Genomic DNA, 57027 nt, shown 5'->3' with positions numbered 1-57027 from the left:
GCAGTTGATAGCCACAAAGGGCTGGTCTTTGCGCGGGCTGATGCGGTGCAGCATGCTGGCAAACATCTCTTTGCCCACGCCCGATTCGCCGGTGAACAACACGGTGGCGGCGGTGGGCGCCACGCGCTGCAGCATGTGGCAGGCGGCGTTGAAGGCGGATGAGGCGCCCACCATGGTGGCTTGGGCCGTGGGCTCGGCGGCGGTGCCTGCGGGGGGCGCGGAGGTTTTGCCCGGTGGCACGCCCAGGTAGGTGGTGCGCGCCTTGCCCTGCGCCCCTTCTGGCATCGAGGGGGGCAGCGATGCGGGCGGGGTGCCCACAAAGTCCTGGGCGTTCAGGTAGAACAAATCCTGCTCGGGGTCTTCCCACAGGTGGGCCGACTTGCCGACCACGCGGCAGTGCGCGGCGCCGGACGAGCGGCAGTCCACCTCGCGAAAAACGATCATGTGGCCGAACAAGGTGCTCACATAGCCCGTGGCGTAGCCCACCTGCATCCAGCACGCGGGCGATCCGCCCACGCCATAGGCGGCAATGTGCTCGTCGTCCTCGCTGGAGTTGTGCCACAGGAACTCGCCTTCGTACGCGCCCCTGTCCGCGTCATATCGTGCGTGCACCACTTCCACCTGCACCACGCCCTCCAGCGCATGCAGGCGGGTGCCCGCAATGGCCGCGGCCGTGGGCTCGGCGTTCGGCCACTGCTGGCGCACCAGGCGGGCATCGCGCGCGCCGCTCACATAGCCCGCGCGGGTGAGCAGGCCGCGTGCCTTGTCCAGGCCGATGCTGTCGATCAGCTCGCGCCGCAGCGATCCCAGGGCCTCGGAGTGCAGCAGGATCATGCGCTGGTCTTGCAGCCAGATGCGCCCGTCGCCGGGCGAGAAGAACAGGCATTCGCTGATGTCGGCCACCGTGGGGTGGGTGTGCTGGCTCACGCCGACGGTGTCGAACCCGCCCAGGGCACAGGGCTCGGTCGGGGCAAGCAAACCCCCGGCCTGGCTGGTGGCTGTGCTGCGATTCAGATCGGCCAGGGAGACACGGCGTCGGGACATGGGTTCTCCGGCAGTCATCAAAAATGGATCAGAAAGTGATCATTTGAGCAATTGGCAAGCGGCCATTTGTTTATGAATGGTAACTATTTGGTGGCAAAAAGTCCCCCATGCCAGCCGTCTTTCAGCCTAGGGAAAGTCCGTAGCGTCCCCTCTCAAAAAAGCCCCGTCGAGCGTGTTCAACGGCGTTGGGGCGCGTGGGGCTGGTACGCCCGTTGCAATTTGAGGTCACACCGCCGCGGCAATGCGGTGGGTTTTGATTTCAACCAAGGAGCAATGCAATGGGTGTTTCAGAAAAACCAGGCCTGCTGGACAACCGCCTGTGGGCGGGCAAGGCCTTTGACGGTGCGTGGGAAACTTCGCTGAGCACAGCGCGTGACGCGGTCGAGCCTGCTACGGGCCAGGTGCTCAGCCGTGTGGGCATTGCCAGTGCGGCAGAGATGCAGGCCGCCATTGGCCGGGCGCAGCAAGCGCAGGCTGCATGGGCTGCCACGGGGCCGCGCGAGCGTGCGGCGGTGTTCCATCGTGCAGCCAGTATTTTTGAGCTGCACTTTGACGAGCTGGCCATGGCAGTCGCCCGCGAAACCGGCGGCATCGTGCCCAAGGGCCAGCACGAGGTGCGCGAGGCCATCACGCTTTGCCACCTGGCCGCAGCCCTGCCCATGCAGGCACAGGGCCAGGTGCTGCCCAGCACGCCCGGCCGCCTGTCCATCGCCCGGCGCGTGCCGCACGGCGTGGTGGGCGTGATCTCGCCGTTCAACTTCCCGCTCATCCTGGGATTGCGCTCGGTGGCCCCGGCGCTGGCGTTGGGCAACGCGGTGGTGCTCAAGCCCGACACCCGCACGCCGGTGAGCGGCGGTTTCATCATGGCCCGCGTGTTTGAAGAAGCCGGTCTGCCCAAGGGCTTGCTGCAGGTGGTGCCCGGCGACGCCGAGGCGGGCGAGGCGCTGGTGGTGGACGAGCGCGTGCCCATGATCGCCTTCACCGGCTCACCCGCCGTGGGCCGCCGCATCGGCGCGCTGGCGGGGCAGCACCTGAAGAAGGTGTCGCTGGAGCTGGGCGGCGCCAACAACCTCATCATTCTGGAAGACGCCGACCCCGATGCTGCGGCCAGCGCCGCCGCGTTTGGCGCGTGGTTCCACCAGGGGCAGATCTGCATGGCATCGAACCGCATCCTGGTGCACGAGTCGATTGCTGAAGCCATCCTGCAGCGCATGGTGGGCAAGGCCACGCACCTGCCCGTGGGCGACGGCGCCAGCGGCCAAGTGGCCCTGGGCCCGATGATCGACGCCAAGCAGCTGCAGCGCTTCGACAAGGTGATCAAGGACAGCGTGGCCCAGGGCGCAAAGCTCGAAGCGGGGGGCACCTACAAGGGCCTTTGCTACAAGCCCACGGTGCTCTCGGGCGTCAAGCCCGGCGTCCGTTCGTTTGACGAAGAGCCCTTCGGCCCGGTGGCCAACCTCGTCACCTTCCGTACCGACGACGAGGCCGTGCAACTGGCCAACACGAGCCAGGGCGGCCTGGCTGCGGCCGTCATCAGCCCCAGCATGGGCCGCGCGATGGCCATCGGCCAGCGGCTGCGTGCGGGCATGGTCCACATCAATGACCAGACGGTGAACGATGAGTGCACCAATCCCTTTGGCGGCCCCGGTGTGGGTGGCAACGGGGGCAGCGTGGGTGGGCCTGCGGACATCGATGAGTACACGCAGTGGCAGTGGATCACGGTCAAAGACGCGCCGCCCGCATTCCCGTTCTAGCAGCGACAACCCCCTGAGGCGCTGCGCGCCTTCCCCCTTCTCTCGAATCGCTGCGCGATGTGGGAAGGGAGACGCCGCCAGCGCATGCAAGTGAAACGCCGCTGCGCAGCTTGGGCGGCCCTTGCGCGGCGGCCCTCGCCTGGGCTGCGCCAGTTGCCCAGGTTGGCCGCACGTCTTAGGGCCGGAGAGCACGCGAATAGCCCAGGTCTCCACGGACAAGGGCTCCCATCGACACAAATTAAGGAGACAACTTTCATGACCCTTCACAATAAAACCATCGTCGTCACCGGCTGCTGCTCGGGCATCGGCGCAGACTTTGCCAAGCTCGCCCGCCAGCAGGGCGCCCGCGTGATTGGCGTCGACCGCAATGCGCCCACGCTCACGCTCGACGGCTTTGTGCAAGTGGACCTGGGCGACCCGGCCGCCATTGACGCCGCCGTGGCGCAACTGCCCGCCAAGATCGATGCGCTGGCCAACATTGCAGGCGTGCCGGGCACATCTCCCGCCGAGCTGGTGGGCCGCGTCAACTACCTGGGACTGCGCCACTTCACGCACCGTGTGCTGGAGCGCATGGGCGAGGGCGGCTCCATCGTCAATATCTCTTCCATCCTGGGGGCCGAGTGGCCCCAGCGCCTGGAAACCCACCGCGCCCTGGGCGCCACCACCAGCTTTGATGACGGCGCGAAGTGGCTGGCCGCCCACCCTGTGGCGCAAGACACCTGCTACCAGTATTTCAAAGAGGCGCTGATCGTGTGGACCTACACCCAGTCGCAAAAGATCTTCATGGAGCGCGGCGTGCGCATGAACTGCGTGGCCCCGGGCCCCGTGTTCACGCCCATCCTGGGCGACTTTGTGCAGATGCTGGGCCAGGAGCGGGTGGAGAAAGACGCGCACCGCATGAAGCGCCCGGCCTTCAGCGATGAAGTGGCGCCCGTCATCGCCTTTTTGTGCAGCGACGCGGCACGCTGGGTGAGCGGCATCAACCTGCCCGTGGATGGCGGCCTCGCCTCCACCTACATCTGAGCGAAGGGGCGACACATGTCCGCACAACAGCTCCAGGCCATCCTGCAGATGGCCGCGCAAAACCCACCGCCAGCCCAGCCCACCCCCGGGCAGCTGCGCGCGTGGTTTGATGCCAGCAACTCGCAGATGCCTCTGGCCCAGGGGCTTCCCATCCAGACGCTGCGCATCCCCAACGGGGCGGGCGGCACCATGGCTGCGGAGTTGCTGAGCACGCCGCAGGCTGACCCGCGCAGGCTCATCATTTACTACCACGCTGGCGGATTTGTGTTTGGCTCGCTGGCCTCGCACCGGGCGCTGTGCTCGTACCTGGCGCAGTTCAGCGGAGCGCAGGTGCTCAACGTGGACTACCGCCTGGCACCGGAACACCCCGCGCCCGCAGCACACGACGATGCGCTGGCCGCCTACCAGTGGGCGCTGGCCAATGGCTATGCCGCGTCGGCCATTGCGCTGATGGGCGACTCGGCGGGCGGCAACCTGGCCTTGTCCACCGCCGTGCGTGCCCGCAACCAGGGGCTGCCGCTGCCTGCGGCCGTCGTGGCCTTGTCGCCCGCGCTGGACCTGGCGTCCGAAGGCGAGTCCCACCATACCGTGGACGACCCATTCATCACGCGTGAGCTGATGGGATTTTTCAACGCCATGTATGTGCCGGGTGGCGATGTGCGTTCGCCCACGGTCACGCCGTTTTACAGCGCCGACCTGCAGGGCCTGCCGCCCGTGCAATTGCAGGTGGGCGGCTGGGAGCGCTTGCGCGACGACGCCGTGACCATGGCCGCACGCTTGAAGGCGGCGGGCGTCGAGGCGGAATGCACCGTGTGGGACGGCATGGTGCATTGCTGGCAGCTGTTTGCGCCCGTGCTGGATGAGGCGCTGGCTTCGCTGGAGCAGGCGGGGCAGTTCATCGCCGCGCGCCAGCGCACCGCCGCCACATAGCGCAGCGCCCCTCGGTAGAACAAGGACTGAACCCATGATGAAACGACTCACCGGCGCAGGCCGGGGCGCAAGCCTGCGCGGCGCAAGGAGAGCGCTGCTGTGGTGGCGCCCCAGCGCCCTGCTGTTGCCGCTGTGCATGTGCCTGTGTCTGTGGCTGCTGCTTTGGCCCGCCGCCCACGCGCAGCAAGGCGCACAGCGGCCCATCAAGGTGGGTGCGGTCAGTGCCCTGAGCGGCCCCCATGCATTTCCGGAGTCCTCGCAGGCTGCCAAGGCCTACATGGACGCCGTGAATGCCGCCGGCGGCATTGGGGGCCGCCGCATCGAATACATCTCGCTCGATGAAGGGGTCTCGCCCGCCAGTGCCATGGCAGCGGCGATGAGGCTCATCAACGACGCGGAGGTGGTGGCGCTGGCGGGCAGTTCCGGCTTGCTGGACTGCGCGGCCAATGCACCTCGCTACGAAGCAGCGCGGTTGATGTCGCTGCAAGGGGCCTCGGTCTCGCCTGCATGCTTCCGATCGTCGCATGTGGTGCCCCTCAACAACGGACCCTACGTGGGGCTGGCCAGCGCCGTGCTGTTTGCCCACCACACGCTGCGCAGCCGAAAACTGTGTGCCCTGGCGCTCGATCTGCCGGGCATGGCCGAGGGCTACCAGCAGGCGCTGGAGCGCCTGGGCGAAGCGAAAGCCATGGAGGTGCCACAGCTGCAGTTGGTGGGGGTTGACCAAGAACCTGCCCCCGTCCTTCGGGCCGTGAAGGGGCAGGGGTGCGACACCGTGATTTTCACGGGGCACGAGGCCGCGGTGCTCCGCTGGAGCGAGGCCGCCCACGCGCTGGGGGCGGGCGGCATGACCTGGATCTATCTCACCCCGGCCTACACCGACCGTGTGGCCCGCGCACTCGCCCCGCGGGATGGCGCCGTGTATGTGATGGCCGAGTTCGAGCCCTGGAAGAGCCGGTCCCTGCCGGCGCAGGACTGGCGCCGCCTGATGCAGGACGCCCGCTTGCCCCTGAGTTCGCTGTCGCAAGGCGGCTATGTGGCGGCCCAGATGCTGGTGCGCGCACTGCGCCAGGTTGAAGGGCCCATCACCCGCGAGACCGTGACCCGTGCCCTGCAGCAGATGCCGCCCACCAGCCATCCCCTGCTGGGGATGCCGTTTGAGATCGGCCAGCGCCGCGCCCACAACCCCAACCGTGCGGCCCTGCCGCTCAAGCTGCAGCAAGGCCACTGGTACATCGCGACCCCCGCCTGGATCGAGGTGCCCGAGTTGCTGGCGCCCTGAGGCCGTGCGGCGGCGTTTTGTGAACGGATCGATTTCCCGTGAGACCCGAAGTGTGCATTTCAAAAAACCAACCTGAACGAGGAGACAACATGACAACGCAACAGACAAAACCTTTCCGCCTGGCGCTGCTGGCCCTGGCCGCCACGCTGTGCACAGCGGCCTTCGCCACCGAGGGCGGGGGCTCCACCTATCCGCTGGGCACCGAGAACTTCGTGGCGGGCGCCGCGCCGCCGCCCGGCCTGTATGTGCTGGAGTACCTCAACTACTACACCACCAGCCGCGTGAACGACGGCCAGGGCAACGCCGTGCCCATCCCCGGCTTCAAGGTGCGCGCCGCCGCCGCTGCCACGCGCCTGATCTGGATCACCCCCCAGGAGGCGCTGGGCGGCCTGGTAGCCGCGCACGCCATCCTGCCTGTGGTGGACCTGTCGGTGCGTGCCGGTGGTGCAAACGATTCGCGCACCGGACTGGGCGATGTGACGGTCGGGGGCTCGGTGGCCTGGCACCACTCGCCGCAGCTGCACAGCGTGGTGGGGCTTGACGCCGTGCTGCCCACAGGAGCGTATGACCGCACGCGCCAGGCCAATATTGGCCGCAACTATCTGTCGCTGCAGCCCCTGGGCGTGCTGACCTGGATGGACCCGAGCGGCTTCAACGGCGACGTGAAGGCCACCCTGAACTTCAACCGCACCAACAGCGAAACCAACTACCGCTCTGGCCGCGAACTGATCGTGGACTACGCCGCAGGCTGGGGCCTGGGCAATGGCTGGGTGGTGGGGGTGGGCGGCTATGTGTACCGGCAGTTCAGCGATGACAAAGCAGGCGGTGTGGCGCTGGCGGGATCGCGTGGCCGCAGCCAGTCCATTGGCCCGTCGGTGCGCTACGCCAACGGCAAGGGCTGGCTCATCACCGCCAAGGTCGAAAAGGAGTTCGGCGTGCGCAACCGCGCCCAGGGCTCGCAGTTCTGGCTCAAGACCACCATCCCTTTCTGAACCCTGCAACTGAATTGATCACTGGAGACATTCCCCATGACAACCAACACCCCTGAATCCACCGTGGCCGCCTTGGAAACCGAACAGGCTACGTCCCCCACCATCTCGCGCCGTGGGCTGATCACGGCCGCGGGCGCTGGCGGTCTTGCGCTGAGCGCCGGCCCTCTATGGGCCCAGGCGGGCGGTGCCGCACCCGTGCTCAAGGTGGGCTTCATCAGCCCGCGCACCGGCCCGCTCGGTGCCTTGGGCGAGACCGACACCTTCATCCTGGCCCAGGTGCGCAAGACGCTGGCGGCGGGCCTGACCATCGGCGGCGTGAAGTACGCGGTGGAGATCCTGGACCGCGACACCCAGTCCGACCCGGCCCGCGCCAGCCAGTTGGCCAAGGCGCTGATCAACGGCGACAAGATTGACCTCATGCTCACCACCACCACACCAGAAACGGTGAACCCGGTGTCGGATGCGTGCGAGGCGGCGGGCGTACCCTGCCTGTCCACCGTGATGCCGTGGGAGGCCTGGTACTTTGGCCGCGGCGCCAAGCCCGGCGCGCCGTCGCCCTTCAAGTGGACATACCACTTCTCTTTTGGCGGTGGCAGCTTTACCACCTCGTACACCTCGCAGTTTTCTGCGCTGCCCACCAACAAGAAGATCGGTGTGCTGTACCCCAACGATGCCGATGGCAACGCCATCCGCGCCACGCTGGCGCCCGAGCTCGCCAAAGCCGGTTTCACCATCGTGGATGCCGGCCCGTACGAGAACGGCACCACCGACTACTCCGCGCAGATCGCCAAGTTCAAGGCCGAGCGCTGCGAGATCTTCAACACCTTCCCCATTCCGCCAGACTTCGCCACCTTCTGGCGGCAGGCGGCCCAGCAGGGCTACACGCGCATGGTGAAGATTGCGCAGATCGCCAAGACGGGCCTTGTGCCCTCGCAGGTGGAGGCCCTGGGCCCGCTGGCGCTGAACCTGGGCGCGGGGTGCTTCTGGCACAAGACTTTTCCGTATGCCTCAGCCCTGACCGGCCTCGCGGGCGTGCAGCTGGCCGACGCCTACGAGGCCAGCACCGGCAAGCAGTGGACGCAGATGCTGGGCTCCACGATGTCGCTGTTCGATGCAGGCACCGAGGCGCTGAAAGTCAGCACCAACCCGCGCGACAAGGCAGCGCTGGCCAAGGCCATCAGCACCCTTAAGGCCATCACCATGCAAGGTCCGGTGGACTTTGCCAAGGGGCCCGTGCCCAACGTGTCGGTGACACCCGTCGTGGGCGCCCAGTGGGTCAAGCCCGCAGCGGGCAGCAAGTTCAAGCTCGACATCGTGGTCACCGAGAACGCCACCGACCGCAACATCCCTGTGGCGGCGGCGCTCAAGTCCTACAGCTGATCGTCCATGCCACATTCACCTCCATATCCGCAATCCCCGCCAGCGGGCGGGCCGCAGCATCTGCTGCAGGCCCGGGGCATCGACATGCGCTTTGGTGCCTTGAAGGTGCTGGACCAGCTCGATTTTTTGGTAGGCGCCGACGAGGCCGTGGGCATCGTCGGGCCCAACGGTGCGGGCAAGACCACGCTGCTGAACGTGCTGGCCGGGGCGCATGCGCCGAGCCAGGGCACTGTCTGGTTCCAGGGGGTGGATGTGAGCGCCCGCAGCGCGGCAGACCGCTGCCGTGCAGGCATTGCACGCACTCACCAGGTGCCCCGGCCGTTTCTGGGCATGACGGTGTTTGAAAACGTGCTCACCGGCGCCACGCATGGCGCGGGCCTGCACGCCCGCGATGCGGGTGACCGGGCCATGGAGTGTCTGCGCCTGTGTGGCATAGAGGCGCTTGCCAACCGCCGTGCAGAAACGCTGGGCCTGCTCGGCCGCAAGCGGCTGGAGCTGGTGCGTGCGCTGGCCACCGGCCCCCAGGTGCTGCTGCTCGATGAGATCGGCGGCGGGCTGACCGACGCGGAGGCCAGCGAGCTGGTAGCCATGGTGCGCACCATCCAGGCCCGCGGCATTGTCATCGTCTGGATCGAGCACCTGGTGCACGTGCTGCTGCAGGTCGCCACGCGTCTGGTGTGCATGGACGGCGGGCGGGTGATCGCCGATGGCGATCCACAAGCCGTGCTGAACGATGCGACGGTGGTCGAGGCCTATCTGGGCGGGGTGGCGGCATGAGCGCCGCCCGGCCGCCCGAAGGCGCTCGCACCGCAGCCGAAGGCGAAGGACATCGAATGAGTGTGTTGTTGAGCATTGAGACACTGAACGCCCACCATGGGCAGCTGCCTGCCGTGCGCAATGTGTCGCTGCAGGTGCGCCAGGGCGACATCCTGGCCCTGGTAGGGGCCAACGGTGCAGGCAAGACCACGCTGCTGCGCACGCTGGCCGGTGCACACCGCGCCAGCAGCGGCACGGTGCGGTGGGATGGTGTGGACATCACCCGCATGCCTGCCCAAGAGCGTGTGGCTGAAGGCCTGGCCCTGGTGCCCGAGGGGCGGCGCCTGTTTGCAGGCATGACGGTGCGCGAGAACCTGCTCGTGGCGCGTGCTTCGGGGCGGCGCGGGCAGTGGAGTTTTGACACCGTGCTGGACGCCTTCCCGCAGTTGGCCCCCAAGCTGGGCGCCCGCGCGGGCGAGCTGTCGGGCGGGCAGCAGCAGGCCGTGGCCATTGGCCGCGCGCTCATGACCAACCCGCGCGTGCTGCTGCTCGACGAAGTCTCGCTGGGCTTGTCGCCCCTGGCCGTGCAGGGCGTGTACGAAGCCCTGCAGGGCGTGATGGGCCAGGGCACTACGCTGGTATTGGTCGAGCAGGACCTGCAGCGCGTGCAGGCCGTGGCCAGCCGCATTGTCTGCATGCTCGAAGGCAGCGTGGTGGCCGACGCGCCCGCCGACCAGCTCACCCGGGCGCAGATCACCGCGTTTTACTTTGGCGCGCAGCGGCCCGAAGCTGCGCCCGGCAGCCACACCGCGGGCAGTGCCGACGGCGAAGCTGCCAGCCACGCAAGCCACACCCACCCTGCCCATAAGGAGGCCGCATGAACCTTGTCAACCAGATCCTCCAGGGCCTCCTGCTGGGCGGCTATTACGCATTGCTGGCCTGCGGGCTGTCGTTCATGTTCGGGGTGATGCGCATCATCAACCTGGCCCACGGCAGCCTGACCGTGGTGGCGGCCTACCTGCTGTGGGTGCTGGCCGAGCCGATGGGCTGGCACCCATTGCTGGCCCTGCTGGCGGTGGTGCCCGCCATGGCGCTGCTGGGCTGGCTGCTGCACAAGCTGGTGCTGGAGCGCAGCGCGCGCCTGGGCGCGCTGGTGCCCTTGCTGGCCACGTTTGGCCTGGCCAGCGTGATCGACAACGTGCTGTTCCAGCACTTCGGTGCCGACACGCGTTCGCTGGCCACCTCCATTGGCACGCTGGCGTACGACAGCTGGGAGCTGCCCGGCGGCCTGTATGTGGGGCAGCTGCCCACCCTGGTGCTGGTGCTGGCGGTGCTGCTGTTGGGCGGGCTGCATGCCATGCTGGCGCACACGGCGCTGGGGCGGCAGATCCGCGCAGCGTCGGAAGACGCCGACACCGCGCGCCTGGTGGGCGTGCGCACCGGCACGGTGTTTGCGGCGGCCTCGGCCATCACCATGGTCACCGTCACGCTGGCCGGGGCATCGCTGGCCCTGCGGGCCACGTTCGATCCGTTCTCGGGCCCGCAGCAGCTGATCTTTGCGTTCGAGGCCGTGATCATCGGCGGCGCGGGATCGCTGTGGGGCACGTTGCTGGGCGGCGTGGTGCTGGGCGTGGCGCAGAACCTGGGGGCGCAGGTGCACCCGCAGGGTTTTCTGATCGCCGGGCACGCCACTTTTTTGGTCATCCTGCTGGCCCGGCTCTACGCGAGCGGTGCGCTGCGCAGGTTCTTCTCCACCCGCCACAGGGCCTCGTCATGACTGCTCCTCCCATGATTTCTGCACCTCCCGCACCCACGGGTCCATCCCCATGGGTCATCCAGCGCTGGACGCGCGCGTCCATCGCCTTCGCCAGCGCCACCGCGTTGCTGCTGGCCGTGCTCTGCCTGGGGCCGCTGTGGCTGCAGGCGGGCACGGTGGACCGGCTCACTACGTTGTTCATCTACGTGATCCTGGCCGTGATGTGGAACGCTTTGGCGGGCTACGCCGGACTGGTGTCGATTGGCCACCAGGCGTTCTTTGGCCTCGGGGCCTACGCCATGGTGCGGCTGGCCGATGCGGGCCTGGGCCCGTACCCGGCGCTGCTGGTGGGCGCTGTGCTGGTGGCCTTGGTGGCGGTGCCGCTGGCGGCCTTCATGCTGCGACTTCAGGGCGGCGAATTCGCCATTGGCATGTGGGTGGTGGCCGCGCTGGCGCATCTGTGCGTGAACCTGGACAGCCTGGTGCAGGGCGAGACGGGCACCTCGATGATCGCGCTGCAGCAATACGCGGCCGACGACCGGCGCGCGTATACCTACTGGGCCGCGCTGGCTGCCATGGCGGGGCTGTGCTGGGTGGTCTTCCTGCTCTTGCGCAGCAAGGTGGGCACGGCCGCCCAGGCCATTCGCGACAACGAGACGGCGGCCATTTCGCTCGGTGTGCGCGTGGTCGCCATCAAGCGGCTGGTGTTTGTGCTGTCGGCGTTTGGCTGCGCGCTCGCAGGCGGGCTGTGGCTGGCCACGTCGATCAGCTTTCAGCCCAAGACCTATTTCAGCGTGCAGTGGACGGCCTACATGATCTTCATGGTGCTGGTGGGTGGCATCGGCACCATGGAAGGCCCCATCCTCGGCGCGCTGCTTTTCTTTGCAGTCGAAACCCTGTGGGGCGGGAAGGGCGTGCTGTATCTCATCGGCCTGGGCGCCATTGCCATGCTGTTCGCGCTCTTCCTGCCCAAGGGCATCTGGGGCGCGGTGCAGCAGCGGTGGGATGTGCACCTGCTGTCGGCGGGCTACCGGGTGCGGGCACACAAGCCGCGCAACCCTGAGGGAGAAGGTAATTTGCTATAAATTAAATAGCATCCAATGAATACAGATAAGCGCTGGGTGCCAATTTGATTCAGAAAAATGCCCGCGTGCGCCGCCCAACCTGGTGGGGGCAGCGTGCGCGGGCAGGGTGGGGAATCACTGGCCCCAGAACGCATCTTCCTGCGCCGGATCGCTGGAGAACAGGCGGACTTCCACAATCTTTCCATCCACGATGTGCAGCAGATCCATCCCCGCCTGCTGGAGCGTGAGGCCGTCGCGCTGGCCTGCAAACTCGATGCTCACGGCCACCCAGTCGCCGTTGGCCATGTAGTGATGGGCCCGGGTGATTGCAAACGTCCCGTTCGACACGGCCATCATCTGGCCGAGCATCTGGCCCACGGCCGCCATGCCACGGTGGGTGCCCGAGAACTGGTTGTGGCCCGGCTGGTGCCAGACCACGCCGGGTGAGACAACGCGGCCGAGGGTGGCCTGGTCGCCGGTTTGTGCGGCTTGGATGTAGGTCTTGGCGATATCAATGGCGTGCATGTGGATTCCTTGGTGGTTTTGGGGGAACGCCCCATTGGGCGCTGTGAGGTCATTGTTGGACAATCAATACCCGTGAAGATGGTGAAAACTGGGCGATTTACTGTCACTTCAGGACAAACCTCTGCGCCCCGCCGTTGCTGACCCATGACCCCACGCCACCACAAACCCGCCGCAGCCCGCCACCCCGACATCCAGCACCTGAGCTACCAGCCCGAGGGGCTGTACCCGCTCGACCTGGAGATATTCCGGGTATCGGACCTGCGGAAAAGGGTGGGCGGCCAGGCCCTGGCATCAACCTATCGCTACGCCTTTCCGACCCTGATCTTTGTGACGGAGGGAACCTGCATCCATCTGGTGGACTTCGAGTACGTGCGCTGCGGCCCGGGCTCGGTGCTGGTCCTGCGGCCCGGCAAAGCCCACAGCTTTGGAGACACCCAGGACTGGGACGGATGGATGGTGCTGTTCCGCCCCGAGTTTCTGTGGGCAGCGGCCCCCGCCGCGCAGGACCAAACCCCGATCGACGGGCTGGACGGCCTGCCGACCGCGTGGGCGCTGGGCAGCGACAGCGCGCAGGTGATCGCCCACGCCATCGCCCAGATGCACCAGGACACGCAAGCCCACTCCGCATCGCTGCATGCCCATGCCCTGTTGCGCTACCAGCTCTATGCCTTGCTGACACGGCTGCGCATGGCGTACGAGCAGCAGTCCGCGCAGCCGGCACCGCCGGGGCGCGCGCTGCAGAGATTCAAGGCGTTTGAACTGCTGGTGGAGAAGCACTTTGCCAGCTGGCACCAACTGCCCCGGTATGCGCAGCAGCTGGGCTGCTCCGAGAAAAGCCTGGTGCGCGCATCGCTGGAAGCAGCCGGGGTCACGCCCAAGGCCTTCATCTCCGCCCGCATCGTTCTGGAGGCCAAGCGCCTGCTGGCCCACACCACCTGGCCGGTGGCGCGCATTGCCGAGAGCCTGGGCTACAGCGACCTGGCGAACTTCATCAAGTTCTTCAAGCGCGAGGTGGGGTGCACCCCGACCGAATTTCGCAGCAGGCAGACGGCCAACCAGCAGGGGATGGCGGAGCGCCTGCAGGCAACGGGGTGAGGCACAGAAGGCGATTTCATCGTGGCGTGCCGACCAGACCCCGTGCAGAATGAAACGATGAGCACCACCACCTCCTCCTTCCAGTCCAACGCAGACGGCACCCAGGCCACCACCTACACCTGGGCCCAAACCCCGGGCCAACCTGTGGGCGTCGTGCAAATCTCCCACGGCCTTGCCGAGCATGGCGAGCGCTACGACCGCTTTGCGCGGGCCCTCAACGCCGCAGGCTTCATCGTCCACGCCGTGGACCATCGCGGACACGGGCGCACCGCCGGTGGTCGGTTGGGAGACTTTGGCAGCGCTGGTTTCAGCGGCCTCATTGCCGACGTGGCCCAGTTCGGCGCACTGCTGCGCGCGCAGCACGCCGGCCTGCCGCTCTTCCTATTCGGCCACTCCATGGGCTCCTTCGCAGCGCAGGCGGCCATCCTGGACCACTCCTCCACCTGGTCTGGCGTCATCCTGTCAGGCTCCACCGCCCTCGACCTGCTCGCTGCCGCCATGGCCAACGCCCCCGCTGATGCGCCCGCCGGGCTCGCGGCCTTCAACGCAGGCTTTGAGCACCGCACCGGCTACGAATGGCTGTCGCGCGACGCTGCGGAGGTAGACGCCTACGTCGCAGACCCCTGGTGCGGCTGGGACATGCCGGACGACGTGATCCCCTCGCTCTTCGCCCCCGCGCCCCGGCTGGCCGACCCCGCGCTGCTCGCGCGCATTCGCAGCGACCTGCCCATCCTCATCGCATCCGGCGACGCAGACCCGCTGGCGGCAGGCGGGGTCTTGTTGGAGCAACTGGGGCAGCGGTATCGGGATGCGGGAGTGGCCGATGTGACGGTCAAGCTGTACCCGGCGGCGCGGCATGAGATCTTGAACGAGACGAATCGGGATGAGGTGACGGGGGATATCGTGGCGTGGCTGCGGGCGCGTTCCCGCATTGCGTAGTCACGGCTCCCGTAGCAGCAGTCTGTTGAAACAGCTCCCACGCCAGTTCATGCGAACAGCTCTGCCACCCTCTCCAGGAATGCCTGCATGTTCAGCTCGGCGTCCAGCGTTTCGCGGGTGATGACGTCGGCGTTCCCGTGGCGCGCCCCGTACTCGATGCGAAGCTGCATTTGGCCGTCGTCGTCCAGTGCGTTGTCGTAGCCCATCCGGTACATACGCCAGATGTCGCCGCGGTGAGCCAGTGCCAAGAATCGATGCTCGTCGAGGCCCGTGATGGGTGGAAAGCAAAGGCACACCACTTCGATCGCGCCCTCACCAGCCCTGCCGGGCAGAGTGACCACATGGCACCTGAGGCCGTCCGGGGGGATGCGCGCGGAGCCAGGCAAGGTGGAGGCCTTGTCTTGCCACACGCGCGTGAGCTCGGATGCACCATCCGGACCTCCGAACCTGGCCCAAAAGCCGCCTGGGTCTTTGCGCAGGTCCTGGTGCAAGGCTTCGGTCACTTCATAGTGGTGACAGCGCCGCCCGCGCGGGTCGGGGGTGTGTGACTGCAGCGATGCAGGAATAGGGCGCAGTGCGGCCTGCCAGGCAGCTACGTCGTGCCAGCGGGCCAGCGGCGGCGTGTGGGCCAGCGCGGCGCGCACGGCCGCCAGGGCCTCGCGTTCCTGAGGGGCGCGCCAATGGCTGCTGTGCTGCCAATGGTCCTCCAGCTCGCGGGCGATGTTGGCTGCCAATGGGTTGCCATTGAGGTGGGCGATGACGAGGCGCTGCGCATGCGGGAAGACCTCTTCACGCAGGCTGCGCGAGCCGTCGGAGCCGTCAGGGCGGTCCGACCAGGTGTAGGCGTTGCGGTAGGGAGTACGCACCGTGTCGGCGCTGGCGTCGTTGAGCAGTTGGTCCAGCCCCTGCAGGTCAGTGCACAGACCCGCCAGGGGCAGAACCCGACCACATACCAGCGCAAGGACCGCAGGCAATTGCGACAGACGTTCGAGTGTCCAGCGGTGCAGGGAGCCCGGCCCGGGCTCGAAAAACGCCATGCCCAACTCGAAGGCGGTGTCCTGGTGGGGCTCGGGGCCCAGGGCTTGTGCCAGCACAGCGGTACAAGCGTCATGCCACACACGCAGGGTCAGGTTCAGCACTTCATAGCGCATCAGATTGACGGTCAGCACCTGGCGCACCGCACCGAGCCGTCGGGCGAGAACGATGGGCGCGCCGGGCTCGTCGGGTGGTGCAGCTTCCAGCTCAAAACCGCTGCCTGCCATAGCGCGCGCCAGGGCAGGGGCCAAAACTTCTCGCACCTCGCTCTCGCCGCGCAGCGCATCTGGCGGGCGAGCCCCCCAAGGCAGCTTTTCGGGGGGCGCCACAGGCGTGGCGGCTTGCGCGAACTCGGTCGGCACCACCCGGCCGTCGGGCAGAAAACCTACTCCCAGCGCCGCGTCATACGCCACCAATCCCAGCGCACCGGCAATCTCCACAGCCGCCTGATATGCGGGCATTTCGTCCACGCTCGGGAGGTCAAACTGCCATGCCGCGCGGCGACAGGCATCGGCCTGTTGCAGCGGTGTGGTGCGGCCCGCTACCTTGAAGCGATCCTCGAACCGCAGCGCGAACTCAACGAAGCGCAGGTTCTTGCCATCGGCACGCGCGTGCAGTAACTCGCGCATGGCCTCCAGCGCCGCAAAGTTGTCGGGCAGCGGCAGGGCATGGCGCTGGGGGTCGAAGAGGTGAAGGCTAGAGGGCATTGCGGGGCGAATACAAAGGGTTGGCTCGCGCAGCTTAGCCGGGATCAGGGCCGGGCAGCTTCGCCGCACGAGAGGGACTTCACGCTCGCGTCGCGTAGCAGCATGCCGGCCTCCCGCTCTTCCTGTTCGGGCACTCCATGGGCTCGTTCGCAGCGCAGGCGGCCATCCTGGACCACTCCTCCACTTGGTCCGGCGTCATCCTGTCAGGCTCCACCGCCCTCGACCTGTTGGCCGCCGGCATGGCCAACGCCCCCGCCGATGCGCCCGCCGAGCTCGCGGCATTCAATGCGGGCTTTGAGCACCGCACCGGCTACGAATGGCTGTCGCGCGACGCCGCAGAGGTAAACGCCTATGTGGCCGACCCGTGGTGCGGCTGGGACGTGCCTGAGGACCTGATCCCCTCACTCTTCGCCCTCGCACCCCGGCTGGCGGACCCCGCGCAACTAGCACGCATTCGCAGCGACCTGCCCATCCTCATCGCGTCCGACGACGCAGACCCGCTGGCTGCAGGCGGGGTCTTGTTGGAGCAACTGGGGCCGCGGTATCGGGATGCCGGTGTGGCCGATGTGACGGTCAAGCTGTACCCGGCGGCGCGGCATGAGATCTTGAATGAGACCAATCGGGATGAGGTGACGGGGGATATCGAGGCGTGGTTGCGGGCGCGAGTTAAGGTGGAGTAGTCGATGACTGGACTAGGATGTTAGCCGCCACTGAGCTCATGAACGCGATCGACGGTAACTAGTCTTTTGCGGGCGTTGCGTCACCAATGAACAGCCTGCTGTCCGAGCTCAGTGAGTCGCTCCAGAAGCAGGGTCCGGCCATATCGCAATCTTGATGGCCTGTAACTCTGGGCAGCTGAGGTGATTCGAGGAAACTAGCAGAACGGCCTGCTCCTTTAGCTCCTTGTGAAGGAGAGATTTCAGTTCTCCAAGAACGATCTTGCCCCGGCGCCACTTGGTAGGGTCCCCGTCATAGTCTGCGAACGCCTTCATTGCAAGTTCGCCCGCATTGTGCGCCGGCCCCCCATTGCGGTTGGCGATGGCAATCTGCGTCCTGATGTTAATCAGCGCGTTGATTGATTTCTCGCGCGTGTTGGCTGTGGCTTCGTCGATGAGCTGTTGCGCTCTTTCCACTGCGAGCGCTGGGTTGAGGTGCGCGACGTGCGCAGCATTTAGGAAGTAACCCTCAACGTCGCTGTGGGCAGTGACGAATGCGTTCGCATTCATGCCCGCAAGGGCACCTTCCAGCTTGGCAATCGTCTCGTCTTCAAGATAGTCTCGATCCCTGTGTAGCAGAAACCTCACGTTCGGCGCCTTGTCCAGCAGGAAATTCCGTAGCACTTTGGCTGCATCGAGCTTCGAGCAACCCGCGTAGGGTCGGACATCAAGCTCCTGAATAGGGAACCCATTGCTACTCAGCAAAGCCTTCAGGGCGTCCAATGATTCCTTCTTGCTGTCTTCTGTCGCCACGAGACATGTGAAGTGCCCTTTCGCGAAGTAGTCCACTGAGTCGAGTGCGCCGAGCTCCATCAGCATCGCAGGCGTGGACACAGAGTCGTAGTCAACCTTTTTTCCTTCGCTGACCCACACAACCTGAGCGCGATCTCGCAGTGCGTCTAAGACGTGGCGTGAGTGCGTGCTGAACAGAGCTCGGAAACCGCGCGTCTCTGCCAAGCTCGTAATAAGCTCACACAGCGCACGTTGGTTATTCGGATGGAGGTGCGAGTCAGGCTCGTCGAGAATGAGGACTTCCGGTTGGAAGAGCGCTATGTAGGCGAGGATTTGGCTAGCTTGCAAGATCGACGTTCCTGCCGCGTCGATGGGCAGGCGCGGCATTTCAGGACGTGTGAAGTAGACCTGGATGCTTTCGTCCCGCTCCTTGTCAAACTCAATCTCGACCTTTATGCCAGGGAAGAGTGCACCCATGTCGGCCTGAAAATGGTCAAGAGGACCGCGCCACTTGTTGAACTCGTTAAGCCAATGGGGGACGGTCTTTCCCTCGGCCTTCTGCTTGTCGTGGCTATCCTTCAATTTGCGCAGAATTTCGGCTTTTTCTCGTGCATGGGCGTCGGCAATCATTAAGAGGACGTTTCGCAGCACGAGGTTGGCGTCGCCGCGAGCAACGATACGCCTGACGACGCCAGGCGACATATAGCGCTCTTCCTTAGCTATTCCTGCTAGTCCTGGTGCATAAACGGTGAATGGGCGGTCAAGATTCATTAGTCGCTCGCCCACAAACTTTCCAGTCATGGAGACCGCGATATTCCGATTTCGCCCCCGCCTGACAGTGATCCGACATGCGTTGCCGTCGGACATCACCACCTCGACTTCGATCTGCCCAGTGGCGTTCTCATAAAGCTGTCCGCCGTGAGCAAGCGACAAAACGTCCGCGATGGGGGAGTAGAGCAATTGCGAGGGGTTGAACGACAGCTCAAACTTGTCTGCACCCCACTTAACTCCTTCGCCGACTAGCTTCGCGGTCTGCGCGACAGAGACAGCAAAGTGCAGGGCCTGAAGGGCGCTACTCTTTCCGGAGTTGTTGGCGCCGATAAGAACGGTGGTTTCAGTGAGATCAAGTTCAAACTCCTTCAACTGCTTAAACCGCTTCAGGGCCATCTTTGCAATCTTTGCCATCCTCCACCCCCGTCTTGTTATGTCGCATCGCTACAGCAGCTTGCTTTTGAAGAGCTGAAGAACATCGCATTTGTGATCGTCAAACAGACCAGAGGAACAACCACCGATCTCCACTCGCCCGCTCAAATTGGCGTCCGAATGATAGTGGTTTGGAGCGGACCCCCGCTATGGATCACCAGCTAGACGACACAACGAAAACGACTTTACGAATCAGACCTTGAGAGGGATTGTCGGAGTGACCAAGACCCGAATCCGGGCTTCCGAAACGACAGGCCGGTCCTTTTACGCTTCCGAGTAACCGCTGATCGCTTGGCTCAATGAATCGCCCCGGGGCGATTCACAATGTCTGCTCTCTGCCAGTCAGCATCAGTTTTCGGTATTGCGCTGGCAGCAAATACCGTTGAACAGGCAGAACCCTGAGCATTACTCTCGCCACCAGCCAACGTATTTACCGCCCTCGAACCCCTCGCCCCCTCCGCATAGACCCCGCCACCTGACAAGCCCGTCGGTACGCGCGCAGCGTCAACTCCGCCCGCTGCATCACCGTGTCTTCCACGGCCGCAGCACGGTCGGCCAGCTCATCCGCCTGTGCCTGCAGCAACTCCGCCGGACTCATCCCCGACGCCTCGCCCGTCAGCAGCGCAATCCCTTCGCTCACATGCCCCATGGTGTAGACATGGAACAGCCCACGCTCCACTGCGTCCAGCACGCTGCGGTCCAGCATCAGGTGGCGCTGGTTGCGGGCGGGGATCAGCACGCCTTGCGTGCCATCCAGCCCCGCCGCCTCGCAGGCGCGAAACCAGCCTTCGATCTTTTCGTTGATGCCGCCCACGGGCAGCACCTCGCCATGCTGGTTGAGCGCGCCGGTCACGGCGATGCCTTGGCGCAGGGGCAGGCCTGACAGGCTCGATAACAGCGCATACAGCTCGGCGCACGAGGCCGAGTCGCCTTCCACGCCGCTGTATTCCTGCTCGAACACGATGGACGCATTCAGCGCCAGCGGCGCCACGTGGCTGAACAACGCGGTGAGGTAACTGTGCAGGATGAGCACGCCCTTGTCGTGGATGGGGCCAGACATATCGACCTCGCGCTCGATGTTGAGCAGGCCCTCTTGCCCGGCAAAGGTGCGCGCGGTGATGCGCACGGGGAAGCCGAAGCGGTAGTCGCCCAGGTCGATCTGCGTCATGGCGTTGATCTGGCCGGTGATGGAGCCTGCCAGCGAGATCAGGCGCTCGCCCTCGGTGATGGAGTCGTGCAGTTCTTCTTCGGGCTGGTTGTGGCGCTGGGTGCGGGCGGCCAGGGCGGCCAACACGTCGGCGGCCTGCACCAGGGGGCCGCCGCGCGCCTTGCACAGGGCAGCGCTTTCGATGGCCAGGGCTTCGGTGTGCGCAAAGCGTGCGCTCTGGCGGCGCTGGTCGTCGGCCTCGCGGTGGGTTTGCTCCAGCAGCAGGGCCACGGCGTCGGGGCCGAAGTGGGGGAGGCCGCGCTTCTTGCAAACTTGCGCCACCAGGATGGCGGTGGCGTGGTGGGTGGCGGGGGTGGCGGCAAAGTGGTCTGAAAAATCTACCTTCACGCGAAAGCGCCGCGCGGCGTCGGGGTCGGCGTCCTGCAGGGCGTAGTACTCGTCCACCGATCCGATCAGCACGATCTTCACGTCCACGTCCACCGGCTCGGGCTGCAGCGCCACGGCGCCGCCGGGGGCATGGCCGGGGCCGCCGCCTCCTTCTTCGATCTGCAGGCGGCCGCAGCGCAAGAAGCGGCGCAGGCGTTGCCACAGGCCCTCTTCGGCGGCCAGGTCGTGCAGGTGCAGCAGGATGAAGCCGCCGTGCGCCTTGAGCAGGCTGCCTGCGTGGATGCCGGTGTGGTCGGCCTGCACGGTGTCAGCGTCCGAGCCGTGCTCGATGCTGCCAAACAGCGTGCGCTGGGTGGGGTTGTCTTCCACCACCACGGGCGCGGCGGTGCGGCCGTGGTTGTCCACCACCAGGTTCACCTGGCAGCGGGCCAGCAGGTCGTCGAGTGCATCTTTGCGGTCGTCTTCTGCGTCGATGTTGTTCTGCTCGCTGCCCTGCTCGCCGCCGCTGCCGGGCTCGAACAGGTCGATGTCGTCCAGCACCGCATGCTCTACCTGGTCGAGCCAGTGCGTGAGCTTGACGGTGTCTTTGATCTGCTTGCGCAGGCCCTGGCGGATGTCGTGCAGCGCGTGTTCCACCAGGGGCTTGATGGAGTGGCGGCGCAGGGCAATCAGAGCGTCGTCGCGGGCGCGCTCCAGCGGGCGGGTGGCTTCGAGAAAGCGGGCGATCTCGGTGCGCAAGGCGTGCTCGGCGGCGTCAATCTCTGCGCGGCGCTCGCGGGGCAGGGCGCGGGCTTCGGCTTCTGTCAGCGGCTGGCCTTTGGGGCCGGTGAGGGTGAACACCATTTGCCCGCCTTCGCGCGAAATGCGGAACTGGCGCGCCTCGGCAAACGCGTCCAGCACGGCAAAGGCCTCGCTCTCTTGCGCTTGCCAGGTTTTCTCGATGCGTTCGGCGTCGGCCTTGAAGGCGGCGGCTGCGAGGTGTTTGGGGATATCGGCCTGCAGGTTCTTGGCCATGTCGGCCATGCCTTGGCGCAACTGCCGGCCCTGGCCCGCCGGCAGGCGCAGGGCGAGGGGGTGGTCGGGCTTGTCGAAGTTGTGCAGGTAGCACAGGTCGGGCGGCACGGCGCGTTCTGCCGCCGCAGTCTGCATGGCCTGGCGCAGCAGCGACGCGCGCCCGCTGCCCACTTCGCCCAGGACGAACAGGTGGTAGTCGGGCTGGTGCAGCCCCAGGCCGAACTGCGCGGCGGCCTGCGCGCGCTCCTGGCCGATCCAGGGCAGGGGCAGGTCCTGCAGTTCGGCCGTGCTGGCAAAGCCCAGCGTGGCGGGGTCGATCGTCAGCCGTAGCTGGTGGGGGGCGAGGGCGAAGGCGGGCATCGGTACAGGGTGGGTGGGAGAGGGCAGGCCAGCGTGTTGGGGTGCGCAAGCTGCGCGGTTGTCAGGGGCTGCCGTCTCCAGAATTTGAATGAAAATGGCCGCTAGCGCTTGATGGATAAGCGCTAGTAGCTATAAAAAATATAGTGACCAGTCAATGGGACACAGGGCAGGGCCCGGCAGGTGCGCCCCCTGCCTGCGCATGGCTGCGCGCATCGGCCAGCGTCGCAGCGGTGGGCGCGTCGGTGGGCCAGCCCGCCAGGTGCTGCTGCGCCACCCGGCTGAGGGCCGTGATCCAGTGGTTGTTGTCGTTCAGGCACGGGATGTAGTGGAACTCCTTGCCGCCCGCGTGCAAGAAGGCCTCGCGCACTTCCATGTTGATTTCTTCCAGCGTCTCCAGGCAGTCGCTGGTGAAGCCGGGGCACACCACGTCCACGCGCCGCGTGCCGGCCTTGCCCAGTGCCTCGATGGTGGGCTGGGTGTAGGGCTCCAGCCACTTGGCCTTGCCAAAGCGCGACTGAAAGGTGATGCGGTAGCGCTCTTCGCGCAGGCCCAGGCGCTCGGCCAGCAGGCGGCCGGTCTTGCGCGCCTCGCAGTGGTAGGGGTCGCCCAGGTGCAGCGTGCGCTCGGGCACGCCATGAAAGCTCATCACCAGCTGATCGGGCTGGCCGTTGTGCTTCCAGTGGGTTTCGATGGTGCGGGCCAGCGCGTCGATGTAGCCGGGTGCGTCGTGGTAGCGGTTCACGAAGCGCAGCTCGGGCACGTGGCGGGTGCGTGCGGCCCAGGCGTACACCGCGTCGAACAGGCTGGCCGTGGTGGTGCCGGAGTACTGCGGGTACAGCGGCAGGATCAGGATGCGCGTGGCGCCCTCGGCCTTGAGCGCGTCGAGCTGGCTGTCGATGGAGGGGTTGCCGTAGCGCATGGCGTGGCGCACCAGCACCGCGTGCCCGGCCTCGCCCAGCCAGCCACGCAGCAGGTTGGCCTGCCTGGCCGTCCACACCGCCAGGGGCGAGCCTTCGGCCGTCCAGATGCTGGCGTACTTGGCGGCCGACTTGGCAGGGCGGGTGCGCAGGATGATGCCGTGCAGGATGGGCCACCACGCCAGCTTGGGGATCTCCACCACGCGGTGGTCGCCCAGAAACTGCGCGAGGTAGCGGCGCACGGCGGGGGCGGTGGCTGCGTCGGGCGTGCCCAGGTTGCACAGCAGCACTGCGGTGCGCTCGGCCTGGCCGTGGGTGTAAGGGGGTTCGGGGCGGAAGGAGGGCATGCGGCATTTTCGCCCACGCGTGGTGCCTGGCGTCCATCAGGGCTTCAGCATCATCGCGGGGGCACTTTCTACGGCGCTCGGGTAATCCCCAATGCGGTCATGAAACCGGTTTCATAAACTCTGCGCATCCTATCCGAACGACCCACGCCGTGAATTACCAGTTCCAGTTCGACGCCGTTTTTGCCGCATGGCCGCTGCTGCTCAAGGGCACGTGGATCACCGTGCAGCTTTCGCTCACGGCCACGGCGCTGGGGCTGGTGGTGGCCATCTTCTGCGCCTGGGGCAAGACGGGCGGGCCGGCGTGGCTGCGGTTCTTGATCAACGCGTATATCGAGGTCATCCGCAACACGCCGTTCATCGTGCAGCTGTTTTTCTTCTTCTTCGCGCTGCCGTCCATCGGCCTGCGCTGGTCGCCCTACACGGCGGCGCTCACGGCGATGGTGGTCAACCTGGGGGCGTACGCGGCCGAGATCGTGCGGGCGGGCATCGAGTCCATCCCCAAGGGGCAGATCGAGGCCGGCAAGGCGCTCAACCTCAAGCCCTGGGAAATCTTTCGCTTCGTCATCCTGAAGCCCGCGCTCAAGGCCATCTACCCCGCGCTCACCAGCCAGTTCATCCTGCTGATGCTCAGCTCGGCCGTGGTGTCGGTGATCTCGGCGGACGACCTGACGTCGGTGGCGGCCAACCTGCAGTCGCAGACGTTCCGCAGCTTCGAGATCTACATCGTGGTGGCGGTGATCTACCTGGCGCTGGCGCTGTCGTTCTCGGCGCTGTTCAAGCTGATCTACCAGCGCGCGCTCAACTACCCCGACCGTCGCTGAGGAAATCAAGTCATGCGTACCTTCGGACTCTCCGAATTCCTCTTCATCGTGCAGGCCGCGCAGTGGACGCTGGCGCTGTCGGCCATCGCGTTCGTGGGCGGCGCGCTGCTGGGCCTGGTGGTGGCGCTGTCGCGCACGTCTGAAAGCGTCGTGGCGCGCAACGCGTCGCGGGTGTTCATCCAGGTGTTTCAGGGCACGCCGCTGCTGCTGCAGCTGTTTTTGATCTTCTTCGGCGCGCCGGTGCTGGGGTTCGACATCAACCCATGGATTGCCGCCGGCGTGGCGCTGGTGCTCAACAGCGCGGCCTTCCTGGGCGAGATCTGGCGCGGCTGCATCGAGGCGGTGCCGCGCGGCCAGTGGGAGGCCGCGCAGGCGCTCAACCTGAGCTACGTCAACCGCATGCGCTTCGTGGTGCTGCCGCAGGCCTTCAAGATCGCGCTGCCGCCCACGGTGGGCTACACGGTGCAGATCATCAAGGGGACATCGCTGGCCGCCATCATCGGTTTCACCGAGATCACGCGGGCCGGGCAGATCATCAACAACGCCACCTTTCAGCCGCTGCATGTGTTCACCACCGTGGCGGCGCTGTACTTCGTGATCTGCTGGCCGCTGTCGCTGCTGGCCGCGCACATGGAGCGCAAGCGGGCCCGCGCGCTGGCGCGCTGAGGTCGCCAGCGCAGGCCCGCACGTCCGTTGTCATTCTTTCTCTCGTTCACACACCAACTACCAGGAGACATGCCATGACCTTTTCCCTGCACCGCCGCACCGTTACCACCGCCCTGGCCGCAATGGGCCTGGGCGCAGCCCTCACGGCGTTTGCGCCGCTGGCCGCCGCGCAGTCCGTGGCCGACATCAAGAAGAAGGGCGAGCTGACCATCGGCATGCTGGTGGACTTTCCGCCCTACGGCACCACCAACGCGCAGAACCAGCCCGACGGCTACGACGCCGACGTAGCCAAGCTGCTGGCCAAGGAGCTGGGCGTGAAGGCCAACATCGTGCCCGTGACCGGCCCCAACCGCATTCCCTTCCTGCTGACCAACAAGGTCGATGTGCTGGTCGCGTCCCTGGCCATCACGCCCGAGCGCGCCAAGCAGGTGCAGTTCTCGCAGCCTTATGCGGCCGCCACCATCGTGCTGTATGGCAAGACGGGCAGCGCCATCAAGAGCGCGGCGGACCTGAAAGGCGTTCGCGTGGGCGTGGCCCGTGCCAGCACGCAGGATGTGGCCGTGACCAAGGCCGCGCCCGAGGGCACCGAAATCCGCCGCTTTGACGACGACGCATCGGCCATGCAGGCGCTGATTTCCGGCCAGGTCGATGCCATCGGCTGCTCGGTCACTGTCGCGGCGCAGATCGCCAAGCGCGTGCCCGCCAACACCTTCGAGAACAAGTTCAACCTGCTGCAGCAGGCCATGGGCATCGCCCTGCGCCCTGGCCAGGACGAGCTGACCCGCGCGGTGAACGACTTCGTCGCCCGCAACACGGCCAACGGCGAGCTGAACAAGCTCTACCAAAAGTGGCTGGGCGCGGATCTTCCCAAGCTGCAATAACCCATATCGCTTGAGCGTGAACCCCAGCCATCCCAGGAGCCCTTGACAATGACGACGGACGCAGTCACAACGACGACCACCGCCGGTGCACCCCCCATCATCACGATGGAGAGTGTGAACAAGTGGTACGACAGCTTTCAGGTGCTGACCGACATCGACCTGTCGGTGCGCGCTGGCGAGCGCATCGTGATCTGCGGGCCGTCGGGCTCGGGCAAGTCCACGCTGATCCGCTGCATCAACCGGCTGGAGACGGTGCAAAAGGGGCGCATCGTGGTCGACGGCATCGACCTGACCGCCGGAGGCAAGAACGTGGACGCGGTGCGTGCCGAGGTGGGCATGGTGTTCCAGCAGTTCAACCTGTTCCCGCACCTCACCATCCTCGAGAACTGCACGCTGGCGCCCATGCGCTCGCGCGGCATGGGCAAGGCGCAAGCTGAAGAGGTGGCCATGAAGTACCTCACGCGCGTTCGCATTCCCGAGCAGGCGCACAAGCACCCCAGTCAGCTGTCGGGCGGGCAGCAGCAGCGCGTGGCCATTGCCCGCGCGCTGTGCATGGCCCCCAAGGTGATGCTGTTCGACGAGCCCACGTCGGCGCTGGACCCGGAGATGGTCAAGGAAGTGCTGGACACCATGATCGGCCTGGCCGAGGACGGCATGACCATGCTGTGCGTGACGCACGAGATGGGCTTTGCGCGCAGCGTGGCCGACCGCGTGATCTTCATGGCCGACGGCAAGATCCTGGAGCAGGCGCCGCCCGCGCAGTTCTTCGGCCAGCCGGAGCATGAGAAGACGCGCCAGTTCCTCGGCCAGATCCTGAGCTCCCACCACGCGCACTGAGGCCGTGGTGGCCGCACGTTGACGAAAGCCCGGCTGACGGGCTTGAAAGAACATCCATGAAGGTATTGATCTCCCTGTCCTCCTTCGGCGCGGCCGAAACGGGACGCCACGGCCAGCTGTGGTGCACCGACCTGGCCCGCCAGGCGGGCGCCGACGGCGTGGAAGTGCGCGGCGAGCTGCTGCGCGACGCGGCCACCGAGCTGCCCGCGCTGGCGGGCCTGGCCGCGGTGTATTCCAGTCCCGAGGGCCTGTGGACCGTGCAGGGCCAGTTGGACGAAGCCGCCCTGCAGCGCGGCATTCATGCATCGCAGGTGCTGCACGCGCCGCGCCTGAAGATGTCCATCGGCGGCTTTGGCGTGCGGTCCGAGGCGTCGCTGCAGCGCCTCAAGGCGCTGCTGGCCGCCACCCCGCAGGTGGAACTGGTGATCGAAAACGACCAGACCGCCACCGCCGGCACGCTGGCCGCCTTGCAGGCATTCTTTGCCGCGCAGGCGCAGGCCGGGCTCGACCTGGGCATGACCTTCGACATGGGCAACTGGCACTGGCAGGGCGAATGCCCGCTGCAGGCCGCACAGGCCCTCGCGCCCCATGTGCGCTACGTGCACTGCAAGGGCGTGCAGCGCCTGCCGGCCAAGTGGATCGCGGTGCCGCTGGCGGAGTCGGTGGCGCCCTGGCGCGCCGTGCTGCGCGCGCTGCCCGCCGATGTGCCGCATGCCATCGAGTACCCGCTGGTGGGCGACGACCTGGTGGCCGTCACGCGCGGGCAGGTGGACTTCATCCGTGCGGTGCGAGGTGCTGCATGAGCGACGCTGTTTCCAAATCCGGCGACACCACATTCGACGTGGCGCTGTTCGGCGAGGCCATGCTGCTGCTGGTGGCCAACGAGCCCGGCCCGCTGGAGAACGCCACGGGCTTTCACAAGCGCACCGCGGGGGCCGAGACCAACGTGGCCATTGGCCTGGCACGCCTGGGCCTGAAGGTGGGCTGGGCCAGCCGCCTGGGCACCGACTCCATGGGCCGCGCGCTGCTGGCCGCCATGCGCGGCGAAGGCATCGACTGCTCGCACGTGGTGTGCGATGCCACCCAGCGCACGGGCTTTCAGTTCAAGGAACGCGTGACCGACGGGCGCGACCCGCAGGTCGAATACCACCGCAAGGGCTCGGCCGCCAGCCAGATGGGCCCGGCCGATGTGGACGAGCCCTGGCTGCGGTCCGCGCGCCACCTGCACGCCACCGGCGTGTTCGCGGCCATCTCGGACACCAGCCTGCAGGCAGCCATCCGCACGCTCGAGGTCGCGCGCGCCGCGGGCCGCACCGTCTCGTTCGACCCCAACCTGCGCCCCACGCTCTGGGCCTCGCCCGAGGCCATGCGCCACTGGATCAACACCCTGGCCGGCTATGCCGACTGGGTGCTGCCGGGCCTGGAAGAGGGCGTGTTCCTGACCGGCGAAACCACGCCTGAAGGCGTGGCGCGCTTCTACCGCGAGCGGGGCGCCAGGCTGGTGGTCGTGAAGCTCGGGCCCGAGGGCGCCTACTACGACAGCGACGTGGCCGGCACCGGCCGCGTGCCCGGCGTGCCCGTGGCCCAGGTGGTGGACACGGTGGGTGCGGGCGATGGTTTTGCGGTGGGCATCATCAGCGCACTGCTCGAAGGCTTACCCGTGCCCGCTGCCGTGCGCCGCGGCGCCTGGATCGGCGCGCGTGCGGTGCAGGTGCTGGGCGACACCGAAGGGCTGCCCACGCGGGCTCAGTTGCAGGAGGCAGGCCTGTGAGCGTGTCTGCTTCGGTGGTGGAGCGCAAGCCTGAGCGCAAGAAGGTACTGGTCTTTCGCGAACTGCCGCCCGACCAGCTGGCGCGCCTGCAGGCCCTGCACGACGTGACGGTGGCCAACCCGCGCAAGCCCGAAGAGCGTGCACTGTTCGACGCAGCGCTGGGCCAGGCGCAGGGGCTGATCGGGTCGAGCTACCCCGTCGATGCCGCGCTGCTGGCGCGGGCTCCCCGGCTGGAGGTGGTCTCCAGCGTGTCGGTGGGCGTGGACAACTACGCGCTCGACGCACTGCAGGCACGCGGCATCGTGCTGTGCCACACGCCCGGCGTGCTGGACGAAACCGTGGCCGACACCGTGTTCGCCCTGCTCATGGCCACCAGCCGCCGCGTGGTGGAGCTGGCGCAGCTGGTGCGCGAGGGCCGCTGGACGAAGAACATCGGCGAAGACCTGTTCGGCAGCGACGTGCATGGCAAGACTTTGGGGCTGCTGGGCTTTGGCCGCATCGGCCAAGCCATCGCGCGCCGTGCGGCGCTGGGCTTTGGCATGCCCGTGGTCTACCACGCGCGCCGACCGGTGGACCTGGCCGCCACCGCGCCTGAACTGGTGGGCAAGGCTGCGCATGTGCCGCTGGCCGAGCTGCTGGCGCGGTCCGACTTTGTGGTGGCCATGCTGCCGCTGTCGGACAGCACGCGGGGCCTGGTCAATGCCGACGTCTTTGCAGCCATGAAGCCCGGCGCCATCTTCATCAACGGCGGGCGCGGCGCCACGGTGGTGGAGCAGGACCTGCTGCACGCGCTCGACCACGGCACGCTGCGCGCGGCGGGACTGGATGTGTTTGCCACCGAGCCGCTGCCGCTCGACTCGCCCCTGCGCACCCACCCGCGCGTGACGCCGCTGCCGCACATCGGCTCGGCCACGCACGGCACGCGCCACGCCATGGCCGTGCTGGCCACCACCAGCTTGCTGCAGGCGCTGGCCGGTGAGCGGCCCGCCGCCGTGTATAACGCCGCGCAAGCATGACCTCACCGACACCCGCACCATCGACCACGCCCCGCGCCCGCCCCACCATCGCCGATGTCGCGGCCGAGGCCGGCGTGTCCAAGGCCACGGTGTCTCGGTACTTCAACCACCGCGAGCGCCTGCTCAGCCCCGACATCGCCGCGCGCGTCGAGGCCGCCATCGCCAAGCTGGCTTACGTGCCCAGCCCCATGGCCCAGGCGCTCAGCCACGGCCGCTCGCGCCTTATCGGGCTGGTGGTGGCCGACATCACCAACCCGTATTCGGTGGCCGTGCTGCGCGGCGCCGAGAAGGCGTGCCAGGAGGCGGGCTACCTGGTGATGCTGTTCAACCTGGGCAACGACCGCGAGCGCGAGCGCGCCGCCATCGATGCGCTGGCGAGCTACCAGGTGGACGGATTCATCCTCAACACGCTGGGGCAGGGCGAGGGGCTGGCCGACGTGACCACCCTGCACGGCAAGCCCGCGGTGCTGGTGGACCGCCGCCATGCGGGCCTGGCGGCGGATTTCGTGGCGCTCGACAACGAAGCCGCCATGCGCGACACCTGCGCGCACCTGGTGCAGCAAGGCTGGCAGGACCTGCTCTATGTCACGCAGCCGCTGCAGGGTGTGAGTTCGCGCCTGGAGCGCACGGCGGCCTTTCGCGCCTGCGTGGCGGCCCAGGGCAGGAATGTGCGCGGCGATGTGCTGGAGATCGATGCGCAGCAGGAGGGCGAGGACGCGCTGGCCCAGGCGCTGGCGGCCTTTCGCCAGCGTGCGGGGCGGGGAGCGCGCTGCGCGGTGGTCGCAGGCAATTCCGTGGTCACGCTGCGCGTGGCGGCCTCGGTCTCGCGCTTGGGCTGGACCTTCGGGCTGGAGTTGGGCTTCGTGGGCTTCGACGACCCGGAATGGGCACCGTTGATCCGGCCGGGCCTGAGCACCGTGGCGCAGCCCACCGATGCCATCGGCCAGCGCGCGGCCCGGTGCCTGCTGGAGCGCATCGGCGGCCTGCAGGGCCCGGTGCGCGAGAACCTGTTGCCCGGCACGCTCATCGTGCGCGGGTCGTCGCTGGGCACCTGACCCCGAAGGGCGTGCGCACAGGCGCTGCGGTATGCTGTGCGGCCGCCGCCCGGCATCCCACCGGGCCTTCCGCCTCCACGCTGTTTTTTGCAGGTGCGCCCCCTTGCCGACCCCCTCCCTGGACATCCCCCGCATCCGCGCCGTCACCATCGACCTGGACGACACGCTGTGGCCCATCTGGCCCACCATCGAGCGCGCCGAAGCCGTGCTGCTGCAGTGGATGGCCGAGCATGCGCCCGCCACCGCGCGCCTGTTCCAGAGCACCGAGGCGCTGCGTGCCATCCGCAACCAGATGGTGAACCTGCGGCCGGACCTGCAGCACGACCTGAGCGCGCTGCGCCGCGAATCCATCCGCCTGGCGCTGACCCAGGCGGGCGATGACGGCGCGCTGGCCGAGCCCGCGTTCGACCTGTTTTTTGCCGAACGCCAGCGCGTGACGCTGTTCAACGATGCGCACGAGGCGCTGGCCTTCCTGTCGTCGCGCTACCCGGTGGTGGCGGTGTCCAACGGCAACGCCGACATCCACAAGGTGGGCATCGGCCACTACTTCAAGGACAGCCTGAGCGCATCGGTGCTGGGCGTGGCCAAGCCCGATGCCCGCATCTTCCAGGCAGCCGCCCAGGCGCTGCAGGTGCCGCCGCACGCGGTGCTGCATGTGGGCGACGATGCCACGCTGGACGCCCGGGGCGCCATGGAGGCCGGCATGCAGGCGGTGTGGCTGAATCCCGCCGAGGCCGCCTGGCCCTACTACACCCCGCCGCATGCCACCGTGAGCAATCTCACGGAGCTGTGCCGGCTGCTGACGGCGTAGCCCGCGCGCTCCGCGCTATCCGGGGGCAATTTCTTGTCCCAGGTCAAGGGCCCGGCGCGCCGCGGTGTGTGCCGGCTTGATCCCGGTCACCGATCCGGCCACACTGCAGGCCATGCCGAGAAACCCTCCCGCCTTGCCCGCCATCCGCACCATTGGCCTCATGCAGCCCATGACCTGGCTCGTCCTGGCCTGGCGCGACATGGCCCGCGCGGGCTGGATCAGCTTTGCCCACGGCCTGGCCCTGGCGCTTTTTGGCGCGGCGATCTTCGCGGTGGCCCACCACAGGTTCTGGCTGCTGGCCGGGGCACTGTCGGGCTTTCTGGTGATAGCCCCGGTGCTGGCCACCAGCCTGTATGCGCTGAGCCGCGCGCTGGAGCGTGGCGAGCCCGCGAACCTGGGCGTGGTACTCAAGACCTGGCTGAACTGGCAGGACAGCCACGTCAACAAATGGGGCAACGACTACTGGTGCATGGTGCAGTTCGGCGCCCTGCTGGCGCTGGCGGCCACGGGCTGGGTCATGACGTCGGCGGCGCTCATCACGCTGCTGGCGCCCGTGCCCATCCAGACGCCCCTGGATTTCCTGCGCCATGTGGTACTGGCCCGCGAAGGCTGGCTGTTCGAGATCTGGCTGGCGCTGGGCAGCCTCATGGCGGCGCCGATCTTCGCCTCCAGCGTGGTGGCCATGCCCCTGCTGCTGGACCGGCGCGCCACCTTGCTGCAGGCCGTGCTCACCAGCTGGCAGGCGGTGATCGGCAACCCGTTGCCGATGGCGTTCTGGGCGGCGCTGATCCTGGGCTTCACGCTGCTGGGCCTGGGCTCGCTGCTGCTGGGGCTGATCGCCGTCATGCCCATGCTGGGCCACGCGAGCTGGCATGCCTACCGGGATCTGGTCGATGCCTCCAGCCTGCCCGGGCGGGGGGCGGCAGCGCTCACGCAGAACCGCGGGGTGGCGCCGTGATCTTCGGTTTCACCGAGGCGCAGATCTCGGGCTTCTTCCTCACCTACGGCGTGGGTGCGTTCATCCTGTACATGCTGTTCATCATCGGCCAGCTCGCGTGGGAGTCCAAGGCTGGCCGGTTTGGCACCTTCGTGCTGTTCCTGGGCCTGGGCGTGGGCTTCCTCGGGTTCCTGGCGAAGGTCGTGATCCAGTGGTGGCTGGAGCGGTGAGGCCGCAGCGCATTGGCGCCGGGACACGGCCGCAGTGAGGTAAGGTGATGGACCGATCTACCGACCGCCTCGCCCATGTCCTTGCCTTCCGCCCCCTCCCTGCTCACCCGCGCTGAAACCAGCGGCTACACCGAGACATCGACCCACGCCGACGTGATGGCGTACGTGCGCGGCCTGGCGGCGCTGGGGGATGCCCGATTGCATGTCGCGGACTTCGGCGCATCGCCCGAGGGCCGCCTGTTGCCGCTGCTGGTGCTGTCCGCGCAAGGCCATTTCACGCCGCAGGCCGCGCAGGCCAGCGGCCTGCCCGTGGTGCTGATACTGTGCGGCATCCACGCTGGCGAAGTGGAGGGCAAGGAGGCCGCGCTGATGCTGGTGCGCGACCTGCTGCGCGGCGAGCACGGCGACGTGCTCTCGCACTGCACCGTGGTGGTGGTGCCGCTGTTCAACCCCGACGGCAATGACCGGCTGGGCACAGACAACCGCCCGCTGGACGTTGCCCACCTGCGCGGGCAGGACGGCCCGGCGCTCGTGGGCACGCGCAACAATGCGGCGGGGGTGAATCTCAACCGCGACTACATGCGCCATCAGGCTTCCGAGATGCGCCTGCTGCAGACGCGCGTGTGCCAGCCCTGGAACCCCCACCTCACGCTGGACTGCCACGCCACCAACGGCTCCATCCACCGCTTCGCGCTGACCTACGACATTCCCCACACCGAGCACACGGGCCGCAGCGAGCCCGTGGCCTATATGCGCGAACGCATGATGCCCGCCGTGCAGGCCGCGGTGAAGCGCACCGAGGGCCTGGACACCTTCTGGTATGGCAACTTCGTGCGCGACGAGGGCGGGCAGGGCCAGGGCTGGATCACCTACACCCACCACCCGCGCTTTGGCTGCAACTACCGGGGGCTGACCAATCGGCTCGACGTGCTGCTGGAGGCCTATTCGTACATCAGCTTCAAGGAGCGCGTGGCGGTGACGTATGCCGTGCTGCGCGAGGCACTGCACTACGTCGCCGGCCATGGCACGGAGATCGTGCAGCTGCTGGACGGGTGTGCCGAGCCGCCCGCCGAGGTCGCCATCCGCTATGCATTGCAGCCCATCCCAGGCACCACGGTGGAGGTTCTCACGCGGGAACCCTATGCGCTGCAAGGCGCCCCCATCAGCGTGCAGGTGCCGCATTTCGCGCACTTCGTCCCCGTGGCCACCGTGAAGCGGCCCTGGGCCTATGCGGTGCCTGCCGCCGTGGCCGACTGGCTGGAGGGCCATGGCTTGCGGCGGGCCACCGTTGCGCCTGGCACGCTGCTCGATGCAGAAGTCCCGGTGATGCAGCAGCCCGTGGCGGTGCCGGGGCCCGCCATCCTGGAGGCGCAGGCCAGCACGCACTGGCAGGCAAGCTACCGCCGGGCGCAGCGCGCGTTGCCGCAAGGCTGGTGCGTGGTGCCCACCGGCCAGCGCCACGGCGCGATCGCGGTGTACGCGTGCGAAGCGGAAAGCGACGATGGCCTGGTGGCCAATGGCATCGTGCCGGAGCCGGTGGCGGGCGGTGAATTCCTGGCATGGCGGGTGCTGGCGCCGGTGTGAGGCGGGTGCTGGGCCGGGCCGGCATGCAAACGCCCCATGCCCTGATGCTGCCTAGTCGTAGCGGAGCCGGGGATACCAGTCGGTGCCGCGGCCCTCGGGCGTGAGGTCCAGGATGGACCACAGCGCGGCGATGTCGGGCGCATCGCGCGGGTCCTGCCCGGGGTCGGCCATCTCGCGCGCCATCTCGCTGGCCCAGAACAGGCGCACCTTGTCGCCGTCGCGCCGAAAGATGGTCAGCGCCGGGTACTCGCTGCCGTCGGGCATCAGGATGCCCAGGTCGCGGGCGTAGTCGTCCCCCACGGTCTGCACGAAGTTCAGGTCGCGCCAACCCCGCTCCTGCGCAAACGCGAGCTGCCGCTCCACCGACGAGCGGCCCAGGACCTTGAGCGCGACCCGTTGCTTGATGTCGGCCGCGTTGCCATGGACGGCGCCCAGCCAGTTCGTGCACATGGGGCACGGGCGCTCGCGCTGCGGCCCGTACATCCAGAAGTAGGCCACCAGGGTTTGCTTGTCGCCAAACAGGTCGATCAGCCCCACCTCGGACCCCTGTTCGTCATGGAAGCGGTAGTTCTTCGCGATGACCGGGCCGGGCGGCAGCGCGCGGCGCTGCTCGGCCAGGCGGCTCATGTGCCGGCGGAACTCGATCTCCTCGGCCAGCAGCGCACGGCGGGCCTCTTCGTATGCGGCCGAGGCGCCGGGGAAGGGCGTCTTCGCGTTGCGGGCCATTTCGGCCGCGGGCTTCAGTGTGGCGGGCATGGACTTCCTCCAGTGCGTGGCGGGTTGTGGGCGCGCGGTCTTGCACTCTGCCGCCGCAGGGGGCGGATGCAGGTAGGAAAAACCTGTGGCCCCGTGCAGGCGCAGTCCTTCACGGGCGCCTGGAGCGTGTCGGGTTGGAGCGGTACACGGCTCAGCGAGCCCAGGCCCGGAGTCCCAGGTCCTGCGCCAGGCGCCGGTAGTCCGCCAGGCTGCGCTGCACGAAATCTTCGAGCGCCGCGCCCGTCAGCGCGAACGGGTACAGGCCGTACTGCGCGCACAGCGCGGCGTAGCCGGGGGCGGCCAAGGCATCCCGCAGCGCGGTGGTCCACGCGCGCACCGCCGCATCGGGCGCGCTGGCGGCCATGTACAGGCCGCGCACCGTGGGCCAGACCAAGTCCAGACCCTGCTCGCGTGCCGTGGGCAGGCCCGCCAGGCTGCCGCCCAGACGTGCCTGCGAGAGCACCGCCAGCACGCGCAGCGGCGCGCCCTGCGCGGCTGCCTGCAGGGCCTCGGCCGCATCGCCGGTGAAAATGCCGATGTGCCCGCCCCGCAGGGCCTTGAGCGCCTCGCCGCCGCCCTCGAAGGACACGAAGCGCATGCGCTTGTGGTCCTGCCCCGCCGCACGTACCAGCAGCGCGGCCTTGATCCAGTCCTGGCTGCCCAGTGTGCCGCCGGCGCCAAACACCACGCGGTTGGAGTCCCTGCGCAGCGCGGCAGCCACGTCCTGCAGGCGCTGGTAAGGCGCATCGCGGTGCACGGCCACCACGCCGTAGTCGGTGCCCAGCGTGGCGATCCAGCGCACGGTGCCCACCGGATGCGGGCCGAAGCGGCCCTGTGCGATGTTGAGCAGCGAACCGCTGGAGAAAGCGACCAGGGTGCCCGGGCCGCCCAGGCGCCCGGTGGCCACCTGGTCAAACGCCACGGCCCCGATGCCCCCGGGCAGGTAGCGGGTGCGCAGCGGGGTGCGCGCGGGCCGCACGGCCTGCAGGGCCTGCCCGGCCAGGCCGCAGGTCAGGTCGAACCCACCGCCGGGGCGTGAGGGCGCGACGCATTCCGCGGGCTCGGTGGAGGCATCCGCGGCCGCCGCGCGCGCGGGCAGGGCGCCGCCCGCGCCGCCCCAGGCCGCCAGCGTTGCCAGCATCTGCCGGCGGCTCGGGGCCGCGGCCATGCCGTCTTCGCGCGAGGGGTGGGGGGCAAGGGGTTGCATGGCGGTGTGGCGGGCCGGGTTCTTCATGGCCGGGGCCACCAGAGTATGGCCAGCAGGCCGGGGCCGCCGGCGCGGGCCTCCAGCCGCAGCCGGCCCCGGTGGCGTTCCGCGATCGACCGGGCGATGGCCAGGCCCAGGCCCGAGCCGCCCGCCACGGCCTGCGAGCCGCGCCGGTAGCGGTGGCCCAGGGCGTCGCGCTCTTCGGGCGGGAGGCCCGGGCCGTTGTCTTCCACGCTCAGGCTCCAGCCCAGGCTGTCGCCGGCGGCCGACACGGTGATGGTGCCTTGCTCCGGGGTGTAGGCGATGGCGTTGGCCGCCAGGTTGGTGAGCGCCTCGCGCAGCAGCCCGCTGTCCGCCACGGCGGCCAGTTCGGCCGTGGCGGTGTGGATGCCGAAGTCGATCTGCTTGGCGCGGGCCTGCGGCAGCAGTTCCAGTGCCACGGTGCGCAGCAGCAAGGCCAGGTCGCAGGGTGCGAACTCCACCGCGGCGGTGTCGCTGCGCCCCAGGGCCAGCAGCTGCTGGGTGCTGCGCGTGGCGCGCGCGATCTCGCCGCCCAGGGCTGCCAGCGTGTCCTGAAGCCGGGCCGCGTCGGGTTCGCGGCGTGCGTAGTCGATCTGCATCTGCAGCGTGGTGAGGTGTGTGCGCAGCTGGTGCGACGCATCGTCGAGGAACTGGCGCTGCTGCGCCACCAGGTCCTGCGTGCGCGCCATCTGCTGGTTGACGGCGGTGACCAGCGGGCGGATGTCCGCGGGCAGTTCGGCGCCGGCGACCGGTGTCATGTCGTCAGGGCTGCGGGCCTGCACCTCGCGGGCCAGGCGTGCCAGGGGGCGCAGCGCCAGGGCCAGCGTGGCCGCCGTGCCCAGCACCATGAGCGCCAGCACCAGGCCATCGCGCAGCGCGGCGCGGCGGACGAAGCGGCGCGTGAACTCCTGCCGCGACTGGGTGCTTTCCGCCACCTGCACCAGCACGCTGCTTGTCCCGGGGGCGGATGGCGGCCCTTCCATCGCGCGGCGGTAGGCAGCCAGGCGCACGGATTCTCCAAAGTAGGTCGCATCGTAGAAGCGCGGCACACCGGGCTCCAGCGGCCCCGGCGGCAGGGGCAGGTCGGCGTTGCCCAGCTCCACCAGTCCATCCGACGATGCCACGCGGAAATACACGTGTCCGCTGGCCGTGAGCTCGAAGAATTCCAGCATGCTGTAGGGCAGCTCGGCCGAGAGCCCGCCCGAGGCGGTGGAGATGTTGGCATCGATGGACTTGAGCGCGCCCAGCAGCGAGCGGTCGTAGGCCGCGTTGGCGGCCTCCAGCGCGTCGTGCCGGGTCATCCACAGCTCCACGCCCGTCACCACGGCCAGCAGCGGCAGCAGCAGGCACGCCAGCATCCGCCACAGGCTGGCACGGCGCAGGCGTGCGGCCAGGCCCATGTTCAGTGCGATTCCAGTGCGTAGCCCAGGCCGCGCAGCGTGACGATGCGCACGCCGCTGCCGTCGAGCCGCTTGCGCAGGCGGTGCACGAACACTTCCACGGCCTCGGGGTGCACGTCGTCATCGTCGGAGAACACGCGCTCCAGGATCTGCTGCTTGGAGAACGGCTCGCCGCTGCGCTGCACCAGCACGCGCAGCACGGCCTGCTCGCGCGGCGACAGCGCCAGGGGTTCGCCCTGCAGCACGAATTGCCTGCGCGCGCTGTCGTACGCCAGCGGGCCACATGCCAGGCGCGGGTGGTCGGTGCCGCGCGCGCGGCGCACCAGGGCGTGCAGGCGCGCCTCCAGCTCGGCCAGCTCGAACGGCTTGGCCAGGAAGTCGTCCGCCCCGGCATTGAGCAGCCGCACGCGCTCGTCCAGCGAATCGCGCGCGGTGAGGATCAGCGTGGGCAGGCGCTGGTCGCGGTCGCGCAGGCGCTGCAGCACCGCGTGGCCGTCCAGGCCCGGCAGGCCCAGGTCCAGGACCAGTGCGTCGTAGTTGTCGTGCTGCTGCAGCGATCGGTCGGCCAGGCGGCCGTCATTCACCCATTCCACCTGGATGCCCGCGTGCTCCAGCGCGCGGCTGAGCCAGGTGCCCAGGCTGTGTTCGTCTTCGGCCAGAAGGATGCGCATGGAGGGGATGCTAATGCTGTTGTGCAGTGCCATCGCCGAGGCACGTGCGCCCGGGCCGCAGGCCTGGCGCGCCCCGCCAGCGCCACCGTGGAACTGGCTTTGCCAGGCCACGGGTGGCGTCCTCCTCTGGGGGGAAGACGCGAAGCAACTCAGGGGGCTTCCTAATCCGGCTTGACCTGCGCGCGCTTGAGCACCTTCTGCCAGCGCGCCTGCTCGGAGGCGATGAACTGCGCGAACTGCGCCGGCGTGCCGCCGATGGCTTCGGCCGCATCGCCGCTCAGGCGCTTGAGCGATTCCGGCGCCTTGACGGCCTTCATGGTTTCGGCGGCCAGCTTGTCCAGGTGCTCCTGCGTGAGGCTGGCCGGGGCCAGCATGCCGTACCACTGCGTCATCTCGAAACCCGGGAAGCCCTGCTCGGCCACGGTGGGCACATCGGGCAACTGGGGCAGGCGCTGGGTCGATCCCGTGGCGATGCAGCGCACCTTGCCCGACTTGATGAAGGGCAGCATGGCGGCGGCGCCCACGGAAGCGGCGTCAAGCCGGCCCGAGAGCAGGTCGGTCATCATGGGGCCGGTGCCGCGGTAGGGCACGTGCAGCATGAAGATCTCGGCCGTCATCTTCAGGTACTCAAAGGCCAGGTGGCCGGCGCTGCCGTTGCCCGCCGAGCCGTAGCTGAGCTTGGCGGGGTTCTTCTTGGCGTAGGCGATGAATTCCTTGAGGTTCTTGGCCGGCACGTCGGGGTGCACGACGTACAGGCTGGGCACCTTGGCCAGCAGGCTCACGGGCTTGAAGTCCTTGTTGGCGTCGTAGGGCAGCTTGTCGAAGATGTACGGGTTCACGGCGAGCGTGCCGATGTGGCCCAGGATCAGCGTGTGCTGGTCGTCGGCGCGCGCCACCTCCTGCATGGCGATGTTGCCGGCCGCACCGGGCTTGTTGTCCACGAACACGCTCTGGCCCAGTGTCTTGGTCAGTTCGGCGGCGGTGGAGCGGGCGACGATCTCGGAGCTGCCGCCCGGCGCGAAGGGCACGACGAAACGCACCGACTTGGAAGGCCATGCGGCCTGTGCCGACACCGATGCGGGCAGCAGGCCGCCCAGCGCCAGGGCGCCGCCGGCACCGAGCAGGTGGCGGCGGTTGGGGTGGAGGGTGTGGGAATGGGGGGTGTCTGTAGGCATGCTTGTCTCCGTGAAAGCCATCAAGGCGTGACAGCCGCCATGGTGCGCGCCGCGTGCTTTCGGAATGCTGTCAGTCGGCCTGGGGTTTTCCCGGGGGCGCGGCCAGGGCGCCCGAGCGCCGGGTCAGGGGAGCGCGGCCACCGCGGTGCCGCTGAGCACCGCCCCTTCCAGCGTGGCGGGGTAGGGGCCGTCCACATAGTCACCGCAGGCCGAGAGCCCGGGCAGCACCTGCATGCCGGGGCGTGCAAGGCCGGGCGTGCAGGCAAAGGTGGCGCGTTTTTCCACCACCGTCTGTACGGGCGACAGGGAGCCGATGCCCAACTGCGCGGCGGCTTGCCGCAGCACCTGCTGTTCGATGTGGGTGCGCTCGCCTTCGCTGGCACTCACCACGAACGCGAGCAGGCCCTGGTTGCCGTCCAGCTGGCCACGGTCGAACACGAACTGCGCGGGGCTGTCCGGGGCGCTGCGCAGCGCCAGCATGGGCTGGGCCAGGCGCGCGTCCGCCGCGTGGGCGTAGACGGTGGTGATGGCCTCGAAGTGCAGGGCGCCGGCCAGGGCGCTCCACCGGCCGGCACTGGCCAGCCCCGCCATGCCGGCCACACCCGCCACGAGCCGGCTGGCCTCCCACGAAGGGCATGCGAGGGTCACGTGGTCGAACACCTCCGGTGCATTGTCCGTGGTGCCCGGCGCACCGGCGGCGCCGACGACCTGCCAGCGCCCGGCGTGCTGCGGCTGCAGCCGCTGCACGCGCTGGCCGGTGAGCACCTGGTGGCGGCCCTGCGCCTGCAGCCAGCGCGCCGCAGGCTCGGGAAAAAGCGCGCCCAGGTCGGCGCGCGGCAGCAGCAGGTTGGAGCCGCCGCGCCCGCTGAACAGGCTGTCCCGCAGCACGCGCAGAAACACCTGGCCGCTGGCCTGGTGCGCCGGGGTGTTGAGGGCCGACACACACAGCGGGTCGATGAGCTCTGCCATGAGGCGGGGCGTGAGCGGTGCGCACAGGTCGGCCACCGAGGTCGTGGGCGCGCAGCGGAACCCCCTGATCTGCCAGGCGGTGGCGGTGCGCAGCAGGGCCAGCTTGTCGCGCCAGCCCCATCCCCTGGCGCGCGCGATGCCCAGCAAGGCATCCAGTGGGGGCGGCAGGTCGGGCAGCCGCAGTCCCTGGCCATCCGGAAACTGCAGCGTGAGCGGCAGGCGCAGCAGTGCGGTGCTGGCATCCACCCCCACCAGGCGCATCAGGCGCAGGCTTTCGGCGTAGGCGCCGATGAGGATGTGCTGGCCGTTGTCGAGCGTGACCACCTTGCCCCCCGGCAGCGTGGCGGGCACGGCACGCGCCCGGCCGCCCACGGTGCGGGCGGCTTCGAACACCGTGACCTCGCGGCCCGCCTGGGCGTGCGCGATGGCTGCGGCCATGCCGGCCCAGCCCGCGCCGATGACGGCGACTTTCATGGATGCTGCCGCACGGCCGCTACATCCGTCCGAGCGCCTGCACCTTCCACGCCAGCCAGAACTTGCGCAGCGGCGTGAGGCGGATGCGCTGGTGCAGCACCTGGAAGTTCTCGTGCTCGATCTCGCGCAGCAGCGTGCGGTAGATGCTGGCCATCATCAGGCCGGGTTTCTGCGCGCGGCGGTCGGCGGCGGGCAGCAGGGCCAGGGCTTCGTCGTAGAGGCTGTGCGCACGCTCGGCCTGGAAGCACATGAGCGCGGTGAAGCGGTCGGAGTAGGTGCGCTTCAGGATCTCGTGCGCCTTCACGTCGAACTGCTGCAGCTCGCTCACGGGCAGATAGATGCGGCCCAGCATGGCGTCTTCGCCCACGTCGCGGATGATGTTGGTGAGCTGGAAGGCCAGGCCCAGCGTGTGGGCGTACTGCGTGGTGCGCCCGTCGGTCTGGCCGAAGATGCGCGCCGTGACCTCGCCCACGATGCCGGCCACCAGGTGGCAGTAGCCCTTGAGGCCCGCGAAGTCGAGGTAGCGCGTCTGCTCCAGGTCCATCTGGCAGCCATCGATGACGGCCTGCAGGTGGCGCTGCTCGATGCCGTATTCGGCGGTGTGCGGCATCAGCGCCAGCATCACGGGGTGGGTGGGCTGGCCGGCATAGGCCTTGGCCACTTCGGCCTGCCACCAGGCCAGCTTGGTGCGCGCCACGCCGGGGTCGCTGACCTCATCGACCACGTCATCCACCTCGCGGCAGAACGCATAGAACGCCGTGATGGCCGCGCGGCGCGGCGCGGGCAGGAAGAGAAAGGCGTAATAGAAGCTGCTGCCCGAGGCCACGGCTTTTTGCTGTACGTACTGCTGCGGTGTCATGGGCGGAATTGTCCCATGGCGCACCCCGCGCGGCGGGGATCCGCGGTTTGGCGCGCTTTTGGCCCCTGGCGCTCTTCCATCCAGCGCGAGTCGCTACTTTTTTGATAGCGATGGGGCGGCGCGGTGGCGCCTCAGCATTCGACCACGTTCACCGCCAGCCCGCCGCGCGAGGTCTCCTTGTATTTGACCTTCATGTCCGCGCCGGTCTGCATCATGGTCTTGATGACCTTGTCGAGCGAGACCACGTGCTGGCCGTCGCCGCGCAGCGCCATGCGGGCGGCGTTGATGGCCTTGATGGCGCCCATGGCGTTGCGCTCGATGCAGGGAATCTGCACCAGGCCGCCCACAGGGTCGCAGGTCATCCCGAGGTTGTGTTCCATGCCGATCTCTGCGGCGTTCTCGATCTGCTCGGGGCTGCCACCCATCACGGCGGCCAGCGCGCCGGCCGCCATGGAGCAGGCCACGCCCACCTCGCCCTGGCAGCCGACCTCGGCGCCCGAGAGAGAGGCGTTCTCCTTGTAGATGATGCCGATGGCGCCGGCGGTGAGCAGGAAGGTGGCGATGCCGTCCTCGTTCGCGCCTGGAAGAAAGTTCACGTAGTAGTGCAGCACGGCCGGTATCACGCCGGCGGCGCCGTTGGTGGGGGCGGTCACCACGCGGCCGCCAGCGGCGTTTTCCTCGTTGACGGCCATGGCATACAGGTTCACCCAGTCCAGCATGGACAGCGGGTCGCGCAGGGCGGCCTCGGGCGAGCCGCTCAGGCTCTTGTGCAGTTCGGCCGCGCGGCGGCGCACCTGCATGGGGCCGGGCAGGTGGCCGGTGCTGGCGCAGCCGCGCTGCACGGCGGCCGCCATGGTTCGCCAGATCGCCATGAGCTGGCGCCGCACCTCGCCGGCGCTGCGCCAATGCTCTTCGTTGGCGGCCATGAGCTGGGCCGGTGTGAGGCCGCTGGCCTGGCATTGGGCCAGCAGCTCGGCCCCGGTGCGAAAGGGGTAGGGCAGGCCCCGGGCGTGGCCCGCGGCATCGGCCCCGCAGGTGGCTGCCAGATTGAGCACGCGCTCCCCCGCGGCGTCGGTCACGAAGCCGCCACCCACCGAGTAGTACTCGCGCTGGGCAATTTCCCGGCCCTGTGCGTCAAAGGCATGCAGGCACAGCCCGTTGGGGTGCAGCGGCAGGCTCCTGCGCCTGAACAGCAGATGGTCTTTTTCCACAAAGGCAATGGCGCGCTCGCCCAGCAGGGCCAGCGACTGGCGGCCGCGGATCTCGGCAATGGCGGGGGCGATGCGGTCCGGGTCGATGTGGTCGGGCTCGTACCCGGCCAGGCCCAGCAGCACGGCCTTGTCGGTGCCGTGGCCCACGCCCGTGGCCGACAGCGACCCGAACAGCTCCACCGTGACACCGTGCACGGCGGCCAGCCCCACGCCATCCCGCAGGTGGCAGGCAAACTGCCGCGCCGCGATCATGGGCCCCACGGTGTGGGAGCTGGAGGGGCCGATGCCGATCTTGAAGAGGTCGAAAACGCTGACGGACATGGTGTGTGGCATACCGGGTAGGTTTTGGGGATGCGTGGAACCCCTGGGGCCCTGGTCCATGGAAAGCAGCGATGGCGCGGGTGGCGCCATCGCTGTTCTCGAGGCAACAGCATCTTTCGCACTGCCGGTACTCTTGGTGCCCGCAGTGGGCGCGAGGCTAACCGTGCAGGCGCCGGCCGGCACACGCGTAATCCCTGATGAGCGGGGCCCCGGGTCCATCACCCTGCGCGGCGTTGCACGTGCTGAATTTCAATATTGATAGCAAAATATTGAACGGGCAAAAGCGGTAGCGGCGCTTTTGCCGTATCGCTCTGGCCGCTCCCACCAGGCCGCATGGCTCGGCTTGCCACCCATGAATGTTTCTTACAGTGGGGTGGGCCGGGCCGCCACGAGTGCGAGGGACACCGTGGCCTGGGGTGTGAAAGGCGAAGGGTGTGGCGTGATGCGGGGGAGTGTGGGCCAGCGCGCGGCCCGTGGGCGCAGCACCGCCAGCACGGCGGTCCGGGCGGCGGGGCCGCGCACGAACACGTCGCACGACAGGATGCTCCGGGGATCGGCGCCGGCTTCGCGCAGCAGGCGCTCGGCCGCCGCGAGCACCTGCATGAACTGCCCATGGTCGTCCTGCCGCCCGCCGGGCGGTGAATCAGAGGCCATGCAGGCCACGCGGATGGAGAGCGTGGTGCGTGCATGCCATACCCCCACGCACAGGGCCCGCGCGGCGCGTCCCGCCGTCATGCGGGGCCTTCGCTGCGGAGGTGCCCCGGTTGCAGCCCGCTCGCGGACAGCGCCCTCGCGGCCTGGGAGGCGGCCCATGGCGCGAAGAACCACCGGGCGTAGCCTCTGCGCCAGGGCGCTGGCGAGGGCGGACGGCAGGGCGCGGCCACCGGTGCCGTGCACACCCGGCACATAATGAGTAAATCTATCCAGTCCGCAGGTGGGTTTCGATGCATGCCGGTGATCGTACGGAGCACGCCAGCCTGTGACTATCGACAATATTTCGTCAAATCATGAATTCAGCTCATGGCAAAAGCAGTGCCGGCCTGTCGCCCGCCGGTCCGGGCGGGGGCAACGGCGCACGCCGCCTGCCGCCGCTGAACATGCTGCGTGCGTTCGAGGCGGCAGGGCGCCTGCTGAGCGTGACCCATGCGGCCCGCGAAATGAGCGTGACGCAGAGCGCCGTGAGCCACCAGATCAAGGCCCTGGAGTCCTGGCTGGGCGTGGCCCTGGTGGCGCGCGAAGGCCGTCGGCTGGCGCTCACCACCGCGGGCGCGGCGCTGTTGCCCGGGCTCACCCGCGCACTGGATCTGATGGCGCAATCCACGGCGGGCATCGAGCGGCTCACGCGGCGCGGCACGCTGGTGGTGAATGCCACGTCCACGCTGGCCTCGCAGTGGCTGATCCCGCGGCTGGCGGGTTTTTGCGCGCAGATGCCGGGGCTGGACGTGCAACTGGTCACCACGCTGGGCCACCTGGATTTCGAGCCCGCCCAGTACGACGTGTCGATCCGGTGCTTCGCCGACAGCGAGCTGGCGGCGCTGCCCGCGCGCGCGGGCTGGCGGGACGTGGCGCTGGGGCCCTTCATCCCCGACAAGCTCACCCCGGTGTGCAGCCCGGCCCTGCTGGCGGGCGATGGGGCGATGGAGTCGCCGCAGGGGCTGGCGCGGCACACCCTGCTGCACAGCCGGTCCACGCCGGTGGCCTGGCAGCGGTGGCTGGAAGAGGCGGGCGCGCCAGGCCTGCAGCCTGCGGGCGACCTGGTGTTCGACCACGCGCACCTGAGCGTGCAAGCCGCCCTCCAGGGCCTGGGCGTGGCGCTGGGCAACCCCCGATTTCTGGGCGATGCGCTCGCGGGTGGCCTGCTGGTCATGCCGTTTGCCCAGCGCCTGTCGGGCGAGAAGAACTACTACTGGCTGCGGCCCGCGCGCGCGGCGGACGACCCGGTGTCGGCCGCGTTCTGCGCGTGGCTGGCGGTGGCCTGAAAGCGCGTTGACTCACATCGCCACTGCCCGCCAGAGCATCACGCACCAGTCCCACGCGTGCAGCCGGGGGCGGGTGTGCAGGCTGCCGCCCTGTAGCCCGTCCACCTTGTCGAGAATGCGCAGGCCGCCTTGCACCACCAGCCGCAGCTCCCAGCCCGCACGGCCGGGCAGACGGTGGACCAGGGGGGCGCCGCTGCACATGGTGGCGCGCGCCCAGCGCGCGCAGTTGATGATCAGGCGGGCGTTTTCGGGTGTGCTTTGCAGCGCCAGCAGTTCGGCCTGGCCGGCGCCGTGGCCCGCGCAGTCGGCGCGCGGCAGGTAGTGGCGTCCTCGGGGGATGTCCACGCCCAGGTCCTGCCAGAAGTTGATCAGCTGCAGGGCGGTGCAGATGGCATCGCTCTCCTGCAGCGCCTTGGCATCCGTCACGCCATACAGATGCAGCAGCAGGCGGCCCACCGGGTTGGCCGAGCGGCGGCAATAGTCCAGCAGCTCGCTGCGGTCGGCGTAGCCCTCGGCGTCGCGGGTTTTCTCCACGTCCTGCACGAAGGCGCTGAGCAGGTCCTGCAGCAGCGGCAGGGGCAGCTGGTGGCTGCGCAGCACCCCTTGCAGGGGCAGGAAGACGCCGGCCCAGCGGGGCGACGGGGGCCGGCCCTGGGCGATGGCTTGCAGATCGGCGTGGTATGCGGCCAGGTCCGCCAGGCGGCTGGCGGCCGGGGCATCGCCTTCGTCCGCGATGTCGTCGGCGGTGCGGGCAAAGCCATAGATGGCTGCGATGGGCTGGCGCAGGCGCGGCGGGCACAGCAGCGATGCCACGGGGAAATTCTCGTAGTGGGTCACGGGCGGCGCGGCCACCGGGGTGGCCGGCGGCGGCGTGGGGGCGGTCGGAGAGGGGGGGCTGGATCGGTCGTTCACACCCGGGATTGTCGCTTGACAAGGCGGGAGGCTTCTCATAGATTACTAACCGGTCAGTCAGTAATCAGAATAATCTTCGACAGGGACAAGGAGGCTGGCCCGTGCCTGCGTTTGCCCGCAGCTCCTTGTGGCCCTTTTTTTACTCACCGGATTTTCCATGCGCACACCTTCCGCTTCGCGGCCCTTTCAACGGCATTCCAGGTACCTGCTGGTGCTGGCCACGGCGGCCCTGCTGGCCGCCTGTTCGCGCCCCGCTCCGCCCGAGGAGCCCGTGCGCTCCGTGAAGCTGCTGACGGTGGGCATGGGGGCGCTGCAATCGAGCCTGGAGTATTCGGGCGAGGTGCGGGCGCGCGTGGAATCGCGCCTGGGTTTCCGCGTGGCCGGCAAGATCGTGCAGCGCCAGGCCGAACTGGGCCAGCATGTGCGGGCCGGCCAGGTGCTGGCTCAGCTGGACCCCAAGGACTACCAGCTGGCTGCCGACGCCGCGCGCGCGCAACTCGCATCGGCGACCACGCAGCGCGATCTGGCGGCCGCCGACTACAAGCGCTACCAGGCCCTGAAGGACCAGAACTTCATCAGCGGCGCCGAGCTCGAGCGCCGCGATGCCACGCTCAAGGCCGCGCAGGCCACGCTGGACCAGGCCCGCGCGCAGCTGTCGTCGCAGGGCAACCAGGCGGCCTACACCACGCTGGTGGCCGACGTGTCGGGCGTGGTGACGGGCATCGATGCCGAACCGGGCCAGGTGGTGTCGGCGGGCACGCCCGTGGTGCGCATCGCGCAGGACGGCCCCCGCGACGTGGTGTTCGCGGTGCCGGAAGACAAGGTGGCGCAGATTGCCCAAGGCTCCGAGGTGGCGGTGCGCGGCTGGTCGGGCGGCGCCCCCCTGGCGGGGCGCGTGCGCGAAGTCGCGGCCAGTGCCGACGCCGCCACCCGCACCTACCAGGTGAAGGTGGCCATCGACAGCGGCGACGCGCCCGCGCTGGGCTCCACGGTGTATGTGACGCCCAAGGCGTTGAGCCACGCTGGCATCCAGGCGATCAAGCTGCCCACCAGTGCCTTGCGCCAGGAGGGCCAGTCCACGGCCGTGTGGGTGTACGACGCGGCCAGCAGCACCGTGAAGTCGCAGGTGGTGCAGATCGCCACGGCCGATGGCAACGAGGCCGTGGTGGCCGCGGGCCTCACGCCCGGCATGCAGGTGGTGGCCACGGGCGTGCACGTGCTCTCACCCGGGCAGAAGGTGCTGGTTTATCAGCCAAAAGTGGCCTCGGCGCCCGCCGGTAAAGCGCAAACAGCTATAAATTCAGTAGCAAATCCTGCCGCCGCTGCTGTGGCGCCCGCGGCTTCCACTGCCAACTGAGGCCGGCCATGACGCAAGTACAACCCAAAGAGGGGTTCAACCTCTCCAAGTGGGCGCTCGACCATCCCGCCCTCACGCGCTACCTGATGGTGGTGCTGATGCTGCTGGGCTTCGCGGCCTACTTCCAGCTCGGGCAGGACGAAGACCCGCCGTTCACCTTCCGTGCCATGGTGGTGCGCACCTACTGGCCTGGCGCCACGGCGCAGCAGGTGGCCGAGCAGGTCACCGACAAGATCGAGCGCACCCTGCAGGAAGTGCCCTATGCGGACAAGATCCGCAGCTACTCCAAGCCGGGCGAGTCGCAGATCATCTTCCAGATCAAGGACTCCTCCAAGGGCAGCGAGGTGGCCAACGTCTGGTACAGCGTGCGCAAGAAGGTGGGCGACATGCGCTACACCCTGCCGCAGGGCATCCAGGGACCGTTCTTCAACGACGACTTCGGTGATGTGTACGGCGTGATCTACGCGCTGGAATCCGAGGGCTTCAGCTATGCCGAACTCAAACAGTTCGCCGACGACGCGCGCCAGCAGCTGCTGCGCGTGCCTGACGTGGCCAAGGTCGAACTCTTCGGCGTGCAGGACGAGAAGCTCTTCATCGAAATCTCGCAAAAGCGCCTGTCGCAGCTGGGCCTGGACATGAACCAGGTGCTGGCCCAGCTGGGCCAGCAGAATGCGGTGGAAAGCGCGGGCGCCATCCAGACGCCGCAGGACCAGGTGCAGGTGCGCGTGCAAGGGCAGTTCAATGCCGTCGAAGACCTGGGCGCCATGCCGATCCGCGGGCCGTCGGGCGCGCAGCTGCGTCTCTCGGACATCGCCGAGGTCAAGCGCGGCTATGTGGACCCGGCCTCCGTGAAGGTGCGCCACCAGGGGCAGGAAGTGATCGCGCTCGGGGTGTCCATGGCCAAGGGCGGGGACATCATCGCGCTGGGCAAGGCACTGCACACGGCCACCGACCGCATTGGCAGCACCCTCCCGGCGGGCGTCAGGCTCGTCAACGTGCAGGACCAGCCCAAGGCCGTGGCGACCTCGGTGAACGAGTTCGTCAAGGTGCTGATCGAGGCGGTGGTCATCGTGCTGGCGGTGAGCTTCATCGCGCTGGGTTTCCACAGGCGCCCCGGCAAGAATCCGCTGTGGAAGCGCTGGTACATCGACCCGCGCCCCGGCCTGGTCGTGGGCATCACCATCCCGATGGTGCTGGCCGTGACCTTCCTGGCCATGTGGTACTGGGGCATCGGCCTGCACAAGATTTCGCTGGGCTCGCTCATCATCGCGCTGGGCCTGCTGGTGGACGACGCGATCATCGCGGTCGAGATGATGGTGCTCAAGCTCGAGGAGGGCTACGACAAGGTGCGTGCCGCCACCTTCGCCTACGAGATCACGGCCATGCCCATGCTCACGGGCACGCTGATCACGGCGGCGGGTTTCCTGCCCATCGGCCTGGCCAAGTCCACCACGGGCGAATACACGTTCGCGATCTTTGCCGTGACGGTGATCGCGCTGGTGCTCAGCTGGATCGTGTCGGTGTACTTCGTGCCGTACCTGGGCACGCTGCTGCTCAAGGTGCCGCCCCACGTGCTGGCCGCGCAGGCCAGCCAAGGCATCACGGACGATCCCCACGAGGTGTTTGACAGTCCGTTCTACCGCACCTTCCGCCGCCTGGTGGACTGGTGCGTGCAGCACCGCTGGCTCACCATCGGCGCCACGGTGCTCACCTTCGCGCTGGGCATCGCCGGCATGGGCAAGGTGCAGCAGCAGTTCTTCCCGGATTCGAGCCGCCCGGAGATCCTGGTGGACATCTGGTTCCCCGAGGGCACCTCGTTCGCGGGCAACGAAGAAGTCACCAAGCGGGTGGAGCAGCGCCTGCTCTCCGAGCCTGGGGTCAGCTCCGTGAGCACCTGGGTGGGGTCGGGCGTGCCGCGCTTTTACCTGCCGCTGGACCAGGTGTTCCCGCAAAGCAATGTGTCGCAGTTCATCGTGCTGCCGCAGGACCTGAAGGTGCGCGAATCGCTGCGCGTGAAATTGCCGGCGCTGCTGGCGCAGGAGTTTCCGGAGGTGCGCGGCCGGGTGAAGCTGCTGCCCAACGGGCCGCCCGTGCCGTACCCCGTGCAGTTCCGCGTGGTGGGCCCCGATCCGCTGGTGCTGCGTGAGCGCGCGGACGAGGTGAAAGCCCAGCTGCGCCAGAACCCCGACATGCGCGGCGTGAACGACAACTGGAACGAGTCCGTGAAGGTGCTGCGCCTGGAAGTGGACCAGGCCAAGGCGCGCGCCCTGGGCGTGACCAGCCAGTCCATCGCACAGGCCTCCAAGACCATCCTGTCGGGCACGCAGGTGGGCCAGTTCCGCGAGGGCGACAAGCTCATCGACATCCTGCTGCGCCAGCCGCAGGAGGAGCGCAACGCGATCACCGACATCGCCAATGCCTATCTGCCCACGGCGTCGGGCAAGTCGATTCCGCTCACGCAGATCGCCAAGCCGGTGTTCACCTGGGAGCCGGGCGTGATGTGGCGCGAGAACCGCGACTACGCCATCACGGTGCAGGGCGATGTGACCGAGGGCCTGCAGGGCGCCACGGTGACGGCGGCGTTGCTGCCTGCCCTCAAGGAGATCGAGGCGAAGTGGCGTGCCGCGGGGCAGGCCGGCTACCGCATCGAGGTGGCGGGTGCCGTGGAGGAAAGCTCCAAGGGCTCGGCATCGATCGCGGCGGGCATTCCGGTCATGCTGTTCATCACCTTCACCTTGCTCATGCTGCAACTGCACAGCTTCAGCCGCGCGATGCTGGTGTTCCTGACCGGGCCGCTCGGGCTGGCGGGCGTGGCGGCGGCCTTGCTGCTGCTCAACCGCCCCTTCGGCTTCGTGGCGCTGCTCGGCGTGATCGCGCTCATGGGCATGATCCAGCGCAACTCGGTGATCCTGATCGACCAGATCGAGCAGGACCGCGCGCGGGGCGTGCCGGCGTGGGATGCGATCGTCGAATCCGCCGTGCGCCGCCTGCGCCCCATCGTGCTCACGGCCGCGGCTGCGGTGCTGGCCATGATCCCGCTGTCGCGCAGCGTGTTCTGGGGCCCGATGGCCGTGGCCATCATGGGCGGGCTGGTGGTGGCCACCGTGCTCACGCTGCTGGCGCTGCCCGCGATGTATGCTGCCTGGTTCCGTGTCAAAAGGCCGGCGCCGGAGGTCCTTGGAGGGGTTTGATTCCCACCCTGCCCGCATCAGGGTAAAATAGAAGGTTGACCGATTTCACACAGGCGGCAGTTCGTGCCGCCTGTTTGTTTGTTGTAGAACCGCGCGGGTGGCGAAATTGGTAGACGCACCAGGTTTAGGTCCTGACGCCAGCAATGGTGTGGGGGTTCGAGTCCCCCCCCGCGCACCACCCATGTGAGACTTTGCGGAACACGGCGCCGCTGCGCTGCAGCCAGCACGATCCACATTCATAAGAGGAATAGCCATGGCCGTTACTGTTGAAACCCTTGAGAAGCTCGAGCGCAAGATCACGCTGAGCGTGCCCGTCACCCTGATCCAGTCCGAAGTCGACACGCGCTTGAAGCGCCTGGCCCGCACGGTCAAGATGGACGGTTTCCGTCCCGGCAAGGTGCCCATGAACGTGGTGGCCCAGCGCTACGGCTACTCGGTGCAGTACGAAGTGCTCAACGACAAGGTCGGTGAAGCCTTCGCCGTGGCCGCCAACGAAGCCAACCTGCGTGTCGCCGGCCAGCCCCGCATCTCCGAGAAGGACGGCGCTCCCGAGGGCCAGATGACCTTCGACGCCATCTTCGAAGTGTTCCCCGAAGTCAAGATCGCCGATCTGGCGGACGCGGAAGTCGAAAAGCTGTCGGCCGAAGTGACCGATGCGGCCATCGACAAGACCATCGACATCCTGCGCAAGCAGCGCCGCAGCTTTGCGCAGCGCGCGCTCGAAGCCGCCGCGCAAGACGGCGACCGCGTGACGGTCGACTTCGAAGGCAAGATCGACGGCGAGCCCTTTGAAGGCGGCAAGGCCGAAGACTTCCAGTTCCTGGTCGGTGAAGGCCAGATGCTCAAGGAGTTCGAGGAAGCCGTGCGCGGCATGAAGTCGGGCGAAAGCAAGACCTTCCCCCTGGCATTCCCTGCGGAATACCACGGCAAGGACGTGGCCGGCAAGACGGCGGACTTCCTCGTCACGGTCAAGAAGATCGAAGCGGCCCACCTGCCCGAAGTGAATGACGCCCTGGCCAAGTCGCTGGGCATCGCCGATGGTTCCGTGGAAGGCCTGCGCGCCGACATCAAGAAGAACCTGGAGCGCGAAGTCAAGTTCCGCCTGCTGGCCCGCAACAAGCAGGCCGTGATGGACGCTCTCGTGTCCAAGGCCGAACTGGACCTGCCCAATTCCAGCGTGCAGGCTGAAATCGCCCGCCTGCTCGAAGGCGCCCGTGCAGAACTCAAGCAGCGCGGCATCAAGGACGCCGACAAGGCCGAAATCCCTGAAGACGTGTTCCGTCCCCAGGCAGAGCGCCGCGTGCGCCTGGGCCTGGTGCTGGCCGAACTGGTGCGTGCCAACGAACTGCAGGCCAAGCCCGAGCAGCTCAAGGCCCACATCGACGAGCTGGCCGCCAGCTACGAGAAGCCCGAGGACGTGGTGCGCTGGTACTTCGGTGACCGCCAGCGCCTGGCGGAAGTCGAAGCGGTCGTGATCGAGAACAATGTGACCGAATTCGTGCTGGGCAAGGCCAAAGTGGTCGAAAAGTCCGTGTCGTTCGACGAACTGATGGCCCAACAGGGCTGATAGGCCTGGCCGGGCGGCTTGTCGGTTACCGAACTGCCCGGTTGTTGCCGACACATACAGGGGCTTGTGCTTTCGTGCACAAGCCCCAATTCATTTCTGGGTACAGTACCTGCTTGTCTGGAGAAAACATGAGCGCATTGGAAACACAAGGCCTGGGCATGGTCCCCATGGTCATCGAGCAGTCGGGCCGTGGCGAACGGTCCTATGACATCTACTCGCGCCTGCTCAAGGAGCGTGTGATTTTTCTGGTGGGGCCGGTCAACGACCAGACCGCCAATCTCGTGGTGGCTCAGCTGCTGTTCCTGGAGAGCGAAAACCCCGACAAGGACATTTCGTTCTACATCAACTCCCCGGGCGGTTCGGTGAGCGCCGGCATGGCGATCTTCGACACCATGAATTTCGTCAAGCCCGATGTGTCGACCCTGTGCACGGGCATGGCGGCCAGCATGGGTGCCTTCCTGCTGGCGGCGGGCGCCAAGGGCAAGCGCTTTGCGCTGCCCAACTCGAAAGTCATGATCCACCAGCCGCTGGGCGGCATGCAGGGCCAGGCGACCGAGATCGAGATCCATGCGCGCGAGATCCTCAAGACGCGCGAGCAACTGAACAAGATCCTGGCCGAGCGCACGGGCCAGCCGCTGGAGAAGATCCAGCGCGACACCGAGCGCGACTATTTCCTGTCGGCCGACGAGTCCAAGGAATATGGCCTGGTCGACCAGGTGATCAGCAAGCGCTCCTGATAGCCACAGGGTCGCGCGGCGGCGTTTTCCCTGAGGGAAGACGCCGTTTTTTATTTGGTTATCATCCCGACAACTTTCCGTAACAAGCAAGGCATTGCCCCCATGGCCGAGAAAAAAGGCTCTTCCAGCGAAAAAACCCTTTACTGCTCTTTTTGCGGCAAGAGCCAGCATGAAGTGAAGAAGCTGATCGCTGGCCCGTCGGTCTTTATCTGCGACGAGTGCATTGACCTGTGCAACGAGATCATCCGCGATGAGCTCCCGGCCGGTGACCTGGCGCGCGAAGGCCGCGCCGATCTGCCCACGCCGGTGGAGATCAAGACCAATCTCGACAACTACGTGATTGGCCAGGATGTGGCCAAGCGCACGCTGGCGGTCGCGGTGTACAACCACTACAAGCGCCTGCGCCACAAGGACAAGGCCCACAAGGACGAGGTGGAGCTGTCCAAGAGCAACATCCTGCTGATCGGGCCCACAGGTTCCGGCAAGACGCTGCTGGCGCAGACCCTGGCTCGCATGCTGGATGTGCCCTTCGTGATGGCCGACGCCACCACGCTGACGGAAGCCGGCTACGTGGGCGAGGATGTGGAGAACATCGTCCAGAAGCTGCTGCAAAGCTGTAACTACGAGGTGGAGCGCGCGCAGCGCGGCATCGTCTACATCGACGAGATCGACAAGATCTCGCGCAAGTCGGACAACCCCAGCATCACGCGCGACGTGTCGGGCGAGGGCGTGCAGCAGGCGCTGCTCAAGCTCATCGAAGGCACGATGGCCAGCGTGCCGCCCCAGGGCGGGCGCAAGCACCCGAACCAGGACTTCCTGCAGATCGACACGACCAACATCCTGTTCATCTGCGGGGGCGCGTTCGCGGGCCTGGAGAAGGTCATCGAGAACCGCACCGAAGCATCCGGCATCGGCTTCGGCGCATCGGTCAAGAGCAAGAAGCAGCGTTCGCTGACCGAGGTGTTCACCGAGATCGAGCCGGAAGACCTGATCAAGTTCGGCCTGATCCCCGAGCTGGTGGGCCGCATGCCCGTGGTGACGGCCCTGGCCGAGCTGAGCGAGGACGCGCTGGTGCAGATCCTGACCGAGCCGAAGAATGCGCTGGTCAAGCAGTACAGCAAGCTCCTGGCCATGGAAGGCGTGGATCTGGAGATCCGCCCCGCCGCGCTGAAGGCCATTGCCCGCAAGGCGCTGGCCAGAAAAACTGGCGCGCGCGGCCTGCGCTCCATCCTGGAGCAATCGCTGATCGGAACGATGTTCGACCTGCCCAACACCAGCAATGTCGAAAAGGTGGTGGTGGATGAGTCCACCATCGAAGAAAACAAGCCGCCGCTGCTCGTTTACCGCGAAGCGGCCAAAAAGGCCTGAAATGCCCGGAGCGGGCGCCTTGTTGCCGCCCCTTGAACCATCAACCCTGGCGGCAGTGCGGCTGCGCGCCAGGGTTGAAAATCCCCACATGTGGACCAACTTCCACAGAGCACTTTGAGGATTTCCATGTCCGGACACACCCCCCTGCCAGCCACCCCCATTGACCTGCCGCTGTTGCCCCTGCGCGACGTGGTGGTGTTTCCCCATATGGTCATCCCGCTGTTCGTGGGCCGTCCCAAGAGCATCAAGGCGCTCGAGATGGCCATGGAGGCGGATCGCCGCATCATGCTGGTCGCTCAGAAGGCCGCGGCCAAGGATGAGCCTTCCGTGTCGGACATGTTCGACGTGGGCTGCGTCTCCACCATCCTGCAGATGCTCAAGCTGCCCGATGGCACGGTGAAGGTGCTGGTCGAAGGCCAGCAGCGTGCCATGGTGGCCTCCATCGAGGATGCCGAAACCCATTTCACGGCCACCGTGACGCCGGTCGAAGCCACGCCCGAGGCCAACAAGCCGAGCGAAATCGAAGCCCTGCGCCGTGCGGTGATGCAGCAGTTCGACCAGTACGTCAAACTCAACAAGAAGATTCCGCCAGAGATCCTGACCTCGATCTCCAGCATCGACGACCCCGGCCGCCTGGCCGACACCATTGCGGCCCACCTGCCGCTCAAACTCGAAAACAAGCAGGTCGTGCTGGATCTCGCCGACGTGAAGGCGCGGCTGGAAAACCTGTTCGAGCAGCTTGACCGCGAAGTCGACATCCTGAACGTCGACAAGAAGATCCGTGGGCGCGTGAAGCGCCAGATGGAGAAGAACCAGCGCGACTTCTATCTCAACGAGCAGGTCAAGGCGATCCAGAAGGAACTGGGCGAAGGCGACGAAGGCGCGGATATCGAGGAGATCGAGAAGAAGATCAAGCTCGCCAAGATGCCCGCCGAGGCGCGCAAGAAGGCCGACGCCGAGCTGAAGAAACTCAAGCTCATGTCGCCCATGTCGGCCGAGGCCACCGTGGTGCGCAACTACATCGACGTGCTCACGGCGCTCCCCTGGAGCAAGAAGACCAAGATCAAGCACGACCTGGTCAATGCCGAGGGCGTGCTCAACGAAGACCATTTCGGCCTGGACAAGGTCAAGGACCGCATCCTTGAATACCTCGCGGTGCAGCAGCGCGTGGACAAGGTGAAGGCGCCCATCCTGTGCCTGGTGGGACCTCCTGGCGTGGGCAAGACCTCCCTGGGCCAGTCCATCGCCAAGGCCACCGGCCGCAAGTACGTGCGCATGGCCCTGGGTGGTATGCGCGACGAGGCCGAGATCCGCGGGCACCGCCGTACCTACATCGGCGCGCTGCCGGGCAAGGTGCTGCAGAGCCTCTCGAAGGTGGGCACGCGCAATCCGCTGTTCCTGCTCGACGAGATCGACAAGCTCGGTACCGACTTCCGGGGCGACCCCTCGAGCGCGCTGCTGGAGGTGCTGGACCCCGAGCAGAACCACACCTTCGGCGACCACTACGTCGAGGTGGACTTCGACCTCTCCGACGTGATGTTCGTCGCCACCTCGAACTCGATGAACATCCCGCCGGCCCTGCTCGACCGCATGGAAGTGATCCGCCTGTCGGGTTACACCGAGGACGAGAAGACCAGCATCGCCATGAAGTACCTGCTGCCCAAGCAGCTCAAGAACAATGGCGTGAAAGACGAGGAGCTCGAGATCACCGAGCCCGCCGTGCGCGACATGGTGCGCTACTACACGCGGGAGGCCGGCGTGCGCTCGCTCGAGCGCGAGCTGTCCAAGATCTGCCGCAAGGTGGTCAAGGGCCTGCAGCTCAAGAAGCTCGAGCCGAAGGTCATCGTCACCGCCGACAACCTGCCCGACTTCCTGGGCGTGCGCAAGTACACCTACGGCCGTGCCGAGGCGCAGAACCAGGTGGGCCAGGTGGTCGGCCTGGCATGGACCGAGGTGGGTGGCGACCTGCTGACCATCGAGGCCGCCGCCATGCCCGGCAAGGGCGTGATCACGCGCACCGGCTCGCTGGGCGACGTGATGAAGGAATCGGTGGAGGCTGCCCGCACGGTGGTGCGAAGCCGCTCGCGCATCCTGGGCATCAAGGATGAGACCTTCGAGAAGCGCGACATCCACATCCACGTGCCGGACGGCGCGACGCCCAAGGACGGTCCGAGTGCGGGTGCCGCGATGACCACCGCGTTCGTTTCGGCGCTCACGGGCATTCCCGTGCGTGGCGACGTCGCGATGACGGGCGAGATCACGCTGCGTGGCGAGGTCACGGCCATCGGAGGGCTCAAGGAAAAGCTGCTGGCGGCCCTGCGTGGCGGCATCAAGACGGTGCTGATCCCCGAAGAGAACGTCAAGGACTTGGCCGAGATCCCGGACAACGTGAAGAGCGGCCTGGAGATCGTGCCCGTGCGCTGGATCGACAAGGTGCTCGAGATCGCGCTGGAAACCAAACCCGTGCCCCTGACGGACGAGGAGGTGGCCGTGGTGGCCGCTGCTGCGGCGGAGAAGAGCGCGGGTTCGGCCGCGGCCACGGATGGCTTGAAGCATTGAAGAAAAAGTTTTTGGGATGCTTCAAAAAATGCGCTACAATTCATTCCATCGCAGCAAACGTTGTACAATGTGAGGCTTCGGTAAAATGCGGGAATAGCTCAGTTGGTAGAGCGCAACCTTGCCAAGGTTGAGGTCGAGAGTTCGAGACTCTTTTCCCGCTCCAATTTCCACAAAAAGGGAAGCAATTGCTTCCCTTTTTTGTCAGAGGAATGTGAATTCCTGGCGCGGTAGCAAAGCGGTTATGCCCCGGATTGCAAATCCGGTTAGTCCGGTTCGACTCCGGACCGCGCCTCCAGATACGGTTTGTGCCGTCGATGCGGCACAGGATCCTGCGGGATCTTTGCATCGGCCGGATCGTGGAGGATGGATGGTGGTCAGTTGGTTGACTTTTTTGGCTTGCAATCGAATAGAGCCAAAAAATAGCGATATAATTTGAGGCTTGCTGATTCATGCAGATGGAAACATCGGCTGCGGTAGGAAAAATGCGGGAATAGCTCAGTTGGTAGAGCGCAACCTTGCCAAGGTTGAGGTCGAGAGTTCGAGACTCTTTTCCCGCTC

Annotated in this window: 47 protein-coding genes, 4 tRNA genes and 1 pseudogene (1 of these 52 only partly in view); 36 read left to right on the top strand and 16 right to left on the bottom strand. The window is 67.5% G+C overall.

The features are described from left to right. A protein-coding gene (locus AC07PV_RS06330) for a sigma 54-interacting transcriptional regulator (protein ID WP_494629740.1) crosses the window boundary here: on the bottom strand, positions 1–1044 show its 5' portion. 882 nt of this gene lie to the left of the window's left edge; only the first 1044 of its 1926 coding nucleotides appear in the window; its start codon is at positions 1042–1044; its stop codon lies beyond the left edge, outside the window. Positions 1045–1322: 278 nt separating this feature from the next. On the opposite strand from AC07PV_RS06330, the gene AC07PV_RS06325 reads away from it, so the two are divergent. From AC07PV_RS06325 to AC07PV_RS06280, 10 genes are all read left to right on the top strand, one after another. Then, the gene (locus tag AC07PV_RS06325) at positions 1323–2798 is read left to right on the top strand and encodes a benzaldehyde dehydrogenase (protein WP_494629739.1); all 1476 of its coding nucleotides are present in this window, start codon (positions 1323–1325) and stop codon (positions 2796–2798) included. A gap of 255 nt (positions 2799–3053) precedes the next feature. Beyond that, a complete protein-coding gene (locus AC07PV_RS06320; protein ID WP_369642127.1) occupies positions 3054–3821 on the top strand; it encodes a coniferyl-alcohol dehydrogenase in 768 nt (255 codons plus the stop codon). Between the two features lie 15 nt (positions 3822–3836). Beyond that, the gene (locus tag AC07PV_RS06315; protein ID WP_494629738.1) at positions 3837–4751 is read left to right on the top strand and encodes an alpha/beta hydrolase; all 915 of its coding nucleotides are present in this window, start codon (positions 3837–3839) and stop codon (positions 4749–4751) included. Positions 4752–4785: 34 nt separating this feature from the next. Further along, complete coding sequence (locus AC07PV_RS06310; protein ID WP_494629736.1) at positions 4786–6033, top strand: ABC transporter substrate-binding protein; 1248 nt, start codon at positions 4786–4788, stop codon at positions 6031–6033. 89 nt (positions 6034–6122) lie between these two features. Further along, a complete protein-coding gene (locus AC07PV_RS06305; protein WP_494629735.1) occupies positions 6123–7025 on the top strand; it encodes a SphA family protein in 903 nt (300 codons plus the stop codon). A 36-nt stretch (positions 7026–7061) separates the two neighbouring features. Further along, positions 7062–8405 carry an ABC transporter substrate-binding protein gene (locus tag AC07PV_RS06300; RefSeq protein WP_494629734.1) on the top strand — a complete coding sequence of 448 codons (1344 nt, stop codon included), beginning with the start codon at positions 7062–7064 and terminating at the stop codon, positions 8403–8405. 6 nt (positions 8406–8411) lie between these two features. Then, entirely contained in the window at positions 8412–9182 is a 771-nt protein-coding gene (locus AC07PV_RS06295; protein WP_494629732.1) for an ABC transporter ATP-binding protein, read from the top strand. A 62-nt stretch (positions 9183–9244) separates the two neighbouring features. Then, positions 9245–10042 (top strand): ABC transporter ATP-binding protein, encoded by a 798-nt coding sequence (locus AC07PV_RS06290; protein WP_369643884.1) that lies wholly within the window; start codon positions 9245–9247, stop codon positions 10040–10042. After that, positions 10039–10938 (top strand): branched-chain amino acid ABC transporter permease, encoded by a 900-nt coding sequence (locus AC07PV_RS06285; protein WP_369642132.1) that lies wholly within the window; start codon positions 10039–10041, stop codon positions 10936–10938. The genes AC07PV_RS06290 and AC07PV_RS06285 overlap by 4 nt, the downstream gene beginning before the upstream one ends. Before the next feature lie 11 nt (positions 10939–10949). Continuing rightward, on the top strand, positions 10950–12002 hold the full coding sequence (locus AC07PV_RS06280; RefSeq protein ID WP_369642133.1) for a branched-chain amino acid ABC transporter permease: 1053 nt from the start codon (positions 10950–10952) through the stop codon (positions 12000–12002). A 114-nt stretch (positions 12003–12116) separates the two neighbouring features. Here AC07PV_RS06280 and AC07PV_RS06275 read toward each other — a convergent pair whose 3' ends face one another. Then, complete coding sequence (locus tag AC07PV_RS06275; RefSeq protein WP_369642134.1) at positions 12117–12506, bottom strand: nuclear transport factor 2 family protein; 390 nt, start codon at positions 12504–12506, stop codon at positions 12117–12119. 144 nt (positions 12507–12650) lie between these two features. Here AC07PV_RS06275 and AC07PV_RS06270 point away from each other — a divergent pair, with 144 nt between their 5' ends. After that, positions 12651–13601, top strand: a complete 951-nt coding sequence (locus AC07PV_RS06270; protein WP_369642135.1) for a helix-turn-helix transcriptional regulator — start codon at positions 12651–12653, stop codon at positions 13599–13601. 57 nt (positions 13602–13658) lie between these two features. Continuing rightward, positions 13659–14540 (top strand): alpha/beta hydrolase, encoded by an 882-nt coding sequence (locus tag AC07PV_RS06265; protein ID WP_369642136.1) that lies wholly within the window; start codon positions 13659–13661, stop codon positions 14538–14540. A 47-nt stretch (positions 14541–14587) separates the two neighbouring features. On the opposite strand, the gene AC07PV_RS06260 is transcribed toward AC07PV_RS06265, so the two are convergent. Beyond that, positions 14588–16204, bottom strand: a complete 1617-nt coding sequence (locus AC07PV_RS06260) for a hypothetical protein (protein ID WP_369642137.1) — start codon at positions 16202–16204, stop codon at positions 14588–14590. 188 nt (positions 16205–16392) lie between these two features. Between AC07PV_RS06260 and AC07PV_RS06255 the strand changes: the two are divergent. Beyond that, positions 16393–16962 (top strand): annotated as a pseudogene (locus tag AC07PV_RS06255) (serine aminopeptidase domain-containing protein); the annotation flags it as partial. Positions 16963–17070: 108 nt separating this feature from the next. Here AC07PV_RS06255 and AC07PV_RS06250 read toward each other — a convergent pair. The 3 genes from AC07PV_RS06250 to hemH form a co-directional block, all read right to left on the bottom strand. Further along, positions 17071–18915 carry an AAA family ATPase gene (locus tag AC07PV_RS06250; protein WP_494629731.1) on the bottom strand — a complete coding sequence of 615 codons (1845 nt, stop codon included), beginning with the start codon at positions 18913–18915 and terminating at the stop codon, positions 17071–17073. A gap of 448 nt (positions 18916–19363) precedes the next feature. After that, a complete protein-coding gene (locus tag AC07PV_RS06245; protein ID WP_494629729.1) occupies positions 19364–21862 on the bottom strand; it encodes a Lon protease family protein in 2499 nt (832 codons plus the stop codon). Positions 21863–22013: 151 nt separating this feature from the next. Continuing rightward, entirely contained in the window at positions 22014–23126 is a 1113-nt protein-coding gene (hemH, locus tag AC07PV_RS06240) for a ferrochelatase (protein WP_494629728.1), read from the bottom strand. 149 nt (positions 23127–23275) lie between these two features. Between hemH and AC07PV_RS06235 the strand changes: the two genes are divergently transcribed. The 12 genes from AC07PV_RS06235 to AC07PV_RS06180 all read left to right on the top strand — a co-directional run bounded on the left by AC07PV_RS06235 (position 23276) and on the right by AC07PV_RS06180 (position 33735). Beyond that, positions 23276–23947 carry an amino acid ABC transporter permease gene (locus tag AC07PV_RS06235; RefSeq protein ID WP_494629726.1) on the top strand — a complete coding sequence of 224 codons (672 nt, stop codon included), beginning with the start codon at positions 23276–23278 and terminating at the stop codon, positions 23945–23947. A 12-nt stretch (positions 23948–23959) separates the two neighbouring features. Further along, positions 23960–24613 (top strand): amino acid ABC transporter permease, encoded by a 654-nt coding sequence (locus tag AC07PV_RS06230; RefSeq protein ID WP_218385315.1) that lies wholly within the window; start codon positions 23960–23962, stop codon positions 24611–24613. A gap of 74 nt (positions 24614–24687) precedes the next feature. Then, positions 24688–25494: a transporter substrate-binding domain-containing protein gene (locus tag AC07PV_RS06225; protein WP_218385313.1), complete on the top strand. Its 807-nt coding sequence runs from the start codon at positions 24688–24690 to the stop codon at positions 25492–25494. A 48-nt stretch (positions 25495–25542) separates the two neighbouring features. Then, a complete protein-coding gene (locus tag AC07PV_RS06220) occupies positions 25543–26331 on the top strand; it encodes an amino acid ABC transporter ATP-binding protein (protein WP_494629725.1) in 789 nt (262 codons plus the stop codon). 56 nt (positions 26332–26387) lie between these two features. Beyond that, positions 26388–27134 (top strand): sugar phosphate isomerase/epimerase family protein, encoded by a 747-nt coding sequence (locus AC07PV_RS06215; RefSeq protein WP_492806249.1) that lies wholly within the window; start codon positions 26388–26390, stop codon positions 27132–27134. Further along, on the top strand, positions 27131–28102 hold the full coding sequence (locus tag AC07PV_RS06210; protein WP_494629723.1) for a sugar kinase: 972 nt from the start codon (positions 27131–27133) through the stop codon (positions 28100–28102). Before AC07PV_RS06215 ends, AC07PV_RS06210 begins: the two co-directional genes overlap by 4 nt. Continuing rightward, positions 28099–29118, top strand: coding sequence for a 2-hydroxyacid dehydrogenase (locus AC07PV_RS06205; protein ID WP_370627824.1), 1020 nt, complete (start codon positions 28099–28101; stop codon positions 29116–29118). The genes AC07PV_RS06210 and AC07PV_RS06205 overlap by 4 nt, the downstream gene beginning before the upstream one ends. Further along, positions 29115–30173 (top strand): LacI family DNA-binding transcriptional regulator, encoded by a 1059-nt coding sequence (locus tag AC07PV_RS06200; protein WP_218340765.1) that lies wholly within the window; start codon positions 29115–29117, stop codon positions 30171–30173. The genes AC07PV_RS06205 and AC07PV_RS06200 overlap by 4 nt, the downstream gene beginning before the upstream one ends. A gap of 103 nt (positions 30174–30276) precedes the next feature. Beyond that, the gene (locus AC07PV_RS06195) at positions 30277–30984 is read left to right on the top strand and encodes an HAD family hydrolase (protein ID WP_494629722.1); all 708 of its coding nucleotides are present in this window, start codon (positions 30277–30279) and stop codon (positions 30982–30984) included. A 112-nt stretch (positions 30985–31096) separates the two neighbouring features. After that, entirely contained in the window at positions 31097–31942 is an 846-nt protein-coding gene (locus AC07PV_RS06190; protein WP_494629721.1) for a DUF2189 domain-containing protein, read from the top strand. Next, positions 31939–32151, top strand: coding sequence for a DUF2788 domain-containing protein (locus AC07PV_RS06185; protein ID WP_044402495.1), 213 nt, complete (start codon positions 31939–31941; stop codon positions 32149–32151). Before AC07PV_RS06190 ends, AC07PV_RS06185 begins: the two co-directional genes overlap by 4 nt. 75 nt (positions 32152–32226) lie before the next feature. Then, complete coding sequence (locus tag AC07PV_RS06180) at positions 32227–33735, top strand: M14 family metallopeptidase (RefSeq protein WP_494629720.1); 1509 nt, start codon at positions 32227–32229, stop codon at positions 33733–33735. A 51-nt stretch (positions 33736–33786) separates the two neighbouring features. On the opposite strand, the gene AC07PV_RS06175 is transcribed toward AC07PV_RS06180, so the two are convergent. The 9 genes from AC07PV_RS06175 to AC07PV_RS06135 form a co-directional block, all read right to left on the bottom strand. Further along, on the bottom strand, positions 33787–34491 hold the full coding sequence (locus AC07PV_RS06175) for a DUF899 family protein (protein ID WP_494629718.1): 705 nt from the start codon (positions 34489–34491) through the stop codon (positions 33787–33789). 151 nt (positions 34492–34642) lie between these two features. After that, entirely contained in the window at positions 34643–35698 is a 1056-nt protein-coding gene (locus AC07PV_RS06170) for a tripartite tricarboxylate transporter substrate-binding protein (protein ID WP_255591368.1), read from the bottom strand. 23 nt (positions 35699–35721) lie between these two features. Beyond that, positions 35722–37119: a sensor histidine kinase gene (locus tag AC07PV_RS06165; RefSeq protein WP_218340769.1), complete on the bottom strand. Its 1398-nt coding sequence runs from the start codon at positions 37117–37119 to the stop codon at positions 35722–35724. Positions 37120–37121: 2 nt separating this feature from the next. Beyond that, positions 37122–37790, bottom strand: a complete 669-nt coding sequence (locus tag AC07PV_RS06160) for a response regulator (protein ID WP_218294094.1) — start codon at positions 37788–37790, stop codon at positions 37122–37124. A gap of 161 nt (positions 37791–37951) precedes the next feature. Next, positions 37952–38965 carry a Bug family tripartite tricarboxylate transporter substrate binding protein gene (locus AC07PV_RS06155; RefSeq protein ID WP_218294095.1) on the bottom strand — a complete coding sequence of 338 codons (1014 nt, stop codon included), beginning with the start codon at positions 38963–38965 and terminating at the stop codon, positions 37952–37954. 123 nt (positions 38966–39088) lie between these two features. Next, positions 39089–40408 (bottom strand): hydroxysqualene dehydroxylase HpnE, encoded by a 1320-nt coding sequence (hpnE, locus tag AC07PV_RS06150; protein ID WP_218340770.1) that lies wholly within the window; start codon positions 40406–40408, stop codon positions 39089–39091. A 19-nt stretch (positions 40409–40427) separates the two neighbouring features. Continuing rightward, complete coding sequence (gene hpnD / locus AC07PV_RS06145) at positions 40428–41267, bottom strand: presqualene diphosphate synthase HpnD (RefSeq protein WP_218294097.1); 840 nt, start codon at positions 41265–41267, stop codon at positions 40428–40430. Positions 41268–41398: 131 nt separating this feature from the next. Next, positions 41399–42799, bottom strand: a complete 1401-nt coding sequence (locus AC07PV_RS06140) for an L-serine ammonia-lyase (protein ID WP_218294098.1) — start codon at positions 42797–42799, stop codon at positions 41399–41401. 363 nt (positions 42800–43162) lie between these two features. Then, positions 43163–43534 carry a RidA family protein gene (locus AC07PV_RS06135; protein ID WP_218294099.1) on the bottom strand — a complete coding sequence of 124 codons (372 nt, stop codon included), beginning with the start codon at positions 43532–43534 and terminating at the stop codon, positions 43163–43165. Positions 43535–43806: 272 nt separating this feature from the next. Here AC07PV_RS06135 and AC07PV_RS06130 point away from each other — a divergent pair, with 272 nt between their 5' ends. Then, positions 43807–44778: a LysR substrate-binding domain-containing protein gene (locus tag AC07PV_RS06130; RefSeq protein WP_494629717.1), complete on the top strand. Its 972-nt coding sequence runs from the start codon at positions 43807–43809 to the stop codon at positions 44776–44778. 12 nt (positions 44779–44790) lie between these two features. Here AC07PV_RS06130 and hpnC read toward each other — a convergent pair whose 3' ends face one another. Continuing rightward, the gene (gene hpnC / locus AC07PV_RS06125; RefSeq protein WP_494629716.1) at positions 44791–45729 is read right to left on the bottom strand and encodes a squalene synthase HpnC; all 939 of its coding nucleotides are present in this window, start codon (positions 45727–45729) and stop codon (positions 44791–44793) included. Positions 45730–45847: 118 nt separating this feature from the next. On the opposite strand from hpnC, the gene AC07PV_RS06120 reads away from it, so the two are divergent. From AC07PV_RS06120 to AC07PV_RS06075, 10 genes are all read left to right on the top strand, one after another. Next, positions 45848–47047 (top strand): efflux RND transporter periplasmic adaptor subunit, encoded by a 1200-nt coding sequence (locus tag AC07PV_RS06120; RefSeq protein WP_494629715.1) that lies wholly within the window; start codon positions 45848–45850, stop codon positions 47045–47047. Positions 47048–47055: 8 nt separating this feature from the next. Beyond that, positions 47056–50238, top strand: coding sequence for an efflux RND transporter permease subunit (locus AC07PV_RS06115; RefSeq protein ID WP_218340777.1), 3183 nt, complete (start codon positions 47056–47058; stop codon positions 50236–50238). Between the two features lie 91 nt (positions 50239–50329). Beyond that, positions 50330–50416, top strand: a tRNA-Leu gene (locus tag AC07PV_RS06110). A gap of 75 nt (positions 50417–50491) precedes the next feature. After that, entirely contained in the window at positions 50492–51805 is a 1314-nt protein-coding gene (gene tig, locus AC07PV_RS06105) for a trigger factor (RefSeq protein ID WP_218294103.1), read from the top strand. A 128-nt stretch (positions 51806–51933) separates the two neighbouring features. Further along, on the top strand, positions 51934–52542 hold the full coding sequence (clpP, locus tag AC07PV_RS06100; protein WP_304505098.1) for an ATP-dependent Clp endopeptidase proteolytic subunit ClpP: 609 nt from the start codon (positions 51934–51936) through the stop codon (positions 52540–52542). A 102-nt stretch (positions 52543–52644) separates the two neighbouring features. Beyond that, entirely contained in the window at positions 52645–53910 is a 1266-nt protein-coding gene (gene clpX, locus AC07PV_RS06095) for an ATP-dependent Clp protease ATP-binding subunit ClpX (protein ID WP_218294104.1), read from the top strand. Positions 53911–54036: 126 nt separating this feature from the next. Beyond that, positions 54037–56469: an endopeptidase La gene (gene lon / locus AC07PV_RS06090; RefSeq protein ID WP_218340778.1), complete on the top strand. Its 2433-nt coding sequence runs from the start codon at positions 54037–54039 to the stop codon at positions 56467–56469. Between the two features lie 87 nt (positions 56470–56556). Further along, positions 56557–56632: transfer RNA gene (locus AC07PV_RS06085), tRNA-Gly, on the top strand. 58 nt (positions 56633–56690) lie between these two features. Beyond that, a tRNA-Cys gene (locus AC07PV_RS06080) sits at positions 56691–56764 on the top strand. A gap of 189 nt (positions 56765–56953) precedes the next feature. Then, positions 56954–57026 (top strand) — tRNA-Gly (locus tag AC07PV_RS06075). Position 57027: the final 1 nt, after the last annotated feature.

Source organism: Acidovorax sp. GW821-FHT09A11, assembly GCF_059418365.1.
The sequence above is the reverse complement of the archived record's forward strand: the minus strand, read 5'-3'. Positions and strand labels throughout refer to the sequence as shown.

What these genes read in the sequence shown, in the direction of transcription:
- AC07PV_RS06155 (WP_218294095.1), bottom strand. Translation starts at nt 38,965, where the DNA reads ATGCCTACAGACACCCCCCATTCCCACACCCTCCACCCCAACCGCCGC.
- AC07PV_RS06285 (WP_369642132.1), top strand. Translation starts at nt 10,039, where the DNA reads ATGAACCTTGTCAACCAGATCCTCCAGGGCCTCCTGCTGGGCGGCTAT.
- AC07PV_RS06215 (WP_492806249.1), top strand. Translation starts at nt 26,388, where the DNA reads ATGAAGGTATTGATCTCCCTGTCCTCCTTCGGCGCGGCCGAAACGGGA.
- clpX (WP_218294104.1), top strand. Translation starts at nt 52,645, where the DNA reads ATGGCCGAGAAAAAAGGCTCTTCCAGCGAAAAAACCCTTTACTGCTCT.
- AC07PV_RS06275 (WP_369642134.1), bottom strand. Translation starts at nt 12,506, where the DNA reads ATGCACGCCATTGATATCGCCAAGACCTACATCCAAGCCGCACAAACC.
- AC07PV_RS06140 (WP_218294098.1), bottom strand. Translation starts at nt 42,799, where the DNA reads ATGTCCGTCAGCGTTTTCGACCTCTTCAAGATCGGCATCGGCCCCTCC.
- AC07PV_RS06270 (WP_369642135.1), top strand. Translation starts at nt 12,651, where the DNA reads ATGACCCCACGCCACCACAAACCCGCCGCAGCCCGCCACCCCGACATC.
- AC07PV_RS06225 (WP_218385313.1), top strand. Translation starts at nt 24,688, where the DNA reads ATGACCTTTTCCCTGCACCGCCGCACCGTTACCACCGCCCTGGCCGCA.
- hpnE (WP_218340770.1), bottom strand. Translation starts at nt 40,408, where the DNA reads ATGAAAGTCGCCGTCATCGGCGCGGGCTGGGCCGGCATGGCCGCAGCC.
- clpP (WP_304505098.1), top strand. Translation starts at nt 51,934, where the DNA reads ATGAGCGCATTGGAAACACAAGGCCTGGGCATGGTCCCCATGGTCATC.
- AC07PV_RS06120 (WP_494629715.1), top strand. Translation starts at nt 45,848, where the DNA reads ATGCGCACACCTTCCGCTTCGCGGCCCTTTCAACGGCATTCCAGGTAC.
- AC07PV_RS06200 (WP_218340765.1), top strand. Translation starts at nt 29,115, where the DNA reads ATGACCTCACCGACACCCGCACCATCGACCACGCCCCGCGCCCGCCCC.
- AC07PV_RS06280 (WP_369642133.1), top strand. Translation starts at nt 10,950, where the DNA reads ATGATTTCTGCACCTCCCGCACCCACGGGTCCATCCCCATGGGTCATC.
- AC07PV_RS06245 (WP_494629729.1), bottom strand. Translation starts at nt 21,862, where the DNA reads ATGCCCGCCTTCGCCCTCGCCCCCCACCAGCTACGGCTGACGATCGAC.
- lon (WP_218340778.1), top strand. Translation starts at nt 54,037, where the DNA reads ATGTCCGGACACACCCCCCTGCCAGCCACCCCCATTGACCTGCCGCTG.
- AC07PV_RS06305 (WP_494629735.1), top strand. Translation starts at nt 6,123, where the DNA reads ATGACAACGCAACAGACAAAACCTTTCCGCCTGGCGCTGCTGGCCCTG.
- AC07PV_RS06265 (WP_369642136.1), top strand. Translation starts at nt 13,659, where the DNA reads ATGAGCACCACCACCTCCTCCTTCCAGTCCAACGCAGACGGCACCCAG.
- hpnD (WP_218294097.1), bottom strand. Translation starts at nt 41,267, where the DNA reads ATGACACCGCAGCAGTACGTACAGCAAAAAGCCGTGGCCTCGGGCAGC.
- AC07PV_RS06310 (WP_494629736.1), top strand. Translation starts at nt 4,786, where the DNA reads ATGATGAAACGACTCACCGGCGCAGGCCGGGGCGCAAGCCTGCGCGGC.
- AC07PV_RS06295 (WP_494629732.1), top strand. Translation starts at nt 8,412, where the DNA reads ATGCCACATTCACCTCCATATCCGCAATCCCCGCCAGCGGGCGGGCCG.
- tig (WP_218294103.1), top strand. Translation starts at nt 50,492, where the DNA reads ATGGCCGTTACTGTTGAAACCCTTGAGAAGCTCGAGCGCAAGATCACG.
- AC07PV_RS06210 (WP_494629723.1), top strand. Translation starts at nt 27,131, where the DNA reads ATGAGCGACGCTGTTTCCAAATCCGGCGACACCACATTCGACGTGGCG.
- AC07PV_RS06115 (WP_218340777.1), top strand. Translation starts at nt 47,056, where the DNA reads ATGACGCAAGTACAACCCAAAGAGGGGTTCAACCTCTCCAAGTGGGCG.
- hpnC (WP_494629716.1), bottom strand. Translation starts at nt 45,729, where the DNA reads ATGAGAAGCCTCCCGCCTTGTCAAGCGACAATCCCGGGTGTGAACGAC.
- AC07PV_RS06250 (WP_494629731.1), bottom strand. Translation starts at nt 18,915, where the DNA reads ATGGCAAAGATTGCAAAGATGGCCCTGAAGCGGTTTAAGCAGTTGAAG.
- AC07PV_RS06160 (WP_218294094.1), bottom strand. Translation starts at nt 37,790, where the DNA reads ATGCGCATCCTTCTGGCCGAAGACGAACACAGCCTGGGCACCTGGCTC.
- AC07PV_RS06175 (WP_494629718.1), bottom strand. Translation starts at nt 34,491, where the DNA reads ATGCCCGCCACACTGAAGCCCGCGGCCGAAATGGCCCGCAACGCGAAG.
- AC07PV_RS06315 (WP_494629738.1), top strand. Translation starts at nt 3,837, where the DNA reads ATGTCCGCACAACAGCTCCAGGCCATCCTGCAGATGGCCGCGCAAAAC.
- hemH (WP_494629728.1), bottom strand. Translation starts at nt 23,126, where the DNA reads ATGCCCTCCTTCCGCCCCGAACCCCCTTACACCCACGGCCAGGCCGAG.
- AC07PV_RS06230 (WP_218385315.1), top strand. Translation starts at nt 23,960, where the DNA reads ATGCGTACCTTCGGACTCTCCGAATTCCTCTTCATCGTGCAGGCCGCG.
- AC07PV_RS06135 (WP_218294099.1), bottom strand. Translation starts at nt 43,534, where the DNA reads ATGACGGCGGGACGCGCCGCGCGGGCCCTGTGCGTGGGGGTATGGCAT.
- AC07PV_RS06130 (WP_494629717.1), top strand. Translation starts at nt 43,807, where the DNA reads ATGAATTCAGCTCATGGCAAAAGCAGTGCCGGCCTGTCGCCCGCCGGT.
- AC07PV_RS06220 (WP_494629725.1), top strand. Translation starts at nt 25,543, where the DNA reads ATGACGACGGACGCAGTCACAACGACGACCACCGCCGGTGCACCCCCC.
- AC07PV_RS06170 (WP_255591368.1), bottom strand. Translation starts at nt 35,698, where the DNA reads ATGCAACCCCTTGCCCCCCACCCCTCGCGCGAAGACGGCATGGCCGCG.
- AC07PV_RS06325 (WP_494629739.1), top strand. Translation starts at nt 1,323, where the DNA reads ATGGGTGTTTCAGAAAAACCAGGCCTGCTGGACAACCGCCTGTGGGCG.
- AC07PV_RS06190 (WP_494629721.1), top strand. Translation starts at nt 31,097, where the DNA reads ATGCCGAGAAACCCTCCCGCCTTGCCCGCCATCCGCACCATTGGCCTC.
- AC07PV_RS06320 (WP_369642127.1), top strand. Translation starts at nt 3,054, where the DNA reads ATGACCCTTCACAATAAAACCATCGTCGTCACCGGCTGCTGCTCGGGC.
- AC07PV_RS06180 (WP_494629720.1), top strand. Translation starts at nt 32,227, where the DNA reads ATGTCCTTGCCTTCCGCCCCCTCCCTGCTCACCCGCGCTGAAACCAGC.
- AC07PV_RS06260 (WP_369642137.1), bottom strand. Translation starts at nt 16,204, where the DNA reads ATGCGCGAGTTACTGCACGCGCGTGCCGATGGCAAGAACCTGCGCTTC.
- AC07PV_RS06165 (WP_218340769.1), bottom strand. Translation starts at nt 37,119, where the DNA reads ATGGGCCTGGCCGCACGCCTGCGCCGTGCCAGCCTGTGGCGGATGCTG.
- AC07PV_RS06300 (WP_494629734.1), top strand. Translation starts at nt 7,062, where the DNA reads ATGACAACCAACACCCCTGAATCCACCGTGGCCGCCTTGGAAACCGAA.